Here is a 55,617-nt window from a genome sequence, read left to right on the forward strand (position 1 = left end):
GGGTGAGGCGCACCTGGAGCACACAGCACGACGCGCGGGCACCCGGGGAAGTTCCCGGGGCCCGCGCGTCGGACGTGCGATCCGCTCTCCGATCAGGCGGAGAGGATCTCCTTCATCAGCGCGGCGGTCTCGGACGGCGTCTTGCCGACCTTGACACCGGCGGCCTCGAGGGCCTCCTTCTTGGCCTGCGCGGTGCCGGCCGAGCCGGACACGATCGCGCCGGCGTGGCCCATCGTCTTGCCCTCGGGGGCGGTGAAGCCCGCGACGTAGCCGACGACCGGCTTGGTGACGTTGGCCTTGATGAAGTCCGCGGCGCGCTCCTCGGCGTCGCCACCGATCTCACCGATCATCACGATGGCCTCGGTCTCGGGGTCCGCCTCGAACGCCTCGAGGGCGTCGATGTGGGTGGTGCCGATGACCGGGTCGCCGCCGATGCCGATGGCGGTGGAGAAGCCGAACTCACGCAGCTCGTACATCATCTGGTAGGTCAGCGTGCCGGACTTCGACACCAGGCCGATCCGGCCCGCGCCGGCGATGTTCGCCGGGATGATGCCCGCGTTGGACTTGCCGGGCGAGATGATGCCGGGGCAGTTCGGGCCGATGATCCGGGTCTTGTTGCCGGTGGCGACCGCGTGCGCCCAGAAGTACGCCGAGTCGTGCACCGGGATGCCCTCGGTGATGACGACGGCCAGCGGGATCTCGGCGTCGATGGCCTCGATGACCGCGTCCTTGGCGAACTTCGGCGGGACGAAGATGACCGACACGTCGGCGCCGGTCTCCTTGATCGCCTCCTCCACCGTGCCGTACACGGTGACGTCCTTGTCGCCGATGCTGTGCGTGGTCCCGGCCTTGCGGGCGTTCACACCACCCACGATGTTCGTCCCGGCGGCGAGCATCTTGGTGGCGTGCTTGTGTGCCCTCGCCGCCCGTGATGCCCTGAACGATGACCTTGCTGTTCTCGTTGAGGAAGATCGACATGTCTCAGGCTCCAGCGTTCGCGAGCTCGGCGGCCTTGGCGGCCGCGTCGTCCATCGTGCCCACCACGGTGACGAGCGGGTGGTTCGCGTCGGCGAGGATCTGACGACCCTCCTCGACGTTGTTGCCGTCCAGGCGGACGACCAGCGGCTTGGTCGCGTCGTCGCCCAGGATCTTGAGGGCCTCGACGATGCCGTTGGCGACCGCGTCGCACGCGGTGATGCCGCCGAAGACGTTGACGAAGACGCTCTTGACCTCGTCGTCGCCCAGGATGACGTCCAGGCCGTCGGCCATGACCTGCGCCGAGGCGCCGCCGCCGATGTCGAGGAAGTTGGCGGGCTTGACCCCGCCGTGCGCCTCGCCGGCGTAGGCGACGACGTCGAGGGTGCTCATGACGAGCCCCGCGCCGTTGCCGATGATGCCGACCTGGCCGCCGTCGAGCTTGACGTAGTTGAGGCCCTTGGCCTTGGCCTTCGCCTCGAGCGGGTTCTCGGTGCGCTCGTCGACCAGGTCCGCGTGCTGCGGGTGCCGGAAGTCGGCGTTGGTGTCCAGGGTGACCTTGCCGTCGAGGGCGATCACCTTGTCCTGCGGGTCACGGACCAGCGGGTTGACCTCGACCAGCGTCGCGTCCTCGGAGACGAAGGTCTCCCAGAGCTTCACGATCACGTTCGCGGCCTCGTCGGCGACGGCGGCCGGGATCTTGCCCGCGGCGACGATCTCGTCGGCCTTGGCCTTGTCGACACCGGCGATCGGGTCGATGGCGATCCGGGCCAGCGCGTCCGGGCGCTCGACGGCCAGCTGCTCGATCTCCATGCCGCCCTCGGCCGAGCACATGGCCAGGAAGGTGCGGTTGGACCGGTCCAGCAGGAAGGAGAAGTAGTACTCCTCGGCGATGTCGCTGGCCTCGGTGACCAGGACCTGGTGCACGGTGTGGCCCTTGATGTCGAGGCCCAGGATGGCCTCGGCCTTCTCCTTGGCCTCGTCGGCGTTCTCGGCCAGCTTCACGCCGCCGGCCTTGCCCCGACCACCGGTCTTGACCTGTGCCTTGACCACGACGGCGGTGCCCAGCTCGGCCGCCGCGGCCGCCGCGTCGGCGGCGTTGTCCACGGTCCGGCCCGGCAGCACCGGGACTCCGTGCGCGGCGAAGAGGTCCTTCGCCTGGTACTCGTAGAGGTCCACTCGGCTCTCCCGCTCCACTTCGCTCTCGCCGCGACCGGCGCGACCCCGGCTCGTTCTCCGGGCGCGCCCCGCACAAGGTGGCGGGCGGCAGCGGTCGCGGACGTCGGTGATGCTGCGTCGGGGAGCCTAGCCACGCCGCGCGCACCGGTCCTGACCTGGGCCGGTGACCGCTGTCACCCCGTCGGCGCAGTGCTCGATTCAGATCGACCGACCGAGTGATCGGGGCCACCGATCGTCCCGCGACACAGCGGAATCCTGTGACCTGCCTTACCTTTCGGACATGGCGACGTCGCTACCCGGAGGCGCTCGCCTGCGCGCGATCGCCGACGGGGCGCTGTCGACAGTGACGGCCGCGACGTCCGATCTCGGGCAGGCGGCGGGCTACGCCGCGCGGACCTTCACCTCGCGTGCGGGGCTGCGCGGGCTGGCGCTGGAGGGCGCCTGGCTGGCCGCGCACCTCGCGCTGTACCCGATCGGACTGGCCGAGGAGACCGTCCGGCCGCAGGGCCACTGGCGCACCGACAGCCTGCCACCGGTCAAGCGCAGCCTGGTCGTCGCCGACCCCACCGCCGCCGGGACGCCGATCCTGCTGGTCCACGGGATCATGGACAACCGCTCGGTGTTCACCGTGTTCGCCCACGAGCTGCGCCGGCGCGGCTTCGGGGTGGTGCACGCCATCAACTACAGCCTGTTCACCGACGACGTCCGCACCGCGGCGCACGAGCTGCGCGGCCACGTCGAACGGCTGCGCGAGGCCACCGGGTCGGACCGGGTGCACATCGTCGGACACTCCCTCGGCGGGGTGATCGCCCGCTACTACGTGCAGCGGATGGGGGGCGACGCCGTCGTCGACACCCTGGCGACGCTCGGCAGCCCGCACTCGGGCAGCAACCTGGCCCGGATCGCGCCGCTGCCGCTGTGCCGCCAGCTCTGCCCCGGCTCGGCGATCCTGCGTGAGCTGGACGAACCGGCCCCCGGCTGCCGGACCCGGTTCCTGGTGGTCTGGTCGCGGATGGACGAGATCATCGTCCCGCAGCGGAACTCCCGGCTGCGCCACCCGGACCTCGACGTCACCGAGCTGGAGCTCGACGACGTGGGCCATCTCGCACTGCCGGTGGACCGGCGCACGGTGCACTTCGTGGCGAGCACGCTGGCCCGCGGGGAGGCGGAGCGCCGCGAGCACGACCGGGTGCGCGACCGGCGGCTGCGCGGGTCGCTGCGGCTGGTCGGCCGGCACACCGCCGAAGGCGCATGAACACAGCCGAAGGCGCCTGAGCGTCCGGTCCGGGAGGGGGAACGGGATCCTCCGTTCGCCGTCGCGCCGCCGACCGCCCGACCGGTCGTCGATGATCCACGACCGTCCGCAACCGCACGGCGGGCCGCCGTTGCCGCTCGGCGGGGCCCGGGTTACCGTCGCGTTGTCCACGTCACGGACCGGTCACGGTGATCGGTGTCGCCCCGAACGACGCCATCCCCCGACGGAGCCCCCACTCCGACGATCACCGCCGAACGGCCCGCGGCGCCCTGAACACCAGAAGGGCAGTCTTGTCGCGCCACCGCTTCCCCAGCGGCGCCACGCGACCGGAGGCCCGGCCCGGCACGCTCCCCCCTGTGCCGCCGGCCGGTCACCGGCTCCCGGCGCTCCCGGCTCCCCCGCCGATGGTCTCGCGTACCCGTGTGACCGTGGCCGCGGCGGCCGGTGGCGCCCTGGTCGCGGCCGGTCAGACGGTCGCCGGAGCCCTCGGGGTGCCCGGCTGGGGCGGTGAGGCCTCGGTCGAGGAGGCCTACGCCCGGCTCGCCGCCTCGGCGATGCTGCCGGTGTCCAGCGACACCCGCCCGGCCGACACGACCGCCCCGATGGACACCTCCGCGATCGGCGGCGAGCAGCTCAGCGCGCAGGCCGCGTCGCTGCCCGACCTGGACTCCACCTCGAAGGTCGACGTCGCCAACCTGACGAAGGCCGCCCGGATGGGCCGCGAGGCCGCCAAGCTGGAGCGGGCCGTGACGACCGCGATGTCGCACGGCGCCCCGAAGGCGGTCATGTACAACGGCGAGGCCCTGGTCATGCCGACGGCCGGCCGGTTCACCTCCGGCTTCGGCGCCCGCTGGGGCGTGCAGCACAAGGGCATCGACCTCGCCGCCCCGATCGGCACCCCGATCTTCGCCCTGACCGACGGTGTCGTGGAGAAGTCCGGCCCCGCCAGCGGCTTCGGGATGTGGGTGGTGCTCAAGCACCCCGACGGCACCAGCACCGTCTACGGCCACATCAACCGGTCGTTCGTGCAGGAGGGCCAGCAGGTCAAGGCCGGCGACGAGATCGCCGAGGTCGGCAACCGCGGCCAGTCCACCGGCCCGCACCTGCACCTCGAGGTGTGGGAGCCGGACGGCACCAAGATCGACCCGCTGCCGTGGCTGGCCGCGCGTGGCCTCGACGTCACCGCCGCGACGGGCTCGCGCGACGCCTGATCGGCGAGCGCCGCTCCCCCGGCCCGCCCGGACGGTCCAGAATGGCCGGGTGGCGGACGAGTCGGCGTACCGGGTGGGGGACGGCGAGCGACGGGCGGTCGACGCCCGGCTGCAGCGCGCGCACGGCGAGGGACGGCTGTCCCTGCCCGAGTACGAGGAACGCTCGGCGAAGGCCTGGGCGGCCCGCACCCGCGCCGACCTGGAGCCGTTGACCCGTGACCTCCCGGCCGACACCGCCGGGGCACCCACGGCCGCCGTCGAGCAGGCGCCGACCACGGCCCTCCCGGCTCCGGCACCGGCCGGCGAGTTCGCCGCGGCCGCCGGGCGGCGCGCCGGCGGGCTCCTGGCCACGGCCGCGCTGGTCGTCGCCGCCGTCTGGGGCGGGTCGCAGGTGCTGCCGGTGACCGACGGCGTGACGGTGTTCGGGTCCCGCACCATCGGGGTCACCGCCGACACCCCGCGGGTGGGCGGGGTGCTGCTGTTCGGCTCGGTCGAGGTCGTGGTGCCCGAGGGCACCCGGGCGGACGTCTCCGGGTTCACCGTGTTCGGCTCGACCGCCTGCCCGACGGCGTGCGCCGCGCCGGGTGACCGGACGGTGGACGTGCACGTCGTCGGGGCGTTCGGGTCGGTGAAGGTGCTGACCCCGGCCGAGGCCGCGGCGCAGGACCGCGACGACGACTGAGGTCTACAGCTTCTGCATCGGGACGCCGCCGATCAGCATCAGCCGGACCGTCCCGCCCGAGCCGAAGTCGATCGTCACCGTCGCGCGCGGGCCGATGCCGTCGGCCGCGACGACGGTGCCCAGGCCGTACTTGTCGTGGTTGACCCGGTCCCCGACGTCGAGGTGCAGCGACTGGTTGTTCAGCGACCGCTCCGGGACCTTCCAGCTCCCGCGGTCGGTCGCCTGCGGCCGCTTCCCGAACCCGAACCGCCCCACCGGCGCCGACGGGCGCTGCGCGGCGAGCTGCTCCTCGGTGCGCCGCCAGTCGAGCAGCGACGGGGGCACCTCGTCGAGGAAGCGCGACGCCGGGTTGGTGCTGGGCTGCCCGAACGCGGACCGCACGATCGCCCGGGACAGGTAGAGCCGCTTCTCCGCGCGGGTGATCCCGACGTAGGCCAGCCGGCGCTCCTCGGCGAGCTCCTTCGGGTCCCCGAGGGTGCGCAGGTGCGGGAAGATCCCGTCCTCCCAGCCCGTCAGGAAGACCACCGGGAACTCCAGGCCCTTCGCCGTGTGCAGGGTCATCATCGTGACCACGCCGGAGTCGTCGTCGGGGATGGAGTCCGCATCCGCGACGAGCGCGACCCGCTCCAGGAAGGCGGCCAGCGAGCCGGGCTCCGGGACACCGGCGGGGGTGTCGTCGTAGGTGTCGGCCTCGCCCTCGGGGGCAGCGCCGTCGGGCGCCTCGCCGGACCCGATCGCGGCCCCGCCGTCCGACGCCAGGTCCGCGACGGCGGCGTCCCCCGCGAACTCCCGCGCCACCGTGACGAGCTCGGCGAGGTTGTCCATCCGGGTGCCGTCCTGCGGGTCCTCCGACGCCTGCAGCTCCTCCAGGTAGCCGGTGCGCGCGTAGACGGCCTCGAGGACCTCGGCGGTGTCGTCGCCGCGCTCGACGAGCTCGCGCAGCTCGTCGAGCATCCGCACGAACCCGGCGATGTTCTTCTGCGAGCGGGTCGCCAGGGCGGGGAGCCGCTGCGGCTCCTCGGCGGCGGCGCGCAGCGCGCGGGCGAACGAGGTGCGCTCGCGCTCGGCGTACTCGGCGACGACGGCCTCGGCCCGGTCCCCGATGCCGCGCTTGGGCACGTTGAGGATCCGGCGCAGGCTGACCGTGTCCTCCGGGTTGGACAGCACCCGCAGGTAGGCCAGCGCGTCGCGGATCTCGCGGCGCTCGTAGAAGCGCACCCCGCCGACGACCTTGTAGGGCAGCCCGACCCGCAGGAACACGTCCTCGAAGACGCGGGACTGGTTGTTGGTCCGGTAGAACACCGCGATGTCGGAGTTGCGGTACTCGCCGGTGTCGACGAGCCGGTCGATCTCGCGGGCGACGAACGACGCCTCGTCGTGCTCGTTGTCCGCGACGTAGCCGACGACGCGCTCGCCGTCGCCCGAGTCGGACCACAGCCGCTTGTCCCGCCGCTCCGGGTTGCGGGCGATCACCGCGTTCGCGGCGGACAGGATCGTCTGGGTCGAGCGGTAGTTCTGCTCCAGCAGGATGGTCCGCGCGTCCGGGAAGTCCTGCTCGAACTCGATGATGTTGCGGATGTTCGCGCCGCGGAAGGCGTAGATCGACTGGTCCGAGTCGCCGACGACGCACAGCTCGCCGGGGCGCCCGTTCGCCGTGGCCGGGGCGACGAGCTGGCGGACCAGCTCGTACTGGGCGTGGTTGGTGTCCTGGTACTCGTCGACCATGACGTGCCGGAAGCGGCGCCGGTAGTACTCGGCGACGGCCGGCAGCCGGTCCAGCAGCGAGACCGTCTCCATGATCAGGTCGTCGAAGTCGAACGCGTTCGCCTGGCGCAGCCGCGACTGGTAGACGCCGTAGACCTCGGCGATGCGCCGCTCGTGGTCGGTGGCGGCGCGCTCGGCGGCCTCGTCCGGCGAGACCAGCTCGTTCTTCAGGTTGGAGATCTGGGCGGCCAGGGCGCGCGGGGCGAACTTCTTCGGGTCCAGCTCCAGGTCGCGGCCGACGATGCCGACGAGGCGGCGGGTGTCGTCGGCGTCGTAGACGGAGAAGGCGCTGCGCACGCCGAGGTGCTTGGCCTCGCGCCGGAGGATCCGTACGCACATGGAGTGGAAGGTGGACACCCACATCGGCCCGGAGCGGCGCCCGACGAGGGCGTCGACGCGCTCCTTCATCTCGGCCGCGGCCTTGTTGGTGAAGGTGATCGCCATGACCTCGCCGGGGTGCACCCCGCGCTCGGCGAGCAGCCAGCCGATCCGGTGGGTGAGCACCCGGGTCTTCCCCGACCCCGCGCCGGCGACGATCAGCAGCGGCGAACCCGCATGCGTCACGGCCTCGCGCTGGCGGTCGTTGAGGCCTTCGAGCAGGCGGCGGCCCTGGGCCGTCGTCGGCTCGGCGGCGGCGGCGGGGCCCGTTCCGGGGAGTTCGAACAGCGCACTCATCGTGTCGAACACGGTACGCCGGGGGTCCGACAACCCCGCTCCGGCGTCGCCGGTCCCCGGAAACCACGGCGGCCCGGTGCGCCGGGTGGTCTACACTCGCGGCGTGGCACACGACAGGCGATTTCGCTACGGGTACCGGACCCCGGTTCCCGCTGCGCCGCCCGTCTGAGCCCAGACGCCACCCGCACGCCCCGGAGTCCGACGGACCCGGGGCGTTCGCATGTCCTCGGTCCCGACGGCCCGTGACCGAGACGAGGAGACCATGACCGTGACCGACCCCGCAGCCCCGCAGCCGAGCTCCGGCACGAGCACCGAGGTGCGCACCGGAGCCGATCCCGAGATCGACCAGCTGCGCCGGGAGATCGACCGGCTCGACGCCGAGATCCTCGACGCGATCCTCCGCCGCACCGAGGTCTCGAAGCGCATCGGCGCCGCCCGCATGGCCGCGGGCGGGCCGCGCATCGTCTACAGCCGCGAGATGGCGGTGCTGGACCGGTTCGCCGACCTCGGCCCCGAGGGCCGCGAGCTGGCGATGATGCTGCTGCGGCTGGGCCGCGGGCGTCTCGGCGGCCGCTGATCCTCGTGCGACACCCGGTCGCATCCCGCGACCGGCGTCGAGGTGACGACCGTTCGGCGATTCACGCGCAGTACACAGGGCGACACACCCGCACGGGCCCCACCTGGGGTTCAGGTCGGGGCACCCTTGCGCAGTGGTTGCCTTGCGAGGCAACGAGCAGGTCGAGCGGTCGGATACGGCCGATGAACGGGAACCACCCGATCGGGTGACCTGCGACGAGCGGAGTGTGATCACTTGGGGTTCAAGGGCTCTTTCCGGTACATCTTCCCGGGTCGAAATGACCCGAAGGAGGACGTGCGGCCGTGACCGACACACCTGCCGGAGCCCCGCTCCCCGGCGCCCCCGGCGCCACCGGGCCCCGCGACGTGGTGAGCGTCGCCGAACTGCTGGCGCGTCACTCGCGTGCGTCCCACGCCTCCTCCGACGGTGCGGGTCCGCTCACCGGGCCCGTCCTGTCCGTCGGTGACCTGCTGCGCCGCGAGGGGCGTCCCCCGGTGGCCGAGGGTGCGTCCGCCGACGCCGCCTCGGCCGGAGACATCGCCGCCGCGGGTGCCCCGGGCGGCTGGCCGGACATCGACCTCCCGCAGCCCCGCGCCGCGGCCGGCGCCGACGGCTGGACCGGCCGCCAGGTGTCCGGGCGTCGTCGCGCCGGTGTGGTCGCCGGCGCGCTGCTCGCCGCGGGCTCCGTGCTCGGCGCGGCCCTCTACAACGGCGTCGGCACCGAGAACTCCGACGCGCGCGCCGCCGCCGACGGGCTGTTCCCCGGCTTCGGCCTGCCCACCGCGGGCGACACCCCGGACACGCTGCCCGCCCAGTACCTCCCGGCGAACGTGGCACTGAGCACGCCGCTGCCGGACGCGCCCGCCACCGCCCCCGGCGCCACCGACTGGATGGCCGTCGCCTTCGGTCCGCAGCAGCCGGCGCAGGCCGTCGCGGCGGGCCGCACCCCGGGCACCGCCGCCGGGCCCGCCGTCGCGGTCCCCGCGCCCCGCACGCCCACCTCGCCCTCGACCGGGAACCCGGGCACCGGGTCCCCGTCGTCGCCGACGGTCCCGGCGCCGCGCGGCTCCGGCGGGACGGGCTCGCCGCTCGCCCCGATCGTCGCCCCCATCAACAACCCGGACCGGCCGTCCGCGGGCAACATCCTCGAGCCCGTGACCGGCACGCCGCCGTCGCGCGGCGGGACCAGCACCGGCCCGATCCAGGACGTCACCGAGAACGTCCGCCCGGTCGGGGACGCCGTCGGCGGCGTCGTCGCCCCGGTCGCGCAGGCCGCGGCACCGGTCGGGAAGACCCTCGGCGGTGCCGTGTCCCCCGTGACCGAGGCCGTCCGCCCGGTGACGAACGCGCTCAAGCCCGTCACCCGGCCCCTCACCGACACCCTCGAGCCGGTGACGACGCCGGTGCTCGGCGCGCTGTCGCCGGTCACCGAGCCCGTCCTCAAGAGCACCGAGCCGCTCACCGGCCCGGTCCTGAAGGCCGCCGAGCCCGTCACCGGGCTCCTCGACACCTCCGCGAAGAAGGCCACCGAGGACACCGGCTCCTCGTCCTCGGAGGCCACCCAGCCGCTGCAGGCCGTCACGAAGCCCGTGGGGCAGGTGGTCGGCACGGTGACCGAGCCGGTCGGGGGCGCCCTGTCCGGCGTGACCGAGCCGGTCGGCGGGGTGCTCGGCGGCGTCACGAAGGGCGCGGGCGGGCTGCTGGGCGGCTGACGCCCCACCCACGACGACGACGGCCCCGGTCCCTGCACACGCGGGGACCGGGGCCGTGTCGGCGTCCTTCCGGCACGCCCCGGTTGCTGCGCGACCTACACGAGCCTCCTGTCGGAAGCCCAGCGGGACAGCTCGTGCCGGTTCGACGTCTGCGTCTTGCGCAGCACGCTCGACACGTGGGTCTCCACCGTCTTCACCGAGATGAACAGCTCCTTCGCGATCTCCTTGTAGGCGTAGCCGCGGGCCAGCAGCCGCAGCACGTCCCGCTCCCGCTTGGTCAGCTGGTCGATCTCCGGGTCCACCGGCGGTGCCGCACCCGGCCGGTCGGAGAACGCGTCCAGCACGAACCCGGCCAGGCGTGGTGAGAAGACCGCGTCGCCGGCCCGCACGCGTCGCACGGCGTCGGCGAGGTCCCGGCCCGAGATCGTCTTCGTGACGTAGCCGCGGGCGCCGGACCGGATCACCGAGATGACGTCCTCGGCGGCGTCGGACACCGACAGCGCCAGGAACACCGCCTCCGTGCCCGCCGCGCGCGCCCGGCGCAGGATCTCCGCGCCCCCGCCGCCGGGCATGTGCACGTCGAGCAGCACCACGTCCGGCGCGAGGTGCCCGACGCCGGTCACCGCCTCGTCGACGGAGCCCGCCTCACCGACGACCTCCAGCACGGGGCTGCGCCCGTCGCCGCGGTCCAGCTCGGCGCGCACGCCGGACCGGAACAACGCGTGGTCGTCGACCAGGTAGACCCGGATACCGGTGTCGTCCGGACCGGCCGGGGTCCCCGGCACGTCGGCGGTGGTCATGCCGTCTCCTTCTCCGTCAGCGGCATCGACAGCCGCACCTCCGTACCCTCGCCGGCCCCGGTGCGGATCCGGACCGTGCCGCCGTGGCGGCGCATCCGGGCGTGCACCGAGTCCGCGAGGCCGTGCCGGTCGTCGGACACCGCGTCCGGGTCGAAACCGGTGCCGCGGTCACGCACGAACACCTCCGCCGCGCCCGGACCCTCGTCCGAGGCCGGCTCGACCTCCACGTAGACGTCGACCTCGGACGTCCCCGAGTGCTTCGCCGCGTTCACCATCGCCTCGCGCGCCGCCAGCACCAGGGCGCGCAGGTCGTCGTCGAGCTCGGCGTCACCGACCAGCACCGGGCCGACGGCCACCGCGTAGGTGTCCTCCACCTCGCCCGCGACGCGCGTGATCGCCGCCGACAGCAGCGTCTCCACCGCGTCCGGGGTGCCGCTGCCGCCCCGGGCGCGCCCGCCCGGCCCGTAGAGCCAGGCACGCAGCTCCCGCTCCTGGCCGCGGGCCAGCCGCTGCACCTCGCGCGGGTCGCCGGACTGGCGCTGGATCAGCGCGAGGGTCTGCAGCACCGAGTCGTGCAGGTGCGCGGCGATCTCGGCGCGCTCGGCGGCGACCGCGCGGGCCCGGCGCTCCTCGCCGAGGTCGCGCACCAGCCGTACCCACCAGGGGACGGTGAGCACCGCGACGCCCAGCAGCGTCGCCAACGCCGCGAGGATCCCGAACCGCACCTGGCTCAGGTCCAGGTTGCCGAGCAGGAACACCGCCAGCCCGGTCAGGACGAGCGCGGCGCCGAGCACGGTGCGGGCCAGCGCCGCACGACCGCCCGTGACGCGGCTGCGGGCGTCGCGCGCCCACCGCCGTCGCTGCGCCTCGTCGGCCTCCCGCCACACGACGGCCGCACCGACCGTCGCCAGCCCCAGCGGGCCGGCGATCCAGCCGAGCACGGCCGAGCCCGAGGTCGCCGCGACCAGCGACAACCCCAGCCCCAGCGTCACCAGCCCGGCGGCCTGCAGCCGTTCGGACCGGGTGACGGTCCGCTCGACGACGGCGGCCTCCTGCCGCAGGAACACCCACAGCAGGCCGTAGGCCAGCACCCCCGCCCAGCCGAGCAGGGTCAGCGCGACGAAGGCCGCCCGGATCCACCGGACGTCGACGCCGAGGTGGTCGGCCACCCCGCCCGCGACGCCGCCGACCATCCGGCCGGAGCGGCGCCGGGTCAGCGGGACGCGCGCACCGGGGCGCGGCGGTACCGGGCCGGCCGGCCGCGGGGGGACGGTGCCGCCTGACGGCGGGGGCACCGGGCCGGCGGGCACGGGCACCGTCGGCCCCGGTCCCCCGTCGGCCCCGGGCTCGGCAGCTCCGGACACGGCCGCCCCGGGCCCGGTCGCCCCGGGTGCGGCGGCGCCGGGCCGCGCGGTGCCGGGCAGCGCGACACCGTGCGACGGGGCCGCCCACGGAGCGGCGGTGGGCCGCGTCGGCGCGTCCGCCGACCCCGGTGCGGTACCGGTCGAGGGGTCCGAGCTGTTCACGACCCCATCGTCACACGACCCGCGCCGGATCCCCTCCGGATCGGGACCGGGGTCGTCTCGGGGTTGTCCCCGAGACGCCGGGGCCCGCCCGGACGGCAGGCTCGACGCCATGAACCAGACGCAGCTGCCCGGGAGCGGCCGACCACCGTCGGCGACGGCGACGGCCCGGAACACCATGCGCGACATGTGGGACTCCCGGCCCCTGCGTCCGCGCGACGACCGCAAGCTCGCCGGGGTCTCCGCCGCGATCGCGCGCCGCTACGAGATCGACCCGACGCTGGTCCGGGTGGGGTTCGTCGTCGCCGCGATCGTCGGCCCCGGCATCCCGCTCTACCTGGCGGGCTGCGCGGTCCTGCCGGACGCCGGCCCGCCCGGCAGCCCGGTCCCGCCGCGCAGCGGACCGTCCTCCGTGCTGTCGGTGACGCTGCTGGTCCTGGCCGCTCTGCTGGCGGTCCCGCTGGTGCTGTCCGCCGACCGCGTCATCCCCGCCGTCGTCACCGTCGCGCTGCTCGTCGCGCTGCACGTGACCCGGGGGAACCGGCCCGGGGCCCGGGAGGCCGCCGCGTCGCCGACACCCGTGGTGCCGTGGGTCGCGGACCCGCACGCCCCCACCGTGGCGCAGGTGACGCCACCGGCCTGGGACCCGCTCGGCGCCGCGCCGTTCGCCTGGGACCTGCCCGAACCGGGCCCGGAGCCGGGTCCGCCCCCGGCGCCCCGCTCGAAGCTCACACCGATCACGCTGGCCGTGTCGCTCGTCGTCGCCGGGATGGTAGGGGTGCTCGCCCTGGCCGCGCCGGGTGCGGTGCCGGCCTCGGCCGTCCCGGGGGCCGCGCTCGCCGTCGTCGGGATCGGGCTGGTCGTCGGTGCGCTGCGGCGCGCCGGACGCTGGCTGGTGCCGTTCGCGGTGCTGCTCGCGCTCGTCACGGCGGCCACCATCCCGCTCAACGACGCCGTCGGCCCCGACGGATGGGCCGTGCGCGATGGCATCGGGGAGACCGTCGCGGCCCCCGCGACCGTCGCCGAGCTCGCCCCGGAGTACCGGCGCGGCACCGGCACGGTCCAGCTCGACCTGACCCGCCTCGACCTCGCCGCGACGCCCGGCGCGACCGGGCCCGTCCGCACCCGGGCCGAGGTCGGCGCGGGGGCGGTGGAGATCCGGGTCCCGCGGGACGCCGACCTGCTCGTCCGCGGCTCGGTGGGCACCGGCGACCTGACCGTCGACGGGCAGACCCGCACCGGGCAGGACGTGAACCTGACCGTGAACGACCCCGGCCCGGACGGACCCGGTGGCCGGGTGCTGGAGCTCGACCTGCGGGCCGAGCTGGGAACCGTGGAGGTCACCCGTGGATAGCTCGCTCGCCCGTCGCGCCGACCCGTTCGCCCTCGTCGCCGGGGTCCTGTCGCTGCTGGTGGCGGTCTGCGGGGTCCTCGGGATCGCCCCGTGGGAGGTCGTCGACCTGCGCTGGGTGCTCGCCGGGACCGCCGTTGTGGCGGGGATCGCATTCCTGATGGCGAGTGTGCGTAACTCCCGGGCCACATCGGACGACTAAAGGGTCATCACGGGAGCCGGCGGGCTGGGGAGCACCGCCGGACCCGCCGCCGCCCGCGTGGCAGCGGTGTCCGACGGGGGTCGGACACCGCGAGGCCCGGGCTGGCCGGGGCGGGGCCGAGACATCGGCCCCGCCCCTGTTACGTCAGGCCCCGGTCACTCCCACTCGATGGTGCCCGGGGGCTTGCTCGTGACGTCGATGACGACCCGGTTGACCTCGGACACCTCGTTGGTGATCCGGGTGGAGATCCGCTCGACGACGTCGTAGGGCAGCCGGGTCCAGTCCGCGGTCATCGCGTCCTCGCTGGACACCGGGCGCAGGACGATCGGGTGGCCGTAGGTGCGGCCGTCGCCCTGCACGCCGACGCTGCGGACGTCGGCCAGCAGCACCACCGGGCACTGCCAGATCTCGCGGTCCAGCCCGGCGGCGGTCAGCTCCTCGCGGGCGATCGCGTCCGCGGCCCGCAGCGTCTCCAGCCGGTCGCGGGTGACCTCGCCGATGATGCGGATGCCCAGGCCGGGGCCGGGGAACGGCTGGCGGGCGACGATGACCTCGGGCAGCCCCAGCTCGGCGCCGACCATCCGGACCTCGTCCTTGAACAGCGCGCGCAGCGGCTCGACCAGGTCGAACTCGATGTCGTCGGGCAGACCGCCGACGTTGTGGTGGCTCTTGATCACCGCGGTGCCGTCGCCACCGCCGGACTCGACGACGTCCGGGTAGAGCGTCCCCTGGACCAGGAACCCGACGTGGTGGTCGGCGACGACCTCCGCCGTGGCCGTCTCGAAGACCCGGATGAACTCCCGGCCGATGATCTTGCGCTTCTGCTCGGGCTCGGTGACCCCGGCGAGCGCGTCGAGGAACCGGTCGGCGGCCTCGGCGACGTGCAGCGTCGCACCGGTGGCGGCGACGAAGTCCTTCTCGACCTGCTCGCGCTCCCCCGACCGCATCAGCCCATGGTCGACGAACACGCAGGTCAGCCGGTCACCGATGGCGCGCTGGACGAGCGCGGCGGCGACGGCGGAGTCGACCCCGCCGGACAGCCCGCAGATCGCGCGGCCGTCGCCGACCTGGGCGCGGATCGCCTCGACGGTGTCGTCGATGATCGACGCCGTCGTCCAGGACGGGCGGATGCCCGCGATGTCGTGCAGGAACCGGCGCAGCACCTCCTGGCCGTGCGGCGAGTGCCCGACCTCGGGGTGGTACTGCACGCCGGCGAGCCGCCGGTCGGTGTCCTCGAACGCGGCGACGGCGACCCGGTCGGTCGACGCGGTGACGGTGAAGCCCGCCGGCGCCGCGGTCACCGAGTCGCCGTGGCTCATCCACACCGGGTGCGTACGGGGCAGGCCCTCGTGCAGCGTGCCGGGGGTGCCGGTCAGCGCGACCTCGGTGCGGCCGTACTCGCGGGTGCCGTCGTGGGCGACCTCGCCGCCCAGCGCGCGGGCCATCGCCTGGAAGCCGTAGCACATGCCGAACACCGGGATGCCGGCCTCGAACAGCGCCGGGTCGACCGCGGGGGCGCCGTCGGCGTACACGCTCGCGGGGCCGCCGGAGAGGATCACCGCGGCGGGCTCGCGGGCCACGATCTCGGCGACGGGCAGGGAGGCGGGCACGATCTCGGAGTAGACGTCCGCCTCGCGTACGCGACGGGCGATGAGCTGCGCGTACTGGGCGCCGTAGTCCACGACGAGGACGGTCGGGGTCTGCACACGACCAGGGTAAACGGGCGATCCAGGTCACCCGCCGTCCGTACCGTCTCGTCGATCCTGATGATCCCCACCGGCCGCAGGTGGTGCGGCGTAACGGCGAGGCCCGGTTGCTCCGATGGGGGGATGACGGCACCGTACGACCTGGAGGCACCCCGATGGCCACCACCCCGACCGGCCACACCACCGGCACCGGCGACACCCCCGCCGACCCGGCCGTCGACGGCGCCACCACCACGACCGCCGCGCCGCTCGTCCCCGCCCAGCGGTCCGCGCCGGAGCAGGAGACCCGCCCGGCCGCCGGCACGCTCGGCACCGGCGCGCTCGGGGTGGACGCGCTGGGCCTCGGGGCGCTCGGCACCACCGGGCTGCTCGGCGGGACCCCGGCCCCGGTCGCCCCGGCGCAGGCACCCGCCGCGCCCCCCGTCGACGGTCCCGCGGTCGCGGAGCCGGTCCGGGAGTCCGCGGAGCCGGTTCCCGGGGCCGCGGTCGTCCCCCGGGCCCGCGCGTTCCGGGCCCGGATCCTGCCGGTGTTCCTGTGCGCCGCCGCCACCGGCACCGCGGCGATCGCCGCCGCGGGCCTGATCATGACCCCGTCGGCGACCTCCCCGCTGCCCACTCCGCAGAGCGTGACCGCCTCCGGCGCGACGGTGCCGCAGGGCCCGCCGCTGCCGCAGGCCGTCGCGGCGTCGCTGGTCGGGTCCGCCGCCGGGACCGGGCTGTGGGCCGGGGACCCGGTCGTCGCGATGACCGCCTGGCGCGACAACGGCGGGCTCACCCACCTCACCGCGATCGGCGACGGCTTCACCCGCGTCGCCGACGCCGCGGGCCGTCAGGACGCGGTGTCGCTCGCCGTCGCCTGCGGGCGGCTGCAGGCCGCCATCGACGCCGCGCGGGCCTACGACGCCGTGCCCGACGCCGTCGCGCAGACCTCCTGGACCGCGCTGCTCGACCACGGCACCGCCGCCGCCACCGCGGGGACCTCCGGGGCGCTCGCGCTGGACCCGTCGCAGCTGTCGGTCTTCACCGCGCAGTCGAACCTGGTGCGCGACGACCTGACGGCCGTCACCGACCGGGTCCGCGCCGTCCTGGCGGGCTGAGCCTCAGTCCTCGTGTCGCCCGCGCGAGCGCAGCGGCGGCGGCTGCACCGACCCGAGCAGCGCCCGCAGGTCCGCGGCGCTCGCGGCGCGGCGACCCAGGTCGACGGCGACCGTCGGCGCGATGTCGCGCAGCCGTCCGAGCAGGGCCGGGTCGGCCAGGTCGTACCGGCCGTCGGCGGTCCCGGTGACGATCGCGTCCGGGCGCAGCGCCCGCACCGCCTGCGGGTCCGGGCTGCGGTCGTCACCGACCGGGTCGACGCCGTCGAGCGTCCCCGCGCAGCCGACCAGCTGCGCGCCCAGCTCCAGCAGCAGCTCCCCCACCCGGGGGTCGGTCGCCACCACCCGCACGACCGGTCCGCGCAGCGGCACCGGGGTCCCGGTCGCGTCGACGAAGGCTCGTCCACCGCCCATGGCGGCTCCGGCGGTGGGGCGGCTCATCGGCGGGCTCCTCCTGGCTGACGACGGCGTCGCCGTCGAACCTACCGCGCCGAAACCCGCTCGACCCCCGCCGCGACGGGCGCCTAGCGTGGCCCGCCGTGACCAGCCCGACCGAGACCCGGATCCGCCGCGCCCTCACCAACTGCTCCAAGGGGGAGGCGACGCGGATGGTCCTGCCCGCGTGGGTCCGCGACCTGGACCTCGACCTGCTCGACGACGTCCGCGGCTGGCGTGACCCGAAGGCCCCCGACCGCGGGGTGCTGCTGGTCCCCACCGACGACGGCCCGGCCGGTGTCGTGCTGCGCGCCGCCACCGGTGCCGCCCGCGCGGCGGCGATGTGCGCGCTGTGCCGGACCACCCACACCGTCGGCGGGGTCGCGCTGTTCGCCGCCCCGCGCCGCGGCGCGAAGGGCCGCCAGGGCGACACCGTCGGCACCTACATCTGCGCCGACCTGGCCTGCGCCGAGCACGTGCGCGTCGAGACGGCGACGGCCGCGCTCAAGCCCGCCCCCGGCACGACCGTCGACGAGCGACGGGCCGGGCTGCGGGAGCGGGCCGCGGAGTTCCTGGCGGCCGTGACCGCCGAGGGGTGACTCAGGTACGCAGGTTCAGCCCGACCCGCTGGAACTCCTTCAAGGGCAGCATGTAGGCGCTGATGCGCCCCAGTCCGATCCTCGCTGGTCAGGTGGCCAGTGATGTGGCTCGGATGCGCCCGCGTCGGCGCTGATACGACGCATCGCGCGACCACACTGCGACCACGGGCGCGGGCTCCACCACCGATCACCGAGCGGCCTCATCCCCCACTCGGACGCCCCCGGGCGGCGCTGCGAACGCCGGCCCCGGGGACTTGATCGCACTGGAGTTGCGACCCGTGACCACCATCCTGACGCACACCGACTCCCCCGCCCAGCCCGCACACCTCTGCGAGGACTGCGGAATCACCGACCCGGACACGCCCATCACGGTCGTCGACGAGATCGGACCGCGCACCGTCTGCGCACTCTGCGCGATCGTGCTCATCGGAGAGAACGACGGTTCCGCCGATGTCGCCCCCATGACCATCGTCATGGGCATCGTCGTCCAGCCGGCGGCCACGCCCCTCGCGGTGACCCGGTGACCCGGCCCGCGCGGCGTCGCCACGAGTTCGGCGGCCTGGTGCCGCCCCTGTGCGAACCCCGACCGCCCATGCCCGGCCGGGCGCCCCGCAAGATCAGCGTGCTTGCCCCGCCGCAGCGGCTGCCGCTGATCACGGTCAAGGTGCACTCCCTGATCTGCGGATTCGCGAGCATGGACCCGCACCCCCACGACCGGGCGCTCGCGCAGTGCCGCGGCTGCCACCTGTGGGTCTACCTGCCGTCTGCGGGAGGCCCGCGGTGAGCGCCGCGTTCCTGACGATCAGCCCGGGCGAGGACATCTCCTGCCGCCGCCAGCAGTGGGTTGCAGCGTCCGGCCAGTCCTTCGACACGATCACCGCGCAGTGCGGCCCGATCGCGGTGCAGGGCGACGTCGGCGAGATGGTCCGGTTCCGCGACGAGCTGACCCGCGCGATCGGCGATGCCGTGCCCCCCGTTGAGTGCGTGCGTCGGCCCGCCTGCACGGTGGCGGACCAGCCGGACGGCGGTGGTCCGCGATGACCGCGACCCTTCCGCTCGACGTCGACGACACCACCGGCTGCCCGATCGCCAACATCTGCGTCGGGTGCGGGCAGCCCGGCGATGACCTCGCGGTCACCACCGTCGGGACCGTGCTCGGGGTGCTGTGCCTGACCCTGTGCGATGTCTGCGCCGCCGCCGGGATCGTCCCGGTCCGGACCGCGCCGGCCACGGCCCACGCGGTCGCGACCCACCTCGAGCACCTGAGCGGCGACGTCAGCGAGCTGGCCACGACCACCGGGGGCGACCGGTGACCGCAGCTATCGCCATCAGGCAGACCGAACCTTGCCCCGTGGACTTCCCCAGCCGCCCCTCCGACCTCGACGGGATCGGGCACCTCCAGCCCGTCCTGGACTCCCTGTACGAGCACCGGGCCCGCCTCGCGCAGGCCCGGCTCGGCGGCGACCCGCCCGAGCCGGGCGACCGGCTCGCCGTGCGGGCAATCGCCGCTCTGGCGACCGGGCGGGCCATCGCCAGCCGCATGCTCTCCGAGCGGTGGGCCGACGCCCGCGACGCGCTCGCCCACGGTGCCACCGTCGAGCAGGTCGCCGCCGCGATGGCGCTCGACGTCGCCGACGTCCGGACCGGGCTACGGCACTGGGTGAAGGCGCAGGAGCGACGCCACCTCGAGGCCGCGACGCTCGACGACCTCGACGAGCCTGTCCCGCTCGCGGCGGCCCGCGAGCACCGCGCGGTGCGGCTCGCGACCGATCAGCGAACCTGGCTGACCACGAGCCAGACAGCCGAACGCATCGGCCGGGATCCAAGCAACGTCCGCCGCCTCGTGGGCGAACACCGGCTCCACGGCCACCAGCGGATGGACCAGGCGGGGAGACCCCAGCACCGGTCCCGGTGGACGTTCGCGAGCACAGCGATCGACGTGTTCGTCCAAGGCGGCGACGAGGCCGCACAACGGCGGGCATGCGGGTGCGTTCAGGGAGCGAGCCGCGGGGGTGGTCGGCGATGACCGACCAGAAAATCGTCGAAGCGCTACTCGCGGCCGCCTTCCTACTCGTCGGCCTGGCGATCACGGGCTGGGCGCTGGCCGGTGAGCTCGGCGTCTGGGCCGCGATCCTGGCCGCAATCGGCGGCTACCTCACGGTCCGCCTCGTACGCCGAGAGAAGCGGATCCGGCGGCGCGCCGCCCAGCCGATGCGCCCAACCGACGGCGGGGACCGGTGATGGTGTTCGCCACGGTTGTGGCCGCTGTCGTGGCGCTGCTGCTCGCCGGCCACGGCTGGGTGACCCTGGCCGCCGCCCTGGCAGCCGGGTTCCTCGCCCTGCTCGGCGAGTCGGCGCTGTTCCCGAACGCCCGATGCCTGCTGTGCCGGGGGAAGGCCCGCTCCTACGGCCTCCCCGGAACGTGGCGGGACTGCCCCGGCTGCGGCGGCTCCGGCCGGCGACGACGCCTACTCGCCCCTGGAGGCCGTTGATGACCGCGACAGCCGCACCGTCGTGGCTGGCGATCGCCGCGGCGGTCACCCCGCTCGCGGTGTCGCTGGCCGCGAACATCACCTGGGGCGTGTCGACCGGGTCGGCGATCCTTGTCGTCGCCGGGATCGTGACGCCGCTGCTCCTCGTCCTGGCGATCGAGCGGTGGCGGGTCATGCCCCCGGCCGTCGGCGTGCAGTGGTGGGTCCGGACGCTCGCGATGTCCGGGGTCGTCGTCGTGGTCGCCGGCTGGTCGTGGCTCCACGCGACCGCGCTGCTCCTCGCCGAGGTCGAGAAGCTCCACCCGGGGCTGCCCGCGCCCGGGATGGACACCGTCCTGCGGAACGTCGAGCTGACCCTGTGCGTGCTCGCGCCGCTGGCCATCGACGGGCTGGCCGTCCTGTCCGTCCTCGCGCTCGACGTGGACAGCCGGACACCGTCAGCCGATCGAGCCGACGACCAGCAGACCTGCGCCAGGATCCTTGCTTTCCAGGAACGCGAGGACGCCGACGACAGCACCGAGGACGGTGTGGACGAGGACACGTCGCCCGGCGAGCGGGAGCCTCCTCCGCTACCGCCGGACTGGTGGGCATCCGCCGAGCTCGTTCCAGCGCGCCCCTCCGTGTCGCAGCCGCCTCGTCCCGCGAGCGAGGTCGACGAGGACCACGCCGCCCGCCTGATCGCCGAGGGCGCCGGCCGTCGCCGACTCGCGAAGGAACTCGAAATCTCCGAGCACGCCGCCCGCGAGCTTCTCGCCGAGCACCGCGGCGCCGACGCCACCGCAGGAGCCACCCGATGACCACCCCGCCCGTCCCCACCGACTTCCAGACCAGCGCCCTGCTCATCGCCCTCGCGGTGTGCGCCGTCGGCGCCCTGGCCGCGCACCGGCGGCACGCCCGCTGGTGGCACGCCGCCGCCATGGCCGCCGCCAGCGGGTGCGTCATCGGCGTCGCCCGCCTCGAACCCGGCTGGACCGCTCTCACCGCCGCCCTGGCCGCCCTCGGCGCGGCCGGGTGGTGGTGGGTCCGCCGCGGCCGCACCTCGGCGACCGTCACCCGGTGGGGCGCCGCCAGCCGCCGCAAGATCGGCGTCGCCTCCACCATCGACCTCGCCCGAACCGCGTCCGGACCGGCGATGCGCCGCCGCGCCGCCACCGTTCGGCCCTCCACCGCGGCCATGACCCGCCGCCAGCGGGCCCGGCTCCCCATCGGGGAGGTCGCCGTCGAGCTGTGCCGCACCTCCGGGATCCGGCTCTACGCCTCCGTCGAGGACGTCACCGTCATCTTCGGCGGGCCCCGCACCGGGAAGACCGGATGGCTCGCCGGGCGGATCATCGACGCCCCCGGCGCGCTACTGGTCACCTCCACCCGCACCGACGTGCACGACCTCACCGCCGCCCTGCGCGCTCGCCGCGGACCGGTCGGGATCTTCAACGCCGCCGGCCTCGGCGGGCTCGCCTCCACCATCACCTTCGACCCGCTCACCGGCTGCCGCGACGCCACCACCGCCGCCGAACGCGCCGCGGACATGCTCGGTGCCACCAGCACCGGCGGAGGCGGTGACCGCGAGTTCTGGGACGGGCAGGCCCGCCGTGTCCTCGGCGCGCTGCTGCACGCCGCTGCCCTCGGCGAGCTCGGGATGCGCGAGGTCCTGGACTGGGTGTCCGACCCCGATACCGCTCAGGCCCGGGTGACCGCGCTGCTGCGCCGCGCCGGAGACAGCCCCGTCGTCCAGGACGCCGCCCAGTTCCTCGCCACCAACGACCGCACCCGGTCCTCGATCACCTCCACGATCATGCCGGCGCTCGGCTGGCTCGCCCGCCCCGCCGCAGCCGCCGCCGCCGAGCCGGGACGATCCCTCGACGTCGCTCAGCTGCTCCGCGACCGCGGCACCGTCTACCTCCTCGGCGCCGAGGAGTCTCAGACCGCGCCGCTGGTGTGTGCGCTCACCGGGCACATCGCCCGCGAGGCCCGCCGCATCGCCGCCAGCCGGCCCGGCGGGCGGCTCGACCCGCCGCTGACCCTCGCCCTCGACGAGGCCGCCCTGATCTGTCCCGTCCCGCTGCACCAGTGGACCGCGGACATGGGCGGGCGCGGCGTCACCATCCTCGCCGCGTTCCAGTCACGCGCGCAGCTCCTCGACCGCTACGGCGAAGCCCGCGCCGCGGTCATCCTGAACAACACCACCGCGCGGCTCCTGTTCGGCGGCACCGCCGACCGCGACGACCTCACCTACTGGTCGACCCTCGCCGGGGAGCGCGACGAGCCGGTCGTCACCACCGACGACCACGGCCGCGTCACCTCCCGCTCGGTGCGTAAGGTGCCGGTGCTCTCCGCGGCGCAGCTGGCGAACCTCCCGGGCGGGCACGTCGTGGTGTTCCGCCGCGGGATGGCCCCGGCGGTCGGACGGGTACAGATGGCGTGGCGGCGCCGCGACGTCCGCGCCCAGGCCCGCGTCGACGCCCGCACCACCCGGGCGGTCGTCGACGCCGCCGAGACCGCCACCCGGGAGACAGCCACCCACCGGGCGGACGCCACCCGGGCGGACCAGCCGCACCCGGGCGGGCGACCCACCACACCCGCCACCCACCCGGGCGGGCGGGCGATCCCGGCCCCCACCCGCCCGGCGGGCGACCACACCCGGGCCGGGCGGTAGCCCATGACCGACGACGACGCCCGCCTCACCGCCCTCGCCCGCGGCCTGGAGCGCACCGACCGCCGGGTGGAGAAGCTCTCCGGGCAGCTCCACTCCCTCGCCGGGGACCTCACCCGGGTCGCCGACGCCCTCACCGGCGGAGCGGACGGTGACAAGCCGCCCGCGGTCCGGTCGTGGCTTCTCGCCGACGACCCCGCCGCAGCAGCCGACGACCTCGCGGCGCTGTGCGAGTGGCTCACCGCGGTGTTCCTCCAGTACCCCGAGACCGCGCTGCCGACGTGCTGGATGTGGCACCCCGCCGTCGTCGAGGAGCTGCTGTGGCTACGCGGCGCCCACGCCGCCGCCTACACCGGCCCCGACGCCTCCTGGACCCGTGTCGGGGACTGGCACGACCGTCTCCGGCCCGGCGTGCTGCGCCGCCTCGCGAAGCTCACGACCGGCTGCGAGCTGTCACTCCATCAGCCCGGGCAACGCGCCCATGAGCCGCCCCAGGCCGTCCCGCTCGGCTACGCCGCCGCCGAGATCGCCGCCGCCTGGACCCTCGACCGCCGCCACCCCGACCCCAACCCCACGCAGCTCGACGACGCCGACGAGTACCTCGACAGGAGCCACCGATCGTGACCCACCAGAGCAGCACCGAGAACGACCTCACCAGCGACCAGAACGACCACCAGCAAGATCACGAGCAGACCTCAGAACGACCCATCACACCAAGGCATCACGATCAGATGGGGCGCCGCGACACGGCTGCCGGGCCCGGCGCGCAGCGCGCCGCGGGGGAGCGCGTCCCGGCCGCCGGCGGGCGCACTGTCACGGTCCACGACGAGCCCGTGCGGGTCCACACTGAGCAGGTCGAGCTGACCGCGCTCGGGCGCGACGACTGGTTCATCGGCCCGAGCGGCGACCTCTACGAGGTCGCGCAGCCAGCCGCCGAGCACCCGTCGGGCTGGGTCGAGGTCACGGACCTGTCGATGTCCGACGACGCCGAGCAGGCCGCTCAACGCCGCGGTGTTGCCGAGCCGGGCACGAGCCCCCGCGACGGGTTCTTCTCCTACGCCACCCTCGTCACCATCGACCGGGTCGTCGGGCTCGCGCCGGCCACCGAGCAGGGCGCCGCCAGCGAGCAGCGCGCCGCCGTGCTCCGGTGGCTGACCGCCCGCTGGACCAGACATGGCAGCGACATCGACACCGAGGTCCGCCGCGCGACAGCGTCAGTCGACCGACTGCGCGCGGCATCCACCCGTCGAGCCGCCGAGAACGGCTGCGTCCGGGACGCAACAGCGGACGCCCGTCAGACCGACGACGGGCGGGAGCGCTGAGTCGATGCTGAGCCTGTCCACCGGACACGACACCCGCTACCTGACCGACGCCGTCGCTGGCGGCCGGGAGGGCTACTACACCGGCGCCGTCGCCGCGGGCGAACCCGCCGGGCGCTGGTACGGGGCCGGGGTCGAAGCGCTGGGCCTGGCGGGCGAGGTCGACGCCACGACGATGGAAGCGCTGTACTCCCGGCTGCTCGACCCGCGGGACCCGGCCGCCCGCGGGCGGGAGACGTGGGACGAGGCCCGCCCGCTCGCCCGGGGCCACCGGGCGTACCGCACCGCGGACCAGGTGTACGACGCCCTGGTGGCGGGCGAGCCGGGCGCCGGCCCGGAGCGGCGAGCGGAGCTGCGCGCCCAGGCCGACCGCTCCGCCCGGCAGGCCGTGTCGTTCATCGACGCCACGTTCTCCGCGCCCAAGAGCGTCACGGTGCTGGCGGCGGCGTTCGAGCGGGCCGCGAACGACGCCCGCGCCGCCGGGGACCTGGAGGCCGCCGAGGCGTGGGCCACCCACCAGCAGGCGGTCGAGGACGCCGTCATGGCCGGGGCCCGCGCGAGCATCGACTACCTGCAGGACGTCGCCGGGTACTCCCGCGCCGGGCACCACGGCGGCGGCGCCGGGCGGTGGGTCGACGCCCACGGCTTCGTCGTCGCCCAGTTCCTGCAGCACGACTCCCGCGACCGGGACCCGCAGCTGCACGTGCACCAGGCGATCCTCAACCGGGTCCGGTGCGCCGACGGGACGTGGCGGACCCTGGACTCGCGCGGGCTGCACATCGCCCGCGCCGCTGCCGGTGCGATCGCCGAGCGGGTCATGGAGGCCCACCTCGCCCGCGCCCTGGGGGTGCGGTTCGAGACCCGCCCGGACGGGAAGGCCCGCGAGGTCGTCGGCGTCCCCCGCGCCGTGATCGACATGTTCTCCTCGCGGCGCCGCGCGGTCACCGCGAAGGCCGCCGACCTGATCGCCGCCTACCGGGCCCGGCACGGGCGGGAGCCGTCGCCGCTGGAGCGCACCCGGATCTCCCAGCGGGCGACCCTGGCGACGCGGCGGTCGAAGTCCCACGACGGGGAGACCGCCGCCCAGCGCCTCGACCGGTGGGACGCCGAGCTCCGCGCCGAACTCCGCACCGGGCTGGCGGAGGTCGCGTCCATGGTCCTGGGCCGCGCCCAGGACGGTGGCCCGGCCGCGACCTGGTCGGAGCGCGACGTCGTCGAGCGGGCGCTGGCCGCGCTCGGCGACAAGCGGACCTCGTGGTCCCGGTCCGACCTCGTGCGCGCCGTGTCCGACGCGCTGCCCGGGCACCTCGACGTCGACCCGGCCCGGATCCGGGCGCTGCTCGACGGCCTCGCCGACGCTGCGGAGCCGAACGCGGTGAAGCTGACCCGCGACGAGCCCACCGAGGGACTGCCCGACGAGCTGCTGCGTGAAGACGGGTCGTCGCAGTACGCGCAGCCCCGGGGCAGCTGCGCGCCGAGCAGGCCCTGCACGACGCCGCCGTCGAGCGCGGTGCCGCCGCGCTGACCGCGGAGCAGGCCGCGGAGATCGTGGCCCGGTTCGCCGAGTCCGGCCGAGAGCTCGGCGCCGACCAGGCCGCCGCCGTCCGGGGCGTGCTCACCTCCGGTGCCCGGCTCGAGGTCCTGCAGGCCGCCGCCGGGACCGGGAAGTCCTTCGTCGTCGGCGCCCTGGCCGACGCCTGGACCGAGCACGGCGGGCGGGTGTTCGGGCTCGCGCCGTCAGAGAACGCCGCGCAGGTACTCGCCGAGGACGGGGTCACCGCCGCGAACCTCGCCCGCTGGCTCGCCACCCAGCAGCGCCTCGACGGCCCCGGCCAGCCGGCCGACGCGGACGCCGGGTGGGCGCTGCGCGACGGGGACCTGCTCGTCGTCGACGAGGCCGGGATGGCCTCGACCACCCAGCTCGCCCAGGTGCAGCAGCGCGCCGCGGCGGCCGGCGCCAAGCTGCTGCTGGTCGGGGACCCGGCGCAGCTGCGCGCGGTCGGACCGGGCGGTGCGCTCGCCGACATGGCGGCCCGCGGGGTCCGCTACGACCTCGCCGAGGTCCGCCGGTTCACCGCCGGGTGGGAAGGCCCGGCGTCGCTGCGGCTACGCGACGGCGACCCTGCGGTGCTCGACGCCTACGACCGGCACGGGCGGCTCGTCGACGGCGGCACCCCGGAGCAGACCGAGGCCGCCGCAGCCCGCGCCTGGCTCGCCGACACCCTCGACGGCCACGACGCGCTGCTGCTGCTCGGATCCAACGAGGCCGCCGACCGGGCCGCCGCCGAGCTGCGCGCCGAGCTCGTATCCCTCGGCCGCGTCGCCGAGCACGGCGTCGACCTGGCCGCGCACCAGCAGACCGCCGGCGTCGGGGACCTCGTGCAGGGCCGACGCAACGGGTGGGAACTGCGCGGCGTCGACGGGAACACCCGGGCCCCGCTGAACCGGTCCACCTACCGGGTCGTCGCCACCACCGACGACGGCGGACTGCGCGTCGCCGACGCCGCCGGGGTCGAGATCACGCTGCCCCCGGCCTACGTCGCCGCGGACCTGTCCCTGGCCTACGCCTCCACCGTGCACGCCGCCCAAGGCCGCACCGTCGACCGTGCCCACGCCGTCCTCGGCCCGGGTAGCGACCCGCACGCCGCCTACGTCGCGCTCACCCGCGGCCGCGACGGGAACTGGGCCTGGACGGTCACCCGCCCCGTCAGCGACGACACCCCGACCGGACAGACCCTCGGCCACCAGACCCGCACCGCCCGCGCCGTACTCGCTGATCTCCTCGACGCCGGCCGCGAACCGCAGGCCGACGACCTGTCCGCGACCGCGCTCGCCGCCCAGGCCGACGCCGACGCCGTCTCGGTGCAGCGCCACCTCGACCGGCTCACCGCCGAGATCGCCGCCACCACCGCCGGGCGGACCGCCCGCGACCTCGACCGGCTCGCCACCACCGGCGCCCTGACCGACGGGCAGAGGGCCGCGCTCGCCGCCGACCCGGCGTTCGACGGGCTGGAGCGGCTGCTGCGCACCGCCGAACTCGCCGGCCACGACCCGGCCGAGGTCCTCGACCAGGCGGTGCGAGCCGGCCGGAACCTCGACGACGTCCGCTCCCCGGCCTCAGTGCTGCACCACCGCATCTCGACCGCCCTCACCGGGCAGCTCACCCCGGACTTGACGAGCTACGCCGACCTCATCCCCGCCGCCGTCCCCGCCGATCGCCGCGAGCGGCTGGAACAGCTCGCCGCCGCCGCGGACGACCGGCGCCGCGACCTCGGCGCCCAGATCGCCGACCAGGCCCCGCAGTGGGCCGTCGAAGCCCTCGGCGCGGTTCCCGACGACCCGATCGACCGGGCCGAGTGGGAGCACGCCGCCGGATGGGCCGGAGCGCACCGCGAGCACACCGGCCACGAAGCCGCCGACGACGCGCTCGGCGCGGCCCCGCCGGCGGGGCTCGCCGAGCAGCACGCCGGGTGGCGCACCGCGCACCGCGCGCTCGGCCTGCCCGACGAGGGTGCCGACGAGGCCGTCATGTCCGACGGGCAGCTGCGCTGCTGGGTCCGGGCCTACGAGCGGGAGCAGAACTGGGCGCCGCCGTGGGTCGGGGACGAGCTGGCCGACGCCCGCCGCCAGGAGCAGCGCCACCGCGCCGACGCCACGGTCTGGGCGGCGCGCGCCGACGCCGCCACCGACCCCGACGAGGCCGGGCAGCACCGCGCCGAGGCCGAGCAGGCGGATCTCCGGGCCCGCGGGTACGGACAGCGGGCCGCCGAGCTGGACCAGGTCGACGAGGCCCGCGGGCGCTGGTACCTGCACACCGCTGAGACCCGGGACCGGTGGGCGCGTGCGCAGGCGGCGCTCGGCGCTCGCGGGGTCGATGTCGACGACCCCGGCGAGCGGGTGACCGGCGAGGAGTGGCTCGCAGCCCACGACGCAGCGGTGGTCGAGGAGGAGCGGTGGCGGGACGTCACCGAGGACGACGTCCGCGACGACGTCCCGGACCGGGACCTCGTGCGCGGCGCCGGGCCGACCGCGCAGTCCGGTGTCGAGGACGTGCGAGAGACCTCTCCCTTCGACAGCGGCGAGCACCGGGACCGGACTCCGGGTGCTGGGCGGTCCGACGACGACCTCGCGACCGCGGTGGCCCGGGCGCAGGTCGCACTCGCGGAGATCGCCGCGCGGGACACTGAGGACGCCCGAGCAGAACAGGACCCGGATCACCCGCGCCGCCGCGAGCAGCTCGCGCAGTGGGCCGCGACGGACGAGGCTGCCCGCTGTGCGGCCGTCGACGACGAGGTCGACCAGCGCAACGGATGACCGGCGATTGGCCCGGCTGCCGGTAAGAATGTGCGATGACACTCGCCGATGAGTTCCGGGCCGCGCAGCTCGCGTTCTGCGAGGAGCTGCGCGACTCCGATGACGGCTACACACCCACCCGCTTCGAGCCAATAGTGCGGGCGGGCACTGGCGACGATGCTGTCGCATTCGCCACCCGGCTCGTAGAACACGCTCCTGAGGACGGGACAGCCGGCTTCCGGCGGATGCTCCAGATCGGCCGCGGCCAGCAGACCCTCGAGTACCAAGTGCTACTCGAACGGTGGCGGCCCCTCTTTGACCGACGAACACTGGACGTCGCGCGATGGAGACTTCAACAGAACGGGATCGCACCACCGTCTGAGGGGTGAGGTCGACTACGCGCCCGCACTGGCGTCAGTGAGCTCCGCATGGGTGTCGGCGATGACGTCGGCGATCTGCTGGTAGCGGCGCGCGTTGTCCTCGCAGCGTCGGGTCAGTTCGACGCGCTGCTCCGGCTCGAAGAACCGCTCTGGTGCCGCGGCGATCGCGAGGTCGTACAGCTCGCGGGCCGTCGGGATGCTGCCGTCGGCGTGCCGGACGGGCAGAGGGATCGGGGCGCGCTGCCCAGGCTCGCCGAGGAGCCAGCGGATCGTCCGCCAGGCGCCGTCGGCGAGCTCCGGATCCACAGGCTGCGGCAGAAGCAGCTCCACATCGAGGTCGGCGGCGATCGACCGCAGCGGTGGCGGCGCGATGTTCGGTGTTGCGGCGGCGGTCGCGGCCCACCCCTCGTAGGTCGCGATCTCGCGGGTCACCAACCCAGCCGACCGGCCGGTGATCGGTGCCGCCCGGCCACCGCGGACCCAGGCCAGGGTCAGGGTGACGCCGGCGAACCAGGGGCCGCCGGAGTCGCGGCGGGTGCGGTAGGCCAGCCAGTGCAGGTCCGCGATCTCGTGGCGTGACGGGGCCGCCCAGGCCGGTTCGGTGGGCGTCCACGTCATGCCGCCGAGTATGAGCCTGGACCGCGGCGGGGTCCACGGCGTGCCTCCGGCGGGACCTCCGGTCGGGGCCTCAGTTCTGGACAGGAGGGGCCGCCCCTGACCATCACGACGGCATCCGGAGGACAGCACGCCCACCGCGGGACCCGCAAGCCTGGGCAGGTCGGGCGGCGGCTACGCGAGGTGGTTGCGGGCCCCACGGCGACCATGCTCGCGCTGCGCGTGCCGACGTGACGGACAGGGGCTCAGCAGGTTTCGCACCGCGGACGGCGGAGGGTCACTGCTGCTTCGTCCAGGTGCAGCCGCCGTTGAACTTGATGAACTCGCCGTCCGCGACGGTCACCGAGGACGGGCCGTCGGTCAGGTCGTTCGACAGGATCGACGACGAGTCGCCGGAGTCGTCGCTGAGCCGCGCCTGGTAGCAGCTCCGGGCGCCCGGCACCGGGCCCGTCGTCTTGTACCGGCCCGCCTCGAGGTCGACGCCCACCTCGTAGGTGCCGTCCGACGCAGAGGTCACCGGACCGGCCGGCGCGGCCGCGGACGAGCTGCCTGCCTGGACCGGTGCTGCAGACGAGACCAGCGGGAACGTGTACTGCGGGCACAGGTTCCGGTGGGCGGCGTCGATCATCACGCCCGCGACCTGGGGGCCGAACTTCGTCGCTCCGAACTCCGCGACCAGGTCGTCGCGGCTGTACGACTGGTACGCCATCACCTCGCAGGCGCCCCGCCCGATCGCGATGGTGTCCTGGTCGCTCATGGAGCTGGTCAGGCCGGGGGTGTCGAGAATGTCGGCCATGTAGGCCTGTTCCGGAGTCATAGCGGGGGCAGCGACTGCGGGCTCGGCGACCGCGGTCTCGCTCGGGGCGCTGGTGGCGGACAGAGCGACACCCGAGATCGCGGCGAGGGCGAGCACCGAGGTCACAGCGACCCACGGCCAGATCCGACGGGTCTTCGGTCGGGCGGGGACCGCACCGGCGGGCGCCGGAGTCCTCGGCGCGGGGATCTGGGCCGGTGTGGTGGCGCGCTGCTGCTGCGACTGCCACTGCTGGAAGCGGGCCCACTCGGCCTGCTGCTCCGGCGTCATCGTCGCCCACGTCTGCCGATCCATGTCCCGACCCTCCGCTAACCGGACGAGTCGTTGTTGACCCGTTCAGCCGCTGCTTCGAGGACGATCATGGGGCCGTTTCGGCGCCTCATCAGTCTTGATGACTGGCCCTCACGAACGGGCTGACGACCGCGGCACGGGTCGGGACGGACGCCTCGGCCAGAGAGAGTGCCGGGCAGTAGAGTCCGCACCGGCCGCGCTTCCCCCGCAGCCGTCATCGATCCACGACGACCACAGGGGGAACCCGTGTCCGACACACGCGAGCCGATGCCGCTCTACCGCGCCCAAGCAATCCTGCGAGGCCACGCGGGAGTGACGACCCCCGAAGACCGGCGGACCGCCGCGCTCGTCGTCCTGCGGGAGATGGAGCAGCTCCAGCTGGTGGACGTACTGGCTCGCCGATTCGTCGAAGCGACAGACGTCGACACCCGCGACCGCGCACTACGGCGACTCCGCGAGACCTTCGATCGGCCCTGAGCCCGGGCCCATCGTCAGCGCAGGTCACGCCTCGGAGGCGGGCCGCTTCTCGTCCCACGGCGTGGGCATGTTCTCCAGCTCCTCGCTGAGGGCCAGGATCCGCGCGCGCTTCGCCGACCAAGCCCACGCTGCGGCACCGGCCAGAACGACGAAGAACAGCCAGCCCATGGAGGTCAGGCTGGCCACGATGAGTCCCGCGATGAACCCGAGCACCAGGATCTGATTGGCCCGCTGTCGTGCTTCGGTCTCGCCGGTCTCGCGGACATGCCGGACGTGGAGGACGTGGTCGGCCTCGGCGCGCTGCTGAGGAGTCATGGCGGCGCGCCGCATGACCTCGGCGCGCTCGTGGAGCTCGTTGGCCCGGGCCAGCTCGCGCTGGATGCGGAAGTTCGCCCGTCGACCCACGATCAGTCCTCACCCCGTCAGTGCGCGGCAGCCCCGCGCGTCTCATCTGGCCTGTCGATGTCTTGATGTGGAGCGTTCCGAGCGCGGTACCCGGATCGTCACTCCTGATGAGGGCGAAGGGTCCGAGCGTCAGTGAAGTGGCCTGCCTACTGGGGCACCGGGACACGGCACACCGGGTCTGACGAGCCCGTCTGTCGAGTGATCGTCTCGTCGGCGACTCGCTGGCCATCGACGTCGAACACCTCGCACCTCAGGCGCGTGGGTTGGCTGATCTCGCGCACACTGGCGTCCACCTGCGCGGTCAGCAGAGAGCTTGGGGGACAGGTCACTCGTGTGTCGAGCAGGCCGGACCCGAGCACCCCGGACTCGCTCCGCCACAACGCATCCTGAGAGCCCTGATAGCGGGTCTCCGGATCCACGGAGGCATCGCAGGACCAGTGCAAGAACAGCTGGCCGTCTGAGCTCATGTTGCTCGACGGCTCGGTGACCAGGATGCGGTACTCCGGTGGGGCGGACGAGCATCCGCCGAGGGAAAGAGCAGCGGCAAGAACGACGACAGCGGTCCGGCGAGGAGGCACGCTCGCTGTACCGGAATGCGGCTACTGGCCGTTACCACCAGTACCTGTTCCTGATGATCTCGCTGGCTGGCTGCCGAGCGACGCTGGGCCCGATGCCGCTGGTCATCCGAACGCCCCCAGAGCTGCCCGCGACCGCAGGCGTTGGGTCTTCTCGCCGGCGCCGTCGGCGGTGAACGCTTCGATGAGCTTGTCGAGGCGGTCGAGCATGTCGGGGCCGTAGCCGGCCGACAGGGCGTCGCCGCGCAGCCCGTGCAGGGCGGCGGTCTGCGCCTTGAGCTCGGCGATCAGCGCGGCCGGGTCGCCGGTGCGGGCGCTGGTGGTGGCCGCGGTGGTCAGGCTGGTCACTGACGTCGACACGGGTGTGCGGGGCGCGGTCGCGGCTGCGGCGCCGGAGATGATGCGGGTCCCCGACAGGGCGGCCGCGGCGGACGACGACAGGGTCGCGGCCGGGTCGACCGCGGACAGGGCGCCCCGCACCCGCGCGGCCATGGACGTCACGACGGCGGTGACCTGCCCGGCCTGGTCCCCGATGCCGGTCGCCAGCCGGGTCGCGATCTTCCCGCCGGAGATGAGCGGGTCACCCTGCCCGGACAGGGGGCCTTCCTTCGCCGGGGAGGACGGGAACTGCGCCTTGATGCTCGCGGCGATGCTGGCCGCGGCCGCGGTCGCTGCGGCGCCGGCGGCGATCATCCCCGCGGTCAGGCGCTGGATCAGGGTGTAGCCGGCGTTGTACATGGGCCCGGCCATGGACTGGAATGCGGCGACGACCTGCTGGCCCGTCGAGCGGGCCGATGCGACGGCCTGGGCGCCGCCCGCGGTGAACGCGGCCACGATCCGCTGCCAGCTGGAGGTGACGATCTGCACGACCTGGTTGAAGCTGGTGGTGTAGACCTGCTGGATCTGCTGGCCGCCCTGGGTGGCGACCTGCACGCACCGCTGCATGCCCTGGGTGACGGCCTGGGTGGTGCGGGTCATCGCCGCGGTCACCGCGGTGGTGGCGCCGTCGAACCCTGTGGTGAGCGCCGTCCGGATCCGCTCGGCGCCGGACTGGGCGGCCGAGGCGGCCTTGTCCATGCCCTGCTGCACCGCCGTGCCGATCCGGTCGGCCGCCGACTGTGCGGCGGTCGCAGCGGAGTCGAGCCCTGCCTGTACGGCGGTTCGGACGCGGTCGGCGCCGGACTGGGCGGCCTGCCCGGCCCGGTCCATCCCGGACTGGACGGCGTCGGCGATCCGGTTCATGCCGTCGGTCGCCGCGGTGGTGGCACCCTCGACGCCGGTGCGGACCCCGTCTCCGATGCGGGTGCCGCCGACCTCCGCCGACGCCCCGGCCCGCTGCATCGACGCCTCGACGACGTCAGCGACCGAGGCCATCGACTTGGTCGCCGCGTCCGAGGCGCCCTTCATCCCGTTGCCGATGGCCTCGGAGATGCGGGTGGCGCCGTCGGTCGCCGCCTGGGTGGCGGTGTCCATCGCGGTGCGCACCGAGTCCGACACCCCGGTCATCGACTGGGCGGCGGCCTCGGGAGCCTTCTGCAGGGACTCCCCCACCGCGGAAGCGACCGCGTCGGCGCCGGTGCGGGCAGTGTCGGTGGCCGCGTCGAGACTGGTCTTCGCGGCGTCGTTCACACCGGACAGCGCCTCGGCAGCAGCAGCGGGGGCCGGGGCGAGGCCGGACTGCACGCCCTCGGTCGCGCCCGCCGCCGCCGCGGCGGCGGTCTCGGGCAGCGGCTGGAGCCCAGTCTGCGCGGCGTCGTTGACGCCCTGGAACTGCTGCAGAGCGCTGTCGGGGAGCGGCCCCAGCCCACCGATGACGCCGTCCGCGGCAGCCTGAGCCTTCGCCGCGACCGACCCGGGCAGCGGATCCAGGCGGCCGCCCGCAGCGTTGACGCCGGAGAATGCCGACTCGGCCTGGCCGGGGAGCCGCTGCAGCGGCGGCACCAACCCGGTTTCGATCTTCCCACCCGCAGACGCGGCAGCGTCCCCCGCAGCTTCGACCGGCGGCGGCAACCCGTTGAACGTCTCGGTGACCGCGCCACCGAAGCTTGCGACTTCGTCGAGGGAGTCCGACAGCGGCCGGAAGAAGTCGTTGACCGACTGCACCGCCCCGGCGACCCGGTCAAAGATGCCGATCAGGTTGTTGAGGCCGTCGACGAGCTGCGGGACGACCTCTAGGGCGCCCTGCACGAACCGCTGGAAGCTCTGGTCGTTCGCGAGTTCCTTCGCCTTGTCAGCGAGCCGGCCGATCGAGTCGCCGATGGACTCCCACGTCGACGCCGGGATCGAGTTGATGAGGTCGGCGCCGGCCTCGGCCACCTTCCCGAAGTCCGCGCCCAGCTTGCTGAAGTCAACCTTGTCGATACCCGACTTGATCGAGTCGAACAGCTTCGTCATACCCGGCGTCGCCGACGTGAAGAAGTTCGTCGCCGCGGTCAGGACCGAGAACAGGACGCCCTCGAGTGAGGCCAGGATCTGCCGCAGCGCGGAGACCGCCCTGGCGGCGTCACCGGACCGGTTCATGGCCGACAGCCAGTCGGCGGTCTTGTTCGTAAGGTCGGAGAGGATCCCGACCATGTCCCGCATGATCGACGAGCTGGCTCCGAGGTCGAGGAAGCTCTGGATCAGGTTCCCGAGCGCCGGGCCAAGCTGACCGCGCAGCTCCGCGGTCATGTTGGTGAACAGGGCGTTGATCTTCCGGACGTTCTCGCCCTTGGTGACCAGGTCAACCAGGGCGACGCCCCCGTCAGCGATGGCCTGAGCCATGCCCTTCACCGACGTGGTGATCTGCGGGAGCAGGTCGGTGCCGAGCTTCCGGAACGCTGGGGTCAGGGTCTTCTCGAAGACGTCGGACACCTGAGACTTGAGCCGGTCCAGCGCAGGTTTCAACCCGGACTCGTAGGCTTTCTTGATGCCGTCGAATCCGAGCGCGACCACCACTGCTGCGGCGCCGACCCCGAGGAGCAGGGTCGGAAGGCCAGCCGCTGCAGCGCCGATCGCGCCGACCACGTAGGTGACCGCCCCGGCGATGAGCGCGAACTTCACGACCTGCGTGCCTGCGCTGACCAGTGACGACGCGAACGACCCGAAGATGCCGATCGCTCCGGTCATGGACTTCGACAGCAGCCCGGTGGAGATCCCGAGGCCGCTGAAGTGTTCGCCGAGGCCGTCGACGATGCCGGACAGACCACGGGCGCCGGCGCCGAGCAGGGAGAAGCCGTTGCGGATGTCGGTGGACACGCCGCGGCCGACGCGGCGGATCCGGGCGAAGCTCCGCTCGAACCGGCCCCCGGCCAAGTCGACATCGTCACCGAAGGTGCGGATGGATCCCCGCACGTCCGCGAAGCGCTGCTGAACCGACCGGACCGACTCGACGGTGCGGCGCAAGGTCCGCTCGTAGCGGCCCGCAGCCTGTTCTCCGTCGTCCAAGGCGACTCGAACCCCGCTGCTGGCGTCTCGCAGCGCCCGCTGCGTCACGGTGAACGCCCGGCTGTTCGTGACGCCTTTACGCAGCGCGGTCCCGATCCGCACCAAGTTCCCCTGGTACTTCTTGCTCTCCGCCTCGGCCTTCTTCAGCTCCTCGGCCTCCATGCGGGTCGCACGAGCGTGGTCGGTTGCCGCGGCGTCCCGTGCGCGAGTCGCCTCCTCGTTGGCCCGCAGCGCTTCGGTGTAATCGCGCGCCGACTGCTCCGCGCGGTCGCGGATCTCATAGCCGCGGGTCTCGGAGACCATCGCGGCCGCGGTGGCATTCGAGAGCGCGATCCGCGCCTTGGACAGCGCGTCCTCGGCCTTCTCCTGACGACCCGCCGCCTCCCAGCCGCGATCGCGCTCCTGCTCCAGGCGCTGCTCGGCGTTCGCGATGTCGAACGCCGTGCCACGTCCGTCCTGGCGGCGCGCCTCGAGGTACTCCTCGAGCTCCGCGACCTTCAGGATCTGCCCGGCGTGCTCGATGCGAGCCTGTTCGAGGTCGTCCTCGGCGCGGGTCTGGCGGCGTGTGGCGAGGTCGAGATTCTCCATGACCCCGGTGTGGCGCTGCTCGGCTGCTTCCAGATCGGCGTTTGAGCGGACGAGGTCTCGGTCGGCCTTCTCCAGCGCCTTCTCGGTCTCGAGGAGGCGCTCTGCGGCTTGCTGGAGCTGCTCGGTCGCGGCGACGGTCTGAGCGGCGAACCGGTCCTTGTCGACCTTGATCTTGACCTCGACGTCCTCGCGGAGGCCGGCGGTGGCCTTCTTGAGGGCGGCGGCGAGGTCAGCGCGGAGCTCTGTGGCGAAGCGGTTGTCCTCGGGGACGATCTGCACCCCGGCCTTGTCGACGATGCGCGTCTTACTCACCGCCCCCACGACCGGGCAGGAGTCGGGTTACCCGCCGCTAGTGCAACGGTCGGGCACGTGGGAGTCCTCGGGTCGTGAGCGGCGCCCCGCGGTTCGAGGCAATCGCGGGAGCCGGGCTACGGGACCTGGGCGATGATGGCGTCGTCGACGGCGCGGAGCAGCTCGGTGAGTTCCGAGTGCGGAAGCGCTCCCGCGGTCGGGTCACCAGCGACGGCGGCCTGGATGACGGCCCGCGTGGCCAGGGCCGCGAAGTCTCGGGCGTGGACCAGCGGGGCACAGTGTCCGCACGCAGCCCGATGCCCTGCGGCCTCGTTGACGCGGTAACGGCGCTTCCGCGGTCCGAGCGGGCTGGTGCGGTAGCAGACGACGCCGACCTCCCAGATCTCCATGGGTCCGTTCCCAGCCAGCGTGCCGCTGCACCAGGCGCAGGTGGTGAAGACCGGTGCGGGGGCGAGGGTCATGGCCGGATCGTGGCAGCGAGGCCTGACCTGCTGGGGCTACTCCTCGGGGCGGGCTGAGATGGGATGGTTGACCCCGCGGTGGCCCCCAGAGGGTCAGCCCCCGGCCCGGCCGGCCGCAAGGGGTAGAGCGTCCCTCGCCCCCGACCGACCCGCGCGCAGATCAACCGATGCCGCCGCTCCGGCCCGAAGAACGGGTAGAAGAGCAGATCAGTCGGGGTAGCGACCGCCGAGGCGGCGCCAGTGGTCGACGAGGTCGGTCCGCGCAGGAACTGCCAAGTCCCGGGCTAGGTCGTCCTCCGCTTCCTGAGCTGCCCGCTCTGAGCTCTCCCGGATCCGCTCTGCCTCGGCGGAGTCGGCCTCTTCCTGCCCAGGGAACATCTCACGCAGGGCTTGCATCGTCGCGGTTCTGCGCAGCTCGGTCAGCGCTTGCTGGGTCTTGGAGTGACTCTCCCGGATCTCGGCGGCTCTACCGAGGTTCGCGACCTCCTTCATCGCGACGACGATTCCGGTCGGGGTGGGGGCTCCCTGCCGGACGGCAAGGCGCAACAGGTCGTCGCTGAACGGGCGAGACTCGACTGGTGCCCACTCCAGACGGTCCAGGTCCGCAGTGGGATGGGCGCGGGCGATATCGATGGTCTGGCTGGGCATGTCGGACCAGCTGAGGTTGGCGGGGGGGTCAATCGGTAGAGCGACATGTCGCATTTGTCGCCTGTCATGAACAGAGCGTTACCGCTTGCACACGCCTGGGGGCCGGCAGGTCGGTGCTGGGCGGTGAACGGCGGGGTAGTCCAGCTGGCTGTCTGACACCCCTCGCCGGGCCGACGCCGGGGATGGTCTGGTGCGGCTCAAGGAGGTGTCTACCCAGCGCAGACGGTCCGCTCGGCGGCGTCGACGATCGCAGCGGCCTGATCGGCGGTCACTGTGTAGGTGCCGCCAGAGAACCGCTCGACAGCCTGGGCGACGACCTGGTCGCGGGGCCGGCCGTCGCCGAGGGAGTCACAGGTGTTCGCGCCGCGTCCCGCGAGCCGCTCAGGGTTCTCCGCCAGCGGCGGCGCGATGCCAGCGACCTCGTCAACGAACGCCTGCTCGGCGGCCGTCAGATCGGCCGAGCCAGGTGGAGCAGCGGCCGGGGCGGACGTCGGTTCTGCGCTACCGCAGCTCACGAGTAGAGCCAAGCCGGCGAGCGGGATGAGTCGGACGAAGCGGGTCACTCGGGCATCTTCGTGGCGCCGTCAGCGTCATCCACCAGCGGGGGCTCGTGATCCAAGTGTCCCGACCGTCTGGCCTCCTCCCCAACCCGCTCGGCGCGGCCATGACTCTCCGCGGCAACCTCGTCGAGGGGACGCTCGCCGCGCTTGGCCCGGGCAGCGTCGAGCTTGGCGACCTCGTCGTCGGTCAGCGCGACGGTGACCGCGCGCTCGGAGAGCGGGCCACCAGGAACGACCTGGAGGTCGATGACGCGGCCATCCGGGTCGGTGCGCAGCTCACGGCCGGTCGGCTGGTCGAAGCCCGCGAGAACGGTGATGCCGAGCCGGAGTCGGCCAGTGGTCCGGTCCGGTTTGCCCGGGTAGATCTCAAGCACGAGCCCGCCGGGCATCGTCGTCGAGTAGTGCACCGGGCCAGCGCCGTGCTGCTCCTCGACTAGGCGCAGCCCCAGGGCGGTGTAGAACTCGCGGCAGGCTTCCAGTTTCTCGGTGTACAGCACTAGCAACGAGAGCCTGCCAGGAATTACGTCGGCGTCGGTCAGATCGCCGAGGGTTTGCTTTTGACTGGTCACATTGACTCCAGCGAGTCGATCGGTCCAAGGCAGCCCGCCCTCGGCCTGCACTGCTGCTCCGCACGCTCCTGAGGAGCTACCGGACATCTTCATCGTCTGGCGCGAGCGCTTCCTCGTATCGACGGGTGAGGTCGTGGTCCTCCCGTCCCCACTTCCACGCATCGAACTTGCCACTGAGCAGGTACAACACCGCGAAGGTGATAGACGCCCAGCCCACGCTGTAGGCAGCGATCACCCAGAACTCGGCCCAGCTGTCCCCGTTCAGAACGCGAACGACCAAGACGACCAGGATCCCGAAGGCCGTCAGCCCGACCCCCACAGGCCACCTGCGGTCTTTGCCGTAGGTCTTCGTCATGAGCACCTTCACCTGTTCTCTCTACGCGTCCACTCGGGTCGCTGCTACCGCTCCTGCCGGGCGCTCCAGAGCCACCGGCGACCGCCTTCCGCTTCGGGCGGGGGCGTCGCTCCGTTCAGGTTGTCGAGATCAGCTCGTTGGCTCGCCTCAAGCAATGGGGCAACCTCGACCAGGTACCGGTCGCCGACCTTCGCGCAGGCGCTCCAGAGATCGAAGTACATACTCTCGAAAACCGTCATGTCCGGATTGGTGATCGGACCCGAAGCTACCTGCAGCTTGATCGTCTGGAAGAGCGTGCAGTTCTCGACTGCCGCGATCGAGGCGACAGTCTCAGCTTCCATCTGCGGAAAGAAGGGAGTGAGTCGGTTCTTCAGCGCGATCGCTCGGTCAATTGCGTCGTCGGTGAACTGGATCCAGTTGTAGCGCTGGCCCTGGAACCCGACCATGGGCGCCGGGCCCATCGGGCTCACCTTGGCCATCAACTCGGACAGATACTCTGGATCGGGTTGTCGCGGCGGCGGCCGCATGCCGTGCTCGGTCGCCATCGGTTGCAGGATCCCCACAGCGGTCGTGGCAAAGCGGGCAACTAGCTTGCCAGACACCTCAACGAAGGCGCCCTTGTCGCGTTGCTTCGGCAGCCGGATGACGAGCAGGTTGAAGAACCAGGCACCGATGAAGGATAGGGCCAGGGCGGCGATGACGTCTCCGAGCAGCGCGCCGCCGGGGAACAGCTGCGGCACTGAACGCAGCAGTCGCTGCGTGACGACGGTGACGACGCAGACGATGACGAGGACGTCCAGCAGCGGGTCGAACTTGTAGATCCGACGCCACGGGCGAGCGTTCTTCTTGACGGTGATCATGCCTCCCAGCCGGTGCGAGCACTCACCCAGGAGATCGCCGCCCCGGTCTCGCCGTTAGGCCGATCAGCCGGTCCGCGATGTCAGATCATCAACCGTGATGACCCGGATGCCCGACTCGTAACAAGGGTCCGCCTGGCCCGGATACGACCGGCATACCGCCTGCGGCACACCCCGCCGGCGCCACCACCCCAGGAAGGCACCACCGTGTCCGGGAAGTCGCTGCTCGCCTCGATCGTCGTCATCGGCGCACTGTTCGCCGCCTGCAACAACGACGACGAGGACACCACCGCCTCGACGACCGCGGCGGCCAGCCCGACCACCACGCAGGCGCCGACGACGTCGACCTCCAGCAGCTACCGAACCGCGACCCCCGCGGCGACGCCCACGGTGACCGGCGAGCAGGTCACCGTGTCCCGGGTCATCGATGGCGACACCTTCGAGCTCACCGACGGCCGCACCATCCGCGTGCTGGGCATTGACTCCTGCGAGATCGGCACCGTCGAAGGTGACTACGCCAAGTCGTCCGCGGAGAGCGACCTGACGAACACCACCTACCCGGTGACCCTCACCGAGGAGCCCGGCGTCGACACCGACCCGTACGGCCGGCACCTGCGCTACGTGCAGGCGGGCTACAACCAGGAGGACTTCGGGCTGGAGATGGTCCGCTGGGACCACACCGGCGTGTACCAGGGCCGCAACGACGCCTCCCCGGGCTACGTCGCGCAGCTCTACGCCAAGGACCTGGAGTACGCGTCGAACCCGCCGTCCGGACGGGAGTGCGGCGGCTCGTCGGCCCCGGCCTCGAGCGGCGGCGACGTGTACGTCGACACCGACGGCGGCGGCAACTACAACATGCCCGACGGGGCACTGACCGGCGGGTACTGCGCACGCAAGTGGTGGTGCTGAGCGGCGGCCCAGGGGCCGCAGGCCTGCCTCCGGAGTCCCGAGTGAGGGCTCTGCACCGGATTGCGCCGAACGGTCGCGAACCGGGCGGGCCGCCGCACGTCGTGATTGACATGCGCCCCCAGCTCCATTCCCGCGCCCACCGGGCCACCGGCATCGCCGGTCTCCTCGCCGCCGTCGCATTGCTCACCGCATGCCAGGAAGCGCAGGCCAGTCAGCCGCCGCGGCCGACGATCCCGCCCCTGCCCACGATCGCGCTGCCCGCGCCGCCGAACGTGCCCGGCACCCGACCGAACACCGGCAACATCGTGCTGACCTGCACGCAGATCGGCACCAGCAAGCAGTACTTGTGCACGCAGACCGGCACCGCCCAACCGCCTGTGGCGCCGCCCGCCTCGACGCCTGTCCCGACTCCCTCGGCGACGACGCCGCCGCCCATGACGTTGCCGCCGGTGAAGGAAGGCAGCCCGGAGCCGACCACCCCACCGGTCACCACCCCGCCCGCGTGGACCACCGTGCCGCCGGAAGCGACGACGACGCCACCGCAGCCGACCGACGAGGGGACCCCGACGCAGACCATGCCGGTCCCCGGCGCCGCGAGCTGACCGAGCGACTCCGTCTGGCTGGCCCACCGGCACGTGCCGCACGATGGTCGGGCGCCCGCTCCCCCGGGTGCCCGACCAGCACGCCGCGCCCCCCGGGGGGACCCCGTGACCGACCGCGCCTACCGCACCGCCGCCCGCCTCACCGCCGACCGGGCCGTCGTCGCCCGCGCCGCCGACCTCACCCGCTGCGGCGAGCACCTGCCGCCGATGCCGGCTGCACGGCTCGACCCGGCTGGCACCGGCCGGATGCTCGGCAAGCTGCTCGACCTGCTCGCCGAGCACCTCGACCGGCTGCTGGTGCAGGTGCACGACCACGTTGTGCGGATCGCCCGGGAGCGGGCCGGGGACGAGACGGACCTGTCCGCGGTGCGGCGGAGCCGGCTGCGGTAGTCCCGACTCTCGTCGTACGGCGCCGCGGGAGCGGACGAACAAGCAGAAGCGACGCACGGCTGCACCGCGGCGGTCAGTAGCCCCAACCCCCTCCCGGGCTCACTCGGACCGGTCCGCCCTTGGCGAACAGGCGTGGCGCGGAGTGACCGTACGAAGCCCCCACCGTGTGTCCGACCAGGCCCAAAGCAGGACCACAGTCACGGCCAGTGAACGCGTCAGAACATGAGACCGATCCAGTGCGCGCTCAGCGCAAATCCGCTGGTAGCGTCACAGTTCTAGCTCACACAGAACAGGTCAATCATGAGGGCATACGAGGGGTCACACCCGTGGATCACGTTCAAGTTCGATCTGAGCCGGTTGACCTACAAGACCTGGATGCTGCTGGGCGAAGCCGAGTCGAAGTGCGAGCACATCGCAGGCGTTCCCGTCAGCCCTGAGTTCGCTAAGCGGTTCTACGAGATCTACCTCAGCAAGGGTGTCCACGGGACCACCAGCATCGAGGGCAACACCCTGTCCGAGGACGAGGTACTCCAACGCGTGCGAGGCGAGCTGCCCCTGCCTTCCTCTCGGGAGTACCTGGGCGACGAGATCGACAACGTCGTCGCGCTGTCCAACGAGATCATCCAGGAGATCACCGCTCAACCCGCTCCGGAGCTCACCCCGGCTCGCCTCGACAACTTCAACAAGCGACTGCTCGAAGACCAGCCACTCGGTGAAGACGTCAAACCCGGAGAGGTCCGAGAGCACTCGGTGACCGTCGCGCGGTACCGCGGCGCCCCTGCAGAGGACATCCCCTACCTCAACGAACAACTCTGCAAGTGGCTGAGCAGTCCGGACTTCGTGAAGGATCCGGCGGACCCGCTTGCCTTCACGATGGCAGTACTGCGGGCGATTCTTGCCCACCTCTACATCGCCTGGATCCACCCCTACGGCGATGGCAACGGGCGTACGGCACGGATCGTGGAGTTTGAGTTCATGGTGCAGGCGGGCGTCCCGCTCCCCGCCGCGCACCTGCTGTCCGACCACTACAACAAGACGCGCGATCGCTACTACCAGGTGCTCGATCGGACCAGCAAGGTCCAAGGTCATCCTGTTGAGGAGTTCATCTACTACGCGCTTGAGGGCTTCGTTGACGAGCTACGAGCCCAGATCGCAGAGATCCGCTCCCAGCAACGCCAGATCGCTTGGGAGAACTACGTTCACGACTACTACCGCGACGAGACCACCGCGGCGAAGACCAGGCAGAAGCACTTGGTGCTCGACCTACCCGAGACGTTCGTCGCCAACAACGACATCCGGGTCTTGACCCCTCGGCTCGCCGCCGACTACGCCGGCAGGAGCGCCCGGGTCATCACCAGGGACCTCAATGAGGTCCACGCAGCGGGCCTGGTCGTGCGACGCAGCGGGCGGGCCGTCCGTGCCAAGAAGGAGCTGATTGACGCATTTCTGCCGTTCAGGGCGAGCGAGGAGACGCCATTCGGCTGATCGGTCTACCGGCCGCTCTGCTCGCTCCGGAGGGGCACTGACCGCACCGCACCTGCAGCGGGCACCCTGACCGGTATGAACGAGCAGGACAGCGTGCACGCCGCAGTCGCCGACGCGGCCCGCCAGACCCGCGCGGTGCTCGCCGAGATCGCCGACCCGACCTCCGAGCTGGTGTCGACGCCGGCGGCCCGCAACCGGCTCGAGGGTGCCGCCCTGGCGCTCGACGCGGTCGCTGCCGGTCAGCCGGACGCCGCCGGCGCCCCGTCGTCGAGCACGCGGTAGAGCGTCGCGCGCGAGCACCCGACGAGCTCGGCGATCTGGGTCATGGTGTGCTCGCCACCGTCGCGCAGCTTCCGGGCGTGGTCGACGTTTGCGAGACGCATCGGGATCGAGCGAACGCGGCTAGTGACTTAGCTCTGCAACTCTGGGCCGGCTTCTACGGCGCGGAACCTGATCGTTCGCGACTCGACGCCCTTCAGGTCGATGGCCACGCTATAGACCGTGGGCTCGGGTAGCGCAAGCTGATCTAGCGGAACGATCACGGGTACGTAGTTGGACGTCTCCATGTCGAGGTGGAGCTCTTTGACCAGCGGTTGCACGTTCCAGCCGCCATCGACATGACCAAGGGGTTCTCCCGTGCCATCCGCCCTGGCGATATCGACGGTGAACGAGAAGTCAGTGTTGTAGTCCGCAGTCTCGGTCGCCTCGGCGAGAAGCACCAACGATGCAGCCATCGGAGCCGGGTAGGCCTGCCGGTAGACGATCGAGATGCCCGCGCCGAGGACGTTGAGGAGTCCTTCCCTCACACTGGCGGCGTCACAGATGAAGGCAGCTGCGATACGCATCATCGAGCCCCTACAAGTTCAGCCCGGGAGGCAGCCAACCGAGCAGCACCGTTCCGCTCCCACTGCCTCACATGTCGAGTGGTAGTGAGGTGGCCAAAGTCGACGTGTACGTTGCTGGCCTGGCGCGCGCTCATCTGACGAGCTGGTGCAGTGGGGCTGTCTCGAAACGAGGCCCACTCAACCCGAAGGTAGATCAGCCGGTGCGTGTGGTCGATGTCAGTGACCAAGGCAGAGCCAACGAAGTCAGACCCATCTTCGTCCGGTTGTGACGCTACAACCGTCTCCCCAGGTTCCGGGACCCGATCCGCGTCCTCGAACCGAGCGGCCGTGAGGCGCGGGTCGGCTCTAACTGCGCTGTTGGGGTCCACGATGATCCTTGCCGGCTGCACGAAGTTCACAACGAACACGATGGGAACCTCCTCCGGTCATACTGGTTGAAGACGGTCGCGAGCTTGGCCAGGTCCGCGGACGCAAGCTCATGGCCGAGTATCACATCGTAGTGCTGAAGTGGTGGCTCACTGAGACGAAGAACGAAGCCAGCCGCGTTCAGGTGCCGCTCGGTCGTGAAAGTCACCCACTTGGCAGACCTCGGCACCGTCAGGATGTGCTGGCACAGTGCGATCGCCGCGGCCATGATCTCCTCCTGTGGAGCGAGTCTGTGGCCGAAGACCGAGATGCTGTAGTCGGGGGCGGGTCGGTTATCGCGCAGCTGCAGCCGGTGGTCCGTCTCGGCGTCTGCGCGCAGGCGCACGTCGTCCCATCGCCAGAGTCGGGCGACGAGCAGGTCACCTGCCTCCGCATCGACCACCCGTTAGAGCTTACTGGGTACCTGAGTTCAGACGGGGACGGCCTGCGCTCCGTCCGCGACGGAGGCGAAGCGGTCCGGTCGACTCTGTGGCGTTGAGCGCGAGCACGGCGCCTTCCAACCGATGACGGGTCGCGCCGGAGCACACCAACCGGCCGGCCACGACCTCGTCCAGCACCGCCTGGAGCTGAGCAGCAGCGGTCTGCGCCTCTCCGCAGGGTGAACCCGCGTCCGTCGCACCCCGCGGCGGGTCCGCACGCTCGCGCCCAGGTGTGCGAACCCCTGATGTGCCCAGCCCTGTGCGAACCGGCCCCGCGGGCCCGCAGGGTGGCGGCAACCGGTCCTGGGGCAACTTGCGAGCCACGACGCGGTCAGTCCTGCGGCCGCTGGGTGAGCTCGGCGGTGAGCCTCGCGATCTCGGCGTCGATGTCCGACTCTGTGATGAGCTGAACCCGGCTGGTGGCCGGTGCGTTCAGACCCAGGAGCTGGGCCTTGCGTTCGGCCCATCGGCAGGCGACGGCGTACGCCTCGACGCGGGTGCGTGCTGGGATCGATGGGTCTCGGCCGAGGGCGAGGAGCTCACAGGTGACGTCGTCGGCGAGGAGTTGTTCCTCGGCGCGGTGTTCCTCGACCTGCGCGACCGGGGCCTCGGCGAGGGCGGCGTCGTAGAGCTGGCGGGCGCGCTGTCGGGACACTCCGAGTTCGTCGCCGATCTCGAACCAGGACAGGCGGGCTCGTCGGAGTTCGACGACTCGGGCTCGGCGGGCGGCCTGCTCGGGGGTGCGCTCAGGCATCGGGTCCTCCTCGGGGTGGGGTCAGCGCTCGGGGGCCGTAGCGCCGAACGGGCCGGAACTGCGGTTCGGGTTCCGCACGCGGTATGCCGTGGAGCAGCCGGCAGTAGACGATGTCGGCGCCGCCGACGTCCTCGGGGCGCATCTTGAGCAGGTGCGCGGTGATCAGGACCCGCCGGCTGTTCCACTCCTGCCAGCACGCGCGGTGGCGGCTGTAGGTGATCTGGAACGCGCGCCGCATCTCCTGCTCGACCTGTCGGGCGACGGCTGCCTGTCTGGTCTGTGGCGCGGCGCCGCCGTGGACCCAGCACACCCGCCCGCCGACCATGGCGAACCGGCCGCAGGTGCCGCCGTCGGTGCGTGAGGCGCCGCACCGGCGGCGCTGACGCCGCTTCACCGTGCACCGCGGCCGATGACGGTGGACGGGGGCGCCACCATGGGGTCAGGGCCTCGGCGCAGTCCCTTGGGGTTCGCGCTCACTGCGTTGGGGCTCGGTCGGTTCGGTAGACGCCGGATGCCAGCCAGGTGGGCCACTCCCCGTCGATCCCGGCTTCGGGGGCGGGGATGTCCCAGTTGGTCCAGAGGGCGTCGGCGATGAGGACGGCGTTGCGGAAGGTGAGCCAGCTGTCGGCTTCTCGGGCGAGCAGCGCCTTGCTGGCCTCGGTGTCGTGGTCGAGTTGGGTGGCGAAGTGGGCGAGGCCGCGCCACCAGTCGATGACGCCTCGGTGGGCGACGTCGGAGTCGTAGTCGGCGCCGGTGCCGTTGGTGTCGCGTCGCCATCGGCGGGTCTCGATGAGGCGGGTGAACCGTCGCTGGATGGGGCGTGCGGTGGCGAGGTACCGGGTGAGCTCGTCGGGGTTGTCGAGCACGACGGTGCCGAACTCGGTGAGGTCGCGTTCGCGGATCTCGATCTCGTCGAGGCGTTGGTCGGAGATCTGCTTGCGGGCGCGCCACTGTGCGACGTCGGGTGCGCTGCGGAGTGGGTTGGCGTCGATGGCTGCCTGGATGTCGACGCGTTCGGCGCGGAGGGCGTCGAGTTCGGTCTGGGCGCGGTCGGGGCTGGTGTTGGTGTCGGGCATGTGGTGCTCCTGGGGTCGGGTGAGGTGTCGGAGTGCGGCGAGCGCTTTCACGCTGGTCTCGGCGATGTGGGTGGTCGGGCCGACGGGTCGCGGGCGAGGCGTTCGCGGCTGCGGGTGGCTGCTTGGCGCCGGCGGATCGCGGTGGGGTCGCTGTTGGGGTGGGGCCAGGGGAGCAGCAGCTTCGGCGGATTTAGCGGATTGCGTGGGCCGGTTGGCGCGCTCGGAACGAGGTGAGCGATCAGGCCATGTACCAGCGGCATCTCCGCCGGTGCCGGGTTCTGCGGATACTGCGGATTCCGCGGAGCTACAACGAGTTGCCGCGCGCGTGTGAATTCATTCGATTCTGCGGATACTGCGGATGTCCCTGGACTCCCCTCCGGCGGTGCCGGGGTGCGTCTGCGGGAGCGAGTCGGGTCCGCGGAATCCGCAGTATCCGCACTATGCGTTTCCACAGGTCACCGGTCCGCGGTGTGGGCGTCGGGGTGAAGGCGGAACCGGGGTGATGGTCTCCGCCCTGGGCCCTTCCGGGCCGGTGCTGGCTGTTCGACGACCCAGCCGTGCTCGGCGAGAACAGCGACGGCGCCAGCGACCGACTCGGAGGTCGGGAACCGGCCGCGACTGAGCCTGTCCATGAGCTTCTTGATGGTGAATTCCTGCAGGTCATCCACGCTGAGGAGGTAGTCGAGGAGGAACTCGGCCGCTGTCTCGGTGGCGGCGTCACCGAGACGGGACAGCGCCGCGGAGGCGTGTTCGGTGAGGTAGACGCCAATGCTGTCGGCCCGCTGCAGGGTGTCTGCGGAGATGGGGCGCTCGCCGCCGGCGGGGTCTTCGGCGAGATGCAGTAGGCCTGCGATCCGCAGAATTGCTCCGCCGAGCTTCCCGCCCCACTCGGCGATGTGCCCGAGGGGGCCGTCGGGTGCGAGCTGGGGTTCGATCCGACGCTCGATGTCGAGCATGAGCTGCGCGGCGTCCGGGTCGAGCGGGATGACGGCGGGCTCGTTGTAGTGGCCGAGGAGCCGCGCGAGTTCGGTGATGCGTTCGCCGTATGCCTCTGACACCTGTGGGGGCACTGGAGCTGCGCCGATCTGTCGGTGTCCGACGTTGCTGGCTGGGATGGCGTAGAGGAAGCGTGCGAGGAGGCCTCGTCCGCGGAACTGGCCGTTGCGGGCGATCTCGCGGAGCACGGTCGGCTGAGCCGTGAGCAGGAGAGTCAGGGCCGGGTTGTCGATCCGCTCGGACGGTCGCCCCTTGCGGTCGACCCGCATCGGGTCACCGGCATGGCCCTTCAACCAGACGTCCAGGTTGGGGATCTTGTCGCTGTACCGGCCGGCCATGACGTCGAACAAGCCGCCCTCCGCGGAGATGAACGCGATACAGCCCTGCTGCTCGGCGAGTAGGGAGACCGCGGCCTCTGGGGTGGCGTCGTCGGCGACAAGACGTGGACGGGCCGGGATCGTGATGGCTGCTGCCGCGGTGGCGGCTGAGATCGCGTCGGCGAGCTTCGCGTCGCGTGTGTCGGGTCGAGCGGACACGGCATCACGACGTGCCTTCTCGGCGATCTTCTGGGCGATGTCGCGGCGGGTCTCGGCCTCGACGATGTCGCCGTCGACCTTCGACGTCAGCTCGGCTTCAGCTCGGTACAGCGGCCGGGTCGAGTCTGTGATGACTGCGGACTTGCGCGACGCCGGTGGCATGACGACCAGGGCATAGACGTTGACCGGCTCGCGCCAGCCAGGACGGGCCTCGACTACGGCGCGGCCGCCGGCACATGCGGCGACTGCCCCAAGGACGCACATGGCGGCCATGTCAGGGGGTGTCTGGGTCTGGCGGGACAGCGCGAGGACGTAGTCGGCGAGGACTGCCGGAAGCGCCTCGACGGGGAACTCGGCTGGACGCCGCGCCGGAACGAGGGGTCGCGGGCCCTCGTCAGTAGGCGCGTCCTGCTCACGGACCGGGACGAGCTGCCCGAGGCTGTGGCCGGCGTCGAGGTGGTCGGACAGGTCGTCGTGTTCGCCCTCGGTGGCCGGCTTGACGATGCGGACCGACGCGGCCTTGCCGAGGAGGTCGTCGTAGGCGGCTTCGGCGTGGGCCCGGCCTGCGTCGTCGCGGTCGGCGACGATGACGACGTGCGCGCCGGTCAGGCTGTCGCCGTACTCGGATCGCCACTTGGTGCGTTGTCCGGCCTTCGCGGCACCGTCGAAGTTGCAGGTGCCGACCTCGCCCATCTCGGCGAGCCGGTCGGCGTCCTTCTCGCCCTCGACCAACCAGACGGTGCGGCGAGTCTTGACGGCGGCTACGACCTCGGGCAGCCGGTAGAGAACGCGGCGAGTGTCGCCCAGGGACCAGGACCATCCGCCGGTCCCGTCGCGGCGGCGTTGGCGGAAGTCCTTGGGGTCGTAGCGGAGCTTCTGGAACAGCTCTCGCCCGTCCTCGTCTCGATAGCTGTAGGTCGCGACGGTCCGACGCTGCGGTCTCTGCTCGGCTCGGCCAGTGGCGGGTCGCGGGAGCTGGACGGGGTCGCCGCTGCCGCGCCACACGTCTCGGGGCCGGTCCTGTCGGTCGACGAACAGATCGGCGGTGCGAAGTCCGACCGCGGCGAGGACGTCCTCAATGCTGCATCCGGCCTGGCAGTTCACGAGCGCGTTGCCGGTGTCGGCTCGGCTGATCGACAGGGACGGGTTGCGGTCCTCATGTGCTGGGCACAGGGCTCGCCAGCTGCTGCCCTGCCGGCGAACGGAGAGCAGCAGCTCGAGGAGCCGGTCGACTGGATCGCCGACGTGGGAGCGGGCAGCAGTCATCGGTGGGCTACCCGACCGCCTGCTCGTCGGTGAACGGGTCGATAGCGGGGCAGCTGTCAGCGTGGATGACCGCGACATGGTGGATCCGGCGAGCCGCCCGTCGGGCGGCTCGCCGCTGCGCGCGGCTCGGGATCGCCATGGTCGCCCCGCACGGGCAGCGCCCGGTGACGGCGACCTGGCGGCGCCGTGCGAGGCCCTCCCGCACGCGAGGGGCACTGTCCTCGGTGACGGCGGGAACCACGGCGAGGGAGTTCTCGTCGTGCAGATGACCGGCGACGAGGTCGTGGAGGGCGGTCATGCTGCCGCTCCCAGGGTCGCCCACCGGCAGATGCGGCCGGTGAGGGCGGCCCTCAGCTGTTCGTGGAGGGACCGGATGTCTTCGCTGATCCACGGGCTGGCGACGGTGTAGCCGGCGAGCTGCTGGCGGGCGGCCAGCGCGGCCCAGTCCGCGGCGAGGATGTCCGCACCGCAGGGGTCGCAGGCGTGCCAGGTCTGGGCCGGGATGTCGAGGCCGATGGTGTTCGGTGCCGGCACGTGCCAGGTGAACGCTCGTGCCTCGAACCCGATGCCTGCGGAGGCGGGCGCGTTGCAGAACTCGCAGCGCGTCACGGCCGTCGCGAGCACCCCGGTTGGGCTGGTGACCCGCGCAGAGGTGCTGCGTGGCGTGTGGGATCGGCTACGCTGCTTGCTGGGTGAGGTGGCCTGGTGAGGGCAACTTGTGAACCTGTCGGCCTCGGGGGCGTGTGCAGCGCTCCCGAGGTCCTTCTTTCCGCTGGGCGGGCTCATCGTCTTCTCCGTTCGCGTGCGGTTGGTGAACGTGCGCAGTGCGGCCGCGGTCACGCGGCGGCGGCCTGTTCCTGCAGGTACTGGGTTAGCTCGGCGGCCGGATACCGGATTCGTCCGAGGCCATCGCCGACACGGGTCCATCGCGGACCGACGTTCTTGCGGCGCCAGCGGTACAGCGCGTCAGCTGACACGCGCAGTCGTTCGGCGGCTTCAGCTGGGGTGAGAAGCACGTCGTGCGGTGCGGTACCGGTCGTGTCCACGGTGGCCCTTCGGTAGCGGTCACCGCCGATGTTGGCCGATCACGACCGACGTTCTCCGTGATTCCTCGGGTCGTGACCCGCTGGGCTCTATGGCACGTCCGCAGTACTGGGAGAATCGAGGACGGTGCGGAGGCTCGCGGTGCTGACGCGGATGCGTGAGCCCAGCCGGAGGACTTTGATCCCCAGTGCGGCCAGCTCGCCGCGTGCGTGCATCGCGTAGATGAGGTCGCGACTCACACCGAGCGCGCGGGCGGTCTCCGCGATCGACACCGTCGGTCCGGCGTCGGGTAGGAGCCGCGGCGCGCTGCTTCCCGGCCTGCCCGGAGTCATGTCTCCCTCCCGGCTCGACGAGTCCGCTCGAGCAGCCACGTCTCGACGTCAGACCATCGGTACCGCGCGTGGCGGCCGACGCGCGCGTAGCGCGGGCCGGTGCCGAGGCGTGCCCATCGGTCCAGCGTTGACACCGGGACCCGGAGGTACTCCGCAACCTCAGCTCGTGATCCAAGACCTGCCCTTGCACCAGTCACTGGCTTCTCCGTTTCAGAGAGTTTCTGGAGAGATTCTCTCCGCTAGTGACAGTAGACCACACACTCTCGTATGGTGTGAACACATCAACTACGGTTCTCCGCTGTGGAGAACCCAGTGCAGCGGCGGTTCGGCGACAACGTCCGCACGCTCCGACAGGAGGCTGGGATGGGGCAGGCAGAGCTCGCGGAGGCGGTGACCGCTCAGGGCGTACCGATGCGACTCAACACAGTCAGCCGCATCGAGAACGGCCTGCGCAGCACCGACATCACGGAGCTGCTCGCCATCGCCGTCGCACTCGGCGACCACGTCTCGCCGAACCGCCTCCTCATCGGCCCCGAAGCAGGCGAGGAGCCGATCGCGCTCACTCCCAACCGGGTCGTCGAGGCCTACTGGGCCTGGCGCTGGGCAGCCGGCGACGGTCGCCTTCCTGATGAAGACGGCATCCCGGTATACGGCGACCGAACGTTCCCTCAGCTCAACCGCCCTCACGACCCGCCCGACCTCACGACGGTCGATGAGGTCGCGAGCTGGTCCAAGCAGCTCGCCGGTGTCGACCGCGAGATCTGGCGGGCCGTGCGCGAGCTGGGGATCCCGGCCCGTGTCGTACTGGCCTACGCCCGGATGCTCGAACACCCGATCTTCCATGGTCGAGACGGTGAACTCGGTCCGTCAGCCAGCGAGGACCACCCGGAGGATCCGACATGAGCCGCGGCCGCGTCTACCGAGCGTGCTCGTGCCGCGGCGAGGACGGCCGCCAGCTCGGAACCCGCTGCCCGGATCTGGCCGCCAGCGCGAAGCACGGCCGCTGGGCCTACGCCGTCGACCTGCCCACCATCGACGGCCACCGTAAGACGATGCGCCGCCGAGGGTTCCCCACGAAGGCCAGCGCCCAGCGAGCCCTCGACGACGTCGTTCAGCGCCGCGGGACCGGGGTCCAGGTCGACGACCGCGAGACCGTCGCCGCGTACCTCGCCGAGTGGCTGCACGGGATGCGGCACAAGCTCAAGCCCAAGACGTTGCTCAGCTACCAGTGCTACGTCCGCAACGACCTCGTGCCCGCGCTCGGAGCGCACAGGCTCGAGCACCTCAACCACCGGCACGTCGCGCAGTTCATCGCCGACCTGGAGGCGGCCGGCCGGGGCGCCCCGACGATCCGTCGCTGCGTCGCGGTGCTGTCCTCCGCGCTGGCCGACGCCGTCGAGCGCCGTCGGCTCACCCACAACGCAGCCCGGCACGCCCCGCTCCCGGCCGAGGGCCGCGCGGAGCGCACCCCGTGGACCGTCGACCAGGCGATCACGTTCCTGGCCCATGTCCGCGACCACGAGTTCGGTCCGCTCTTCGAGGTACTGATCGGTTGCGGCCTGCGCCGTGGTGAGGCGCTCGGGCTGCGCTGGTCCGACGTCGATCTGGACCGCCGGGTGCTACAGGTCCGCCAGACGCTGTCCGACGTCAACGGGACGCTGATGCTGACGAAGCCGAAGACCGCGGGCAGCGCGGCCGGCGTCGGCATGTCCGGCCGGGTCGTCGACGCCCTGCGTCGCCAGCAAGAGCGCCAGACCGCGACCCGCGCGGAGTGGGGCGAGGCCTACGACCCGGAGGGCCTGAACCTGGTGTTCGCCCGGGAGGACGGGGCGCCGATCCGCCCGGAGAAGGCGCTGTGGCACTTCCACGAGCGAGCGAAGGAGGCAGGCCTCCCCCGCTGCACGATCCACGATCTGCGGCACCTGGCCGCGACGCTGATGCTCGCCTCCGGGGTGCCGCTGGCGGTGGTGTCGAAGATGCTCCGACACTCGAAGATCTCCATCACCGTCGACCTGTACGGCCACCTGTCGCACGAGACCTCGACGGCCGCCGCCGACGTCTACGGCGCGGTCCTCGACGCCGCCGCGGCCGAGTACGCCGCGGAGCGTGCTGCGGCTGCTGCGACCACAGTGCGACCACAGACCGACAACGGCGACCGCCTCATGGGCCCGCCGGACAGCGAACCCACAGGTCAGAGCACCGAATCAGGTCCGCAGGTTCAGCCCGACCCGCTGGAACTCCTTGAGGTCGGAGTAGCCGGTCTTCGCCATCGCCCGGCGCAGCGCACCGAACAGGTTCGTCGTGCCGTACGGGCTGTCGGTCGGCCCGAACAGCACCTGCTCCAGGGTCCGCCCCGACCGCGCGAGGCCGGTGACCTCCGAGCGCGGCAGCGACGGGTGCGCCGCCGACGACGTCCAGTACAGCCCGCCCGCGGGGGCCTCCGCGGCCTCGGCGAGCTGCTCGCCGAGCATGACCGCGTCGGCGCCGCACGCCACGGCGCGGGCGATGTCACCGGAGGTGCCGATGCCGCCGTCGGCGATCACGTGCACGTACCGGCCGCCGGTCTCGTCGAGGTAGTCGCGGCGGGCCGCCGCGGCGTCGACGATCGCGGTCGCCATCGGGACCCCGACCCCCAGCACCTCGTCGGTGGTGGTGGAGGTGGACTGCCCGTACCCGACGATGACGCCGGCGGCGCCGGTGCGCATCAGGTGCAGCGCGGTGCGGTAGTCCCCCACCCCGCCGGCGACGACCGGGACGTCCAGCTCGGCGATGAAGTCCTTGAGGTTGAGCGGCTCGTCGTCCGAGACGTGCTCGGCGGAGATGATCGTGCCCTGCACGATGAGGATCTCGACGCCCGCGGCGAGCAGCGCCGGGGTGAGCTCGCGGGCGCGCTGCGGGCTGACCCGCGCCGCGACCGTGTGCGAGCCGTCGCGCAGCGGGCGCAGCGCCTCGGTGATCAGGTCCTGCTGGATGGGGTCCTGGTGCAGCTCCTGCAGCAGCGCCACCGCGGAGTCCGGCTCGTCGCCGGTCGCCGCCGCGACGACACGCTCCAGCGCGCCCTTCGGGTCGGCGTGCCGGGCCCAGAGGCCCTCCGCGTTCAGCACCCCCAGCCCGCCGAGCTCGCTGATCCGCACCGCCGAGTCCGGCGACACCACCGCGTCGGTGGGGTGGGTCATCAGCGGGATGTCGAAGCGGTAGGCGTCGAGCTGCCAGGCCGTCGAGACGGCCTTCGAGCTGCGGGTCCGCCGCGACGGGACGATCTCGATCTGGTCGAGGTCGTAGGCACGACGGGCCTCCCGGCCCATCCCGATCTCCACGAGGTCACGCACGGGCACCACCCTAAGCGGCGCTGCTCAGGGTGGTGCTGGGGCCCCCGTGACTACCGGGCGGCGTAGTTCGGGGCCTCGACGGTCATCGTGATGTCGTGCGGGTGGCTCTCCTTGAGACCGGCCGCGGTGATCCGCACCAGGCGCGCCTGCTGCAGGTCCGGGATGGTCTGCGCGCCGACGTAGCCCATGCCCGAGCGCAGCCCACCGCCGAGCTGGTGCACGACCGAGGACAGCGGCCCGCGGAACGGGATCCGGCCCTCGATGCCCTCGGGGACGAGCTTGTCCTCGCTGAGCACGTCGTCCTGGGCGTAGCGGTCCTTGGAGTAGGACCGGCCCGCGGCGCCGGCACGGCCCTGCATGGCGCCGAGCGAGCCCATCCCGCGGTAGGTCTTGAACTGCTTGCCCCCGACGAGCACGACCTCGCCGGGCGACTCCGCGGTGCCGGCCAGCAGCGAGCCCAGCATGACCGTCGACGCGCCGGCCGCGATGGCCTTGGCGACGTCGCCGGAGTACTGGATGCCGCCGTCGCCGATGACCGGGACGCCGGCCGGGGCGCACGCACGGGTGGCCTCGTAGATCGCGGTGATCTGCGGGGCGCCGACCCCGGCGACGACGCGGGTGGTGCAGATCGAGCCCGGCCCGACGCCGACCTTCACCGCGTCCGCACCCGCCTCGACGAGCGCCTTGGCGCCCTCGTAGGTGGCGACGTTGCCGCCGACGACGTCGACGTGGTCGCCGACCTCGGCGCGCAGCTTCGCGACGGTCTCCAGCACACGGCGGGAGTGGCCGTGCGCGGTGTCGACCATCAGGACGTCCACACCGGCCTCGACGAGCTGCATCGAGCGGGCGTAGGCGTCGTCGCCGACCCCGACCGCGGCGGCGACGACGAGCCGCCCGTCCGGGTCCTTGGTCGCCAGCGGGTACTGCTCGGTCTTGTTGAAGTCCTTGATCGTGATGAGGCCGCGCAGCATGTCGTCGCCGTCGACGATCGGCAGCTTCTCCAGCTTGTGCCGGCGCAGCAGGCCCAGCGCGGCCTCCGCGGTGACGCCGACCTTGGCCGTCACCAGGGGCGCGCGGGTCATGACCTCCGACACGGGCCGGTCGGTGTCGACCTCGTAGCGCATGTCGCGGTTGGTGATGATCCCCACCAGGTGGCCGGTCTCGTCGGTCACCGGCACGCCGGAGATCCGGAACTTGGCGCACAGGGCGTCGACGTCGGCCAGCGTCGCGTCGGGGCTGCAGGTCACCGGGTCGGTCACCATGCCGGCCTCGGACCGCTTCACGACCTCGGCCTGGGCCGCCTGGGCGTCCGGGGAGAGGTTGCGGTGCAGCACGCCGAGACCGCCGGCGCGGGCCATCGCGATGGCCATCCGGGACTCGG

At 72.8% G+C, this 55,617-nt stretch carries 60 protein-coding genes and 2 pseudogenes (1 of these 62 only partly in view); 31 read left to right on the forward strand and 31 right to left on the reverse strand.

The window, feature by feature from the left end; translation table 11 throughout:
• Positions 1-92: 92 nt before the first annotated feature.
• Together sucD and sucC are read right to left on the reverse strand one after the other, a co-directional pair.
• Positions 93-978, reverse strand: a pseudogene (sucD, locus tag KPL57_RS27780) (succinate--CoA ligase subunit alpha).
• Positions 979-981: 3 nt separating this feature from the next.
• Entirely contained in the window at positions 982-2,172 is a 1,191-nt protein-coding gene (gene sucC / locus KPL57_RS27785) for an ADP-forming succinate--CoA ligase subunit beta (RefSeq protein WP_301549002.1), read from the reverse strand.
• 262 nt (positions 2,173-2,434) lie between these two features.
• Between sucC and KPL57_RS27790 the strand changes: the two genes are divergently transcribed.
• From KPL57_RS27790 to KPL57_RS27800, 3 genes are all read left to right on the forward strand, one after another.
• On the forward strand, positions 2,435-3,409 hold the full coding sequence (locus KPL57_RS27790; RefSeq protein WP_226353733.1) for a triacylglycerol lipase: 975 nt from the start codon (positions 2,435-2,437) through the stop codon (positions 3,407-3,409).
• Between the two features lie 422 nt (positions 3,410-3,831).
• A complete protein-coding gene (locus KPL57_RS27795; RefSeq protein ID WP_226353734.1) occupies positions 3,832-4,620 on the forward strand; it encodes a M23 family metallopeptidase in 789 nt (262 codons plus the stop codon).
• 49 nt (positions 4,621-4,669) lie between these two features.
• Entirely contained in the window at positions 4,670-5,302 is a 633-nt protein-coding gene (locus KPL57_RS27800; RefSeq protein WP_226353735.1) for a DUF1707 domain-containing protein, read from the forward strand.
• Positions 5,303-5,305: 3 nt separating this feature from the next.
• Here KPL57_RS27800 and KPL57_RS27805 read toward each other — a convergent pair whose 3' ends face one another.
• Positions 5,306-7,741 carry a UvrD-helicase domain-containing protein gene (locus KPL57_RS27805; protein ID WP_226353736.1) on the reverse strand — a complete coding sequence of 812 codons (2,436 nt, stop codon included), beginning with the start codon at positions 7,739-7,741 and terminating at the stop codon, positions 5,306-5,308.
• A 262-nt stretch (positions 7,742-8,003) separates the two neighbouring features.
• On the opposite strand from KPL57_RS27805, the gene KPL57_RS27810 reads away from it, so the two are divergent.
• Positions 8,004-8,318: a chorismate mutase gene (locus tag KPL57_RS27810; RefSeq protein ID WP_226353737.1), complete on the forward strand. Its 315-nt coding sequence runs from the start codon at positions 8,004-8,006 to the stop codon at positions 8,316-8,318.
• Positions 8,319-8,620: 302 nt separating this feature from the next.
• Positions 8,621-10,030 (forward strand): hypothetical protein, encoded by a 1,410-nt coding sequence (locus KPL57_RS27815; protein WP_226353738.1) that lies wholly within the window; start codon positions 8,621-8,623, stop codon positions 10,028-10,030.
• A gap of 95 nt (positions 10,031-10,125) precedes the next feature.
• On the opposite strand, the gene KPL57_RS27820 is transcribed toward KPL57_RS27815, so the two are convergent.
• Complete coding sequence (locus KPL57_RS27820; protein WP_226353739.1) at positions 10,126-10,830, reverse strand: response regulator transcription factor; 705 nt, start codon at positions 10,828-10,830, stop codon at positions 10,126-10,128.
• Positions 10,827-12,140: a PspC domain-containing protein gene (locus KPL57_RS27825; protein ID WP_374203805.1), complete on the reverse strand. Its 1,314-nt coding sequence runs from the start codon at positions 12,138-12,140 to the stop codon at positions 10,827-10,829. The genes KPL57_RS27820 and KPL57_RS27825 overlap by 4 nt, the downstream gene beginning before the upstream one ends.
• Before the next feature lie 325 nt (positions 12,141-12,465).
• Between KPL57_RS27825 and KPL57_RS27830 the strand changes: the two genes are divergently transcribed.
• On the forward strand, positions 12,466-13,707 hold the full coding sequence (locus tag KPL57_RS27830) for a PspC domain-containing protein (protein ID WP_226353741.1): 1,242 nt from the start codon (positions 12,466-12,468) through the stop codon (positions 13,705-13,707).
• Positions 13,700-13,906 carry a hypothetical protein gene (locus KPL57_RS27835; RefSeq protein ID WP_073576424.1) on the forward strand — a complete coding sequence of 69 codons (207 nt, stop codon included), beginning with the start codon at positions 13,700-13,702 and terminating at the stop codon, positions 13,904-13,906. The genes KPL57_RS27830 and KPL57_RS27835 overlap by 8 nt, the downstream gene beginning before the upstream one ends.
• A 155-nt stretch (positions 13,907-14,061) precedes the next feature.
• Here the strand turns inward: KPL57_RS27835 and guaA are convergent, their stop codons facing one another.
• On the reverse strand, positions 14,062-15,612 hold the full coding sequence (gene guaA / locus KPL57_RS27840; protein WP_226353742.1) for a glutamine-hydrolyzing GMP synthase: 1,551 nt from the start codon (positions 15,610-15,612) through the stop codon (positions 14,062-14,064).
• Between the two features lie 155 nt (positions 15,613-15,767).
• Here guaA and KPL57_RS27845 point away from each other — a divergent pair, with 155 nt between their 5' ends.
• Positions 15,768-16,709, forward strand: a complete 942-nt coding sequence (locus tag KPL57_RS27845; protein WP_226353743.1) for a hypothetical protein — start codon at positions 15,768-15,770, stop codon at positions 16,707-16,709.
• A gap of 3 nt (positions 16,710-16,712) precedes the next feature.
• Here KPL57_RS27845 and KPL57_RS27850 read toward each other — a convergent pair whose 3' ends face one another.
• Positions 16,713-17,147, reverse strand: coding sequence for a hypothetical protein (locus KPL57_RS27850; protein ID WP_226353744.1), 435 nt, complete (start codon positions 17,145-17,147; stop codon positions 16,713-16,715).
• A gap of 98 nt (positions 17,148-17,245) precedes the next feature.
• Here KPL57_RS27850 and KPL57_RS27855 point away from each other — a divergent pair, with 98 nt between their 5' ends.
• The 15 genes from KPL57_RS27855 to KPL57_RS27925 all read left to right on the forward strand — a co-directional run bounded on the left by KPL57_RS27855 (position 17,246) and on the right by KPL57_RS27925 (position 28,883).
• Positions 17,246-17,740, forward strand: a complete 495-nt coding sequence (locus KPL57_RS27855) for an FBP domain-containing protein (RefSeq protein WP_226353745.1) — start codon at positions 17,246-17,248, stop codon at positions 17,738-17,740.
• A 278-nt stretch (positions 17,741-18,018) separates the two neighbouring features.
• Positions 18,019-18,264, forward strand: coding sequence for a hypothetical protein (locus KPL57_RS27860; protein ID WP_226353746.1), 246 nt, complete (start codon positions 18,019-18,021; stop codon positions 18,262-18,264).
• Positions 18,261-18,524 (forward strand): hypothetical protein, encoded by a 264-nt coding sequence (locus KPL57_RS27865; protein ID WP_226353747.1) that lies wholly within the window; start codon positions 18,261-18,263, stop codon positions 18,522-18,524. The genes KPL57_RS27860 and KPL57_RS27865 overlap by 4 nt, the downstream gene beginning before the upstream one ends.
• The gene (locus KPL57_RS27870) at positions 18,521-18,781 is read left to right on the forward strand and encodes a hypothetical protein (protein WP_226353748.1); all 261 of its coding nucleotides are present in this window, start codon (positions 18,521-18,523) and stop codon (positions 18,779-18,781) included. The genes KPL57_RS27865 and KPL57_RS27870 overlap by 4 nt, the downstream gene beginning before the upstream one ends.
• Positions 18,778-19,053 carry a hypothetical protein gene (locus KPL57_RS27875; protein ID WP_226353749.1) on the forward strand — a complete coding sequence of 92 codons (276 nt, stop codon included), beginning with the start codon at positions 18,778-18,780 and terminating at the stop codon, positions 19,051-19,053. Before KPL57_RS27870 ends, KPL57_RS27875 begins: the two co-directional genes overlap by 4 nt.
• Positions 19,054-19,091: 38 nt before the next feature.
• Positions 19,092-19,766 (forward strand): hypothetical protein, encoded by a 675-nt coding sequence (locus KPL57_RS27880; RefSeq protein ID WP_226353750.1) that lies wholly within the window; start codon positions 19,092-19,094, stop codon positions 19,764-19,766.
• Positions 19,763-19,981 carry a hypothetical protein gene (locus KPL57_RS27885; protein ID WP_226353751.1) on the forward strand — a complete coding sequence of 73 codons (219 nt, stop codon included), beginning with the start codon at positions 19,763-19,765 and terminating at the stop codon, positions 19,979-19,981. Before KPL57_RS27880 ends, KPL57_RS27885 begins: the two co-directional genes overlap by 4 nt.
• Positions 19,981-20,232 carry a hypothetical protein gene (locus tag KPL57_RS27890; RefSeq protein ID WP_226353752.1) on the forward strand — a complete coding sequence of 84 codons (252 nt, stop codon included), beginning with the start codon at positions 19,981-19,983 and terminating at the stop codon, positions 20,230-20,232. The genes KPL57_RS27885 and KPL57_RS27890 overlap by 1 nt, the downstream gene beginning before the upstream one ends.
• Positions 20,232-21,029 (forward strand): hypothetical protein, encoded by a 798-nt coding sequence (locus tag KPL57_RS27895; RefSeq protein WP_226353753.1) that lies wholly within the window; start codon positions 20,232-20,234, stop codon positions 21,027-21,029. Before KPL57_RS27890 ends, KPL57_RS27895 begins: the two co-directional genes overlap by 1 nt.
• Complete coding sequence (locus KPL57_RS27900) at positions 21,026-22,885, forward strand: type IV secretory system conjugative DNA transfer family protein (RefSeq protein WP_226353754.1); 1,860 nt, start codon at positions 21,026-21,028, stop codon at positions 22,883-22,885. The genes KPL57_RS27895 and KPL57_RS27900 overlap by 4 nt, the downstream gene beginning before the upstream one ends.
• Before the next feature lie 3 nt (positions 22,886-22,888).
• On the forward strand, positions 22,889-23,506 hold the full coding sequence (locus KPL57_RS27905) for a hypothetical protein (protein WP_226353755.1): 618 nt from the start codon (positions 22,889-22,891) through the stop codon (positions 23,504-23,506).
• A gap of 107 nt (positions 23,507-23,613) precedes the next feature.
• The gene (locus KPL57_RS27910; protein WP_226353756.1) at positions 23,614-24,204 is read left to right on the forward strand and encodes a hypothetical protein; all 591 of its coding nucleotides are present in this window, start codon (positions 23,614-23,616) and stop codon (positions 24,202-24,204) included.
• Between the two features lie 4 nt (positions 24,205-24,208).
• Positions 24,209-25,726, forward strand: coding sequence for a MobF family relaxase (gene mobF / locus KPL57_RS27915; protein WP_226353757.1), 1,518 nt, complete (start codon positions 24,209-24,211; stop codon positions 25,724-25,726).
• Between the two features lie 23 nt (positions 25,727-25,749).
• A complete protein-coding gene (locus KPL57_RS27920; protein ID WP_226353758.1) occupies positions 25,750-28,515 on the forward strand; it encodes an AAA family ATPase in 2,766 nt (921 codons plus the stop codon).
• 35 nt (positions 28,516-28,550) lie between these two features.
• Complete coding sequence (locus KPL57_RS27925; protein ID WP_226353759.1) at positions 28,551-28,883, forward strand: hypothetical protein; 333 nt, start codon at positions 28,551-28,553, stop codon at positions 28,881-28,883.
• A gap of 6 nt (positions 28,884-28,889) precedes the next feature.
• On the opposite strand, the gene KPL57_RS27930 is transcribed toward KPL57_RS27925, so the two are convergent.
• Together KPL57_RS27930 and KPL57_RS27935 are read right to left on the reverse strand one after the other, a co-directional pair.
• Positions 28,890-29,492 (reverse strand): hypothetical protein, encoded by a 603-nt coding sequence (locus KPL57_RS27930; RefSeq protein ID WP_226353760.1) that lies wholly within the window; start codon positions 29,490-29,492, stop codon positions 28,890-28,892.
• A 274-nt stretch (positions 29,493-29,766) separates the two neighbouring features.
• Complete coding sequence (locus KPL57_RS27935; RefSeq protein ID WP_226353761.1) at positions 29,767-30,597, reverse strand: DUF732 domain-containing protein; 831 nt, start codon at positions 30,595-30,597, stop codon at positions 29,767-29,769.
• Between the two features lie 243 nt (positions 30,598-30,840).
• Here KPL57_RS27935 and KPL57_RS27940 point away from each other — a divergent pair, with 243 nt between their 5' ends.
• Positions 30,841-31,071 carry a hypothetical protein gene (locus KPL57_RS27940; protein ID WP_226353762.1) on the forward strand — a complete coding sequence of 77 codons (231 nt, stop codon included), beginning with the start codon at positions 30,841-30,843 and terminating at the stop codon, positions 31,069-31,071.
• A gap of 24 nt (positions 31,072-31,095) precedes the next feature.
• Here the strand turns inward: KPL57_RS27940 and KPL57_RS27945 are convergent, their stop codons facing one another.
• The 8 genes from KPL57_RS27945 to KPL57_RS27980 form a co-directional block, all read right to left on the reverse strand.
• Positions 31,096-31,476, reverse strand: a complete 381-nt coding sequence (locus KPL57_RS27945; RefSeq protein ID WP_226353763.1) for a hypothetical protein — start codon at positions 31,474-31,476, stop codon at positions 31,096-31,098.
• Positions 31,477-32,156: 680 nt separating this feature from the next.
• Positions 32,157-36,377: a hypothetical protein gene (locus tag KPL57_RS27950; RefSeq protein WP_226353764.1), complete on the reverse strand. Its 4,221-nt coding sequence runs from the start codon at positions 36,375-36,377 to the stop codon at positions 32,157-32,159.
• Positions 36,378-36,493: 116 nt separating this feature from the next.
• Complete coding sequence (locus KPL57_RS27955) at positions 36,494-36,838, reverse strand: hypothetical protein (RefSeq protein ID WP_226353765.1); 345 nt, start codon at positions 36,836-36,838, stop codon at positions 36,494-36,496.
• 207 nt (positions 36,839-37,045) lie between these two features.
• Positions 37,046-37,486 (reverse strand): hypothetical protein, encoded by a 441-nt coding sequence (locus KPL57_RS27960; RefSeq protein WP_226353766.1) that lies wholly within the window; start codon positions 37,484-37,486, stop codon positions 37,046-37,048.
• A 209-nt stretch (positions 37,487-37,695) separates the two neighbouring features.
• Complete coding sequence (locus KPL57_RS27965; RefSeq protein WP_226353767.1) at positions 37,696-38,049, reverse strand: DUF732 domain-containing protein; 354 nt, start codon at positions 38,047-38,049, stop codon at positions 37,696-37,698.
• Positions 38,046-38,666 carry a hypothetical protein gene (locus KPL57_RS27970; protein WP_226353768.1) on the reverse strand — a complete coding sequence of 207 codons (621 nt, stop codon included), beginning with the start codon at positions 38,664-38,666 and terminating at the stop codon, positions 38,046-38,048. Before KPL57_RS27970 ends, KPL57_RS27965 begins: the two co-directional genes overlap by 4 nt.
• Positions 38,667-38,691: 25 nt before the next feature.
• Positions 38,692-38,970 (reverse strand): hypothetical protein, encoded by a 279-nt coding sequence (locus tag KPL57_RS27975; protein WP_226353769.1) that lies wholly within the window; start codon positions 38,968-38,970, stop codon positions 38,692-38,694.
• Between the two features lie 44 nt (positions 38,971-39,014).
• Complete coding sequence (locus tag KPL57_RS27980) at positions 39,015-39,830, reverse strand: hypothetical protein (RefSeq protein ID WP_226353770.1); 816 nt, start codon at positions 39,828-39,830, stop codon at positions 39,015-39,017.
• A 204-nt stretch (positions 39,831-40,034) separates the two neighbouring features.
• On the opposite strand from KPL57_RS27980, the gene KPL57_RS27985 reads away from it, so the two are divergent.
• The 5 genes from KPL57_RS27985 (at position 40,035) to KPL57_RS28005 (ending at position 43,495) form a co-directional block, all read left to right on the forward strand.
• Positions 40,035-40,736 (forward strand): thermonuclease family protein, encoded by a 702-nt coding sequence (locus tag KPL57_RS27985; RefSeq protein WP_226353771.1) that lies wholly within the window; start codon positions 40,035-40,037, stop codon positions 40,734-40,736.
• A gap of 41 nt (positions 40,737-40,777) precedes the next feature.
• Positions 40,778-41,338 (forward strand): hypothetical protein, encoded by a 561-nt coding sequence (locus KPL57_RS27990; RefSeq protein WP_226353772.1) that lies wholly within the window; start codon positions 40,778-40,780, stop codon positions 41,336-41,338.
• A gap of 105 nt (positions 41,339-41,443) precedes the next feature.
• Positions 41,444-41,728: a hypothetical protein gene (locus KPL57_RS27995; protein ID WP_226353773.1), complete on the forward strand. Its 285-nt coding sequence runs from the start codon at positions 41,444-41,446 to the stop codon at positions 41,726-41,728.
• A 300-nt stretch (positions 41,729-42,028) separates the two neighbouring features.
• A complete protein-coding gene (locus KPL57_RS28000; RefSeq protein ID WP_226353774.1) occupies positions 42,029-43,213 on the forward strand; it encodes a Fic family protein in 1,185 nt (394 codons plus the stop codon).
• Between the two features lie 75 nt (positions 43,214-43,288).
• Positions 43,289-43,495 carry a hypothetical protein gene (locus tag KPL57_RS28005; protein WP_226353775.1) on the forward strand — a complete coding sequence of 69 codons (207 nt, stop codon included), beginning with the start codon at positions 43,289-43,291 and terminating at the stop codon, positions 43,493-43,495.
• Here the strand turns inward: KPL57_RS28005 and KPL57_RS28010 are convergent.
• The 12 genes from KPL57_RS28010 to KPL57_RS28060 all read right to left on the reverse strand — a co-directional run bounded on the left by KPL57_RS28010 (position 43,453) and on the right by KPL57_RS28060 (position 51,104).
• Positions 43,453-43,596, reverse strand: a complete 144-nt coding sequence (locus KPL57_RS28010) for a helix-turn-helix domain-containing protein (protein WP_226353776.1) — start codon at positions 43,594-43,596, stop codon at positions 43,453-43,455. The genes KPL57_RS28005 and KPL57_RS28010 overlap by 43 nt on opposite strands.
• A 27-nt stretch (positions 43,597-43,623) precedes the next feature.
• Positions 43,624-44,061: a hypothetical protein gene (locus KPL57_RS28015; protein WP_374203801.1), complete on the reverse strand. Its 438-nt coding sequence runs from the start codon at positions 44,059-44,061 to the stop codon at positions 43,624-43,626.
• Positions 44,062-44,452: 391 nt separating this feature from the next.
• On the reverse strand, positions 44,453-44,866 hold the full coding sequence (locus KPL57_RS28020) for a hypothetical protein (RefSeq protein ID WP_226353778.1): 414 nt from the start codon (positions 44,864-44,866) through the stop codon (positions 44,453-44,455).
• A 368-nt stretch (positions 44,867-45,234) separates the two neighbouring features.
• Complete coding sequence (locus KPL57_RS28025) at positions 45,235-45,657, reverse strand: hypothetical protein (protein WP_226353779.1); 423 nt, start codon at positions 45,655-45,657, stop codon at positions 45,235-45,237.
• Entirely contained in the window at positions 45,650-46,051 is a 402-nt protein-coding gene (locus tag KPL57_RS28030) for a hypothetical protein (protein ID WP_226353780.1), read from the reverse strand. The genes KPL57_RS28025 and KPL57_RS28030 overlap by 8 nt, the downstream gene beginning before the upstream one ends.
• Positions 46,052-46,130: 79 nt before the next feature.
• Positions 46,131-46,733 carry a hypothetical protein gene (locus KPL57_RS28035; protein ID WP_226353781.1) on the reverse strand — a complete coding sequence of 201 codons (603 nt, stop codon included), beginning with the start codon at positions 46,731-46,733 and terminating at the stop codon, positions 46,131-46,133.
• 455 nt (positions 46,734-47,188) lie between these two features.
• Positions 47,189-49,531, reverse strand: coding sequence for a DUF3987 domain-containing protein (locus tag KPL57_RS28040; protein ID WP_226353782.1), 2,343 nt, complete (start codon positions 49,529-49,531; stop codon positions 47,189-47,191).
• A 7-nt stretch (positions 49,532-49,538) separates the two neighbouring features.
• Complete coding sequence (locus KPL57_RS28045; RefSeq protein ID WP_226353783.1) at positions 49,539-49,829, reverse strand: hypothetical protein; 291 nt, start codon at positions 49,827-49,829, stop codon at positions 49,539-49,541.
• Positions 49,826-50,155 (reverse strand): hypothetical protein, encoded by a 330-nt coding sequence (locus tag KPL57_RS28050; RefSeq protein WP_226353784.1) that lies wholly within the window; start codon positions 50,153-50,155, stop codon positions 49,826-49,828. Before KPL57_RS28050 ends, KPL57_RS28045 begins: the two co-directional genes overlap by 4 nt.
• Before the next feature lie 212 nt (positions 50,156-50,367).
• Positions 50,368-50,577: an AlpA family transcriptional regulator gene (locus tag KPL57_RS28055; protein WP_226353785.1), complete on the reverse strand. Its 210-nt coding sequence runs from the start codon at positions 50,575-50,577 to the stop codon at positions 50,368-50,370.
• Between the two features lie 87 nt (positions 50,578-50,664).
• Positions 50,665-50,907 carry a helix-turn-helix domain-containing protein gene (locus KPL57_RS72850; RefSeq protein ID WP_374203802.1) on the reverse strand — a complete coding sequence of 81 codons (243 nt, stop codon included), beginning with the start codon at positions 50,905-50,907 and terminating at the stop codon, positions 50,665-50,667.
• Positions 50,904-51,104: an AlpA family transcriptional regulator gene (locus KPL57_RS28060; protein ID WP_226353786.1), complete on the reverse strand. Its 201-nt coding sequence runs from the start codon at positions 51,102-51,104 to the stop codon at positions 50,904-50,906. Before KPL57_RS28060 ends, KPL57_RS72850 begins: the two co-directional genes overlap by 4 nt.
• A gap of 103 nt (positions 51,105-51,207) precedes the next feature.
• Here KPL57_RS28060 and KPL57_RS28065 point away from each other — a divergent pair, with 103 nt between their 5' ends.
• Both KPL57_RS28065 and KPL57_RS72855 read left to right on the forward strand, forming a co-directional pair.
• Positions 51,208-51,810 carry a helix-turn-helix domain-containing protein gene (locus KPL57_RS28065; protein ID WP_226353787.1) on the forward strand — a complete coding sequence of 201 codons (603 nt, stop codon included), beginning with the start codon at positions 51,208-51,210 and terminating at the stop codon, positions 51,808-51,810.
• Positions 51,811-51,959: 149 nt separating this feature from the next.
• Positions 51,960-52,928, forward strand: a pseudogene (locus KPL57_RS72855) (tyrosine-type recombinase/integrase); the annotation flags it as partial.
• Positions 52,929-53,111: 183 nt separating this feature from the next.
• Here KPL57_RS72855 and KPL57_RS28075 read toward each other — a convergent pair.
• The gene (locus tag KPL57_RS28075; protein WP_226353788.1) at positions 53,112-54,236 is read right to left on the reverse strand and encodes a GuaB3 family IMP dehydrogenase-related protein; all 1,125 of its coding nucleotides are present in this window, start codon (positions 54,234-54,236) and stop codon (positions 53,112-53,114) included.
• Positions 54,237-54,286: 50 nt separating this feature from the next.
• Positions 54,287-55,617: the 3' portion of an IMP dehydrogenase gene (gene guaB / locus KPL57_RS28080; protein WP_224392163.1), read on the reverse strand. The gene runs 181 nt beyond the window's last position; 1,331 of the gene's 1,512 nt are visible here — the last part of the coding sequence; its start codon lies beyond the right edge, outside the window; it ends in the stop codon at positions 54,287-54,289.

The organism is Pseudonocardia sp. ICBG601, assembly GCF_020496245.1.

Coding starts and splice junctions, on each gene's coding strand:
- KPL57_RS27955 (WP_226353765.1), bottom strand. CDS start 36,838: ATGACCCTCGCCCCCGCACCGGTCTTCACCACCTGCGCCTGGTGCAGC.
- KPL57_RS27875 (WP_226353749.1), top strand. CDS start 18,778: ATGACCGCGACCCTTCCGCTCGACGTCGACGACACCACCGGCTGCCCG.
- KPL57_RS28035 (WP_226353781.1), bottom strand. CDS start 46,733: ATGCCCGACACCAACACCAGCCCCGACCGCGCCCAGACCGAACTCGAC.
- KPL57_RS27890 (WP_226353752.1), top strand. CDS start 19,981: ATGGTGTTCGCCACGGTTGTGGCCGCTGTCGTGGCGCTGCTGCTCGCC.
- KPL57_RS28025 (WP_226353779.1), bottom strand. CDS start 45,657: ATGCCTGAGCGCACCCCCGAGCAGGCCGCCCGCCGAGCCCGAGTCGTC.
- KPL57_RS27810 (WP_226353737.1), top strand. CDS start 8,004: ATGACCGTGACCGACCCCGCAGCCCCGCAGCCGAGCTCCGGCACGAGC.
- KPL57_RS28015 (WP_374203801.1), bottom strand. CDS start 44,061: ATGATGCGTATCGCAGCTGCCTTCATCTGTGACGCCGCCAGTGTGAGG.
- KPL57_RS28010 (WP_226353776.1), bottom strand. CDS start 43,596: ATGCGTCTCGCAAACGTCGACCACGCCCGGAAGCTGCGCGACGGTGGC.
- mobF (WP_226353757.1), top strand. CDS start 24,209: ATGCTGAGCCTGTCCACCGGACACGACACCCGCTACCTGACCGACGCC.
- KPL57_RS28000 (WP_226353774.1), top strand. CDS start 42,029: ATGAGGGCATACGAGGGGTCACACCCGTGGATCACGTTCAAGTTCGAT.
- KPL57_RS27960 (WP_226353766.1), bottom strand. CDS start 37,486: ATGCCCAGCCAGACCATCGATATCGCCCGCGCCCATCCCACTGCGGAC.
- KPL57_RS28005 (WP_226353775.1), top strand. CDS start 43,289: ATGAACGAGCAGGACAGCGTGCACGCCGCAGTCGCCGACGCGGCCCGC.
- KPL57_RS27900 (WP_226353754.1), top strand. CDS start 21,026: ATGACCACCCCGCCCGTCCCCACCGACTTCCAGACCAGCGCCCTGCTC.
- KPL57_RS27975 (WP_226353769.1), bottom strand. CDS start 38,970: ATGACGAAGACCTACGGCAAAGACCGCAGGTGGCCTGTGGGGGTCGGG.
- KPL57_RS28045 (WP_226353783.1), bottom strand. CDS start 49,829: ATGACCGCCCTCCACGACCTCGTCGCCGGTCATCTGCACGACGAGAAC.
- KPL57_RS27805 (WP_226353736.1), bottom strand. CDS start 7,741: ATGAGTGCGCTGTTCGAACTCCCCGGAACGGGCCCCGCCGCCGCCGCC.
- KPL57_RS27925 (WP_226353759.1), top strand. CDS start 28,551: ATGACACTCGCCGATGAGTTCCGGGCCGCGCAGCTCGCGTTCTGCGAG.
- KPL57_RS27850 (WP_226353744.1), bottom strand. CDS start 17,147: ATGAGCCGCCCCACCGCCGGAGCCGCCATGGGCGGTGGACGAGCCTTC.
- KPL57_RS27830 (WP_226353741.1), top strand. CDS start 12,466: ATGAACCAGACGCAGCTGCCCGGGAGCGGCCGACCACCGTCGGCGACG.
- KPL57_RS27845 (WP_226353743.1), top strand. CDS start 15,768: ATGGCCACCACCCCGACCGGCCACACCACCGGCACCGGCGACACCCCC.
- KPL57_RS27790 (WP_226353733.1), top strand. CDS start 2,435: ATGGCGACGTCGCTACCCGGAGGCGCTCGCCTGCGCGCGATCGCCGAC.
- KPL57_RS28040 (WP_226353782.1), bottom strand. CDS start 49,531: ATGACTGCTGCCCGCTCCCACGTCGGCGATCCAGTCGACCGGCTCCTC.
- KPL57_RS27820 (WP_226353739.1), bottom strand. CDS start 10,830: ATGACCACCGCCGACGTGCCGGGGACCCCGGCCGGTCCGGACGACACC.
- KPL57_RS72850 (WP_374203802.1), bottom strand. CDS start 50,907: ATGACTCCGGGCAGGCCGGGAAGCAGCGCGCCGCGGCTCCTACCCGAC.
- KPL57_RS27910 (WP_226353756.1), top strand. CDS start 23,614: ATGGGGCGCCGCGACACGGCTGCCGGGCCCGGCGCGCAGCGCGCCGCG.
- KPL57_RS27905 (WP_226353755.1), top strand. CDS start 22,889: ATGACCGACGACGACGCCCGCCTCACCGCCCTCGCCCGCGGCCTGGAG.
- KPL57_RS27980 (WP_226353770.1), bottom strand. CDS start 39,830: ATGATCACCGTCAAGAAGAACGCTCGCCCGTGGCGTCGGATCTACAAG.
- KPL57_RS27895 (WP_226353753.1), top strand. CDS start 20,232: ATGACCGCGACAGCCGCACCGTCGTGGCTGGCGATCGCCGCGGCGGTC.
- KPL57_RS27885 (WP_226353751.1), top strand. CDS start 19,763: ATGACCGACCAGAAAATCGTCGAAGCGCTACTCGCGGCCGCCTTCCTA.
- KPL57_RS27935 (WP_226353761.1), bottom strand. CDS start 30,597: ATGGATCGGCAGACGTGGGCGACGATGACGCCGGAGCAGCAGGCCGAG.
- KPL57_RS27930 (WP_226353760.1), bottom strand. CDS start 29,492: ATGACGTGGACGCCCACCGAACCGGCCTGGGCGGCCCCGTCACGCCAC.